The 57,671-nt window shown below is 70.9% G+C and carries 53 protein-coding genes (1 of these 53 running past the window's edge); 27 read left to right on the forward strand and 26 right to left on the reverse strand.

The annotated features are described in order from the left end of the window. The first annotated feature begins 489 nt into the window (after positions 1 to 489). From FM051_RS39490 to FM051_RS39510, 5 genes are all read left to right on the forward strand, one after another. Complete coding sequence (locus FM051_RS39490; RefSeq protein WP_238412974.1) at positions 490 to 1,458, forward strand: MASE1 domain-containing protein; 969 nt, start codon at positions 490 to 492, stop codon at positions 1,456 to 1,458. Beyond that, on the forward strand, positions 1,459 to 2,532 hold the full coding sequence (locus FM051_RS39495; protein ID WP_158852248.1) for a lycopene cyclase family protein: 1,074 nt from the start codon (positions 1,459 to 1,461) through the stop codon (positions 2,530 to 2,532). Between the two features lie 40 nt (positions 2,533 to 2,572). Next, positions 2,573 to 4,276, forward strand: a complete 1,704-nt coding sequence (locus tag FM051_RS39500) for an EAL domain-containing protein (protein ID WP_158852249.1) — start codon at positions 2,573 to 2,575, stop codon at positions 4,274 to 4,276. Between the two features lie 82 nt (positions 4,277 to 4,358). Further along, positions 4,359 to 5,471: a carboxylate-amine ligase gene (locus tag FM051_RS39505; RefSeq protein ID WP_158852250.1), complete on the forward strand. Its 1,113-nt coding sequence runs from the start codon at positions 4,359 to 4,361 to the stop codon at positions 5,469 to 5,471. A gap of 128 nt (positions 5,472 to 5,599) precedes the next feature. Beyond that, positions 5,600 to 6,013 (forward strand): CBS domain-containing protein, encoded by a 414-nt coding sequence (locus tag FM051_RS39510; protein WP_158852251.1) that lies wholly within the window; start codon positions 5,600 to 5,602, stop codon positions 6,011 to 6,013. Positions 6,014 to 6,204: 191 nt separating this feature from the next. Here FM051_RS39510 and FM051_RS39515 read toward each other — a convergent pair whose 3' ends face one another. The 8 genes from FM051_RS39515 to FM051_RS39550 are packed head-to-tail and all read right to left on the reverse strand — an operon-like array spanning position 6,205 to position 12,840. After that, on the reverse strand, positions 6,205 to 6,597 hold the full coding sequence (locus FM051_RS39515) for a metal-sulfur cluster assembly factor (protein WP_077005795.1): 393 nt from the start codon (positions 6,595 to 6,597) through the stop codon (positions 6,205 to 6,207). Further along, complete coding sequence (gene sufU, locus FM051_RS39520) at positions 6,594 to 7,037, reverse strand: Fe-S cluster assembly sulfur transfer protein SufU (protein WP_158852252.1); 444 nt, start codon at positions 7,035 to 7,037, stop codon at positions 6,594 to 6,596. Before sufU ends, FM051_RS39515 begins: the two co-directional genes overlap by 4 nt. Positions 7,038 to 7,055: 18 nt before the next feature. After that, complete coding sequence (locus FM051_RS39525) at positions 7,056 to 8,333, reverse strand: cysteine desulfurase (RefSeq protein ID WP_158852253.1); 1,278 nt, start codon at positions 8,331 to 8,333, stop codon at positions 7,056 to 7,058. A gap of 46 nt (positions 8,334 to 8,379) precedes the next feature. Further along, positions 8,380 to 9,153, reverse strand: coding sequence for a Fe-S cluster assembly ATPase SufC (gene sufC / locus FM051_RS39530; protein WP_158852254.1), 774 nt, complete (start codon positions 9,151 to 9,153; stop codon positions 8,380 to 8,382). 34 nt (positions 9,154 to 9,187) lie between these two features. Further along, positions 9,188 to 9,508 (reverse strand): non-heme iron oxygenase ferredoxin subunit, encoded by a 321-nt coding sequence (locus tag FM051_RS39535; RefSeq protein WP_158852255.1) that lies wholly within the window; start codon positions 9,506 to 9,508, stop codon positions 9,188 to 9,190. Next, positions 9,505 to 10,695 carry a Fe-S cluster assembly protein SufD gene (gene sufD / locus FM051_RS39540; protein ID WP_158852256.1) on the reverse strand — a complete coding sequence of 397 codons (1,191 nt, stop codon included), beginning with the start codon at positions 10,693 to 10,695 and terminating at the stop codon, positions 9,505 to 9,507. Before sufD ends, FM051_RS39535 begins: the two co-directional genes overlap by 4 nt. A gap of 1 nt (position 10,696) precedes the next feature. Next, the gene (gene sufB / locus FM051_RS39545; RefSeq protein ID WP_158852257.1) at positions 10,697 to 12,142 is read right to left on the reverse strand and encodes a Fe-S cluster assembly protein SufB; all 1,446 of its coding nucleotides are present in this window, start codon (positions 12,140 to 12,142) and stop codon (positions 10,697 to 10,699) included. Next, positions 12,139 to 12,840, reverse strand: a complete 702-nt coding sequence (locus tag FM051_RS39550; protein WP_158852258.1) for a helix-turn-helix transcriptional regulator — start codon at positions 12,838 to 12,840, stop codon at positions 12,139 to 12,141. The genes sufB and FM051_RS39550 overlap by 4 nt, the downstream gene beginning before the upstream one ends. Positions 12,841 to 12,950: 110 nt before the next feature. Between FM051_RS39550 and mptB the strand changes: the two genes are divergently transcribed. Then, a complete protein-coding gene (gene mptB / locus FM051_RS39555; RefSeq protein ID WP_202919250.1) occupies positions 12,951 to 14,519 on the forward strand; it encodes a polyprenol phosphomannose-dependent alpha 1,6 mannosyltransferase MptB in 1,569 nt (522 codons plus the stop codon). A 266-nt stretch (positions 14,520 to 14,785) separates the two neighbouring features. Then, entirely contained in the window at positions 14,786 to 18,439 is a 3,654-nt protein-coding gene (locus FM051_RS39560) for a patatin-like protein (RefSeq protein ID WP_158852260.1), read from the forward strand. 59 nt (positions 18,440 to 18,498) lie between these two features. Here FM051_RS39560 and FM051_RS39565 read toward each other — a convergent pair whose 3' ends face one another. Further along, positions 18,499 to 18,966, reverse strand: coding sequence for an NUDIX hydrolase (locus tag FM051_RS39565; protein ID WP_238412975.1), 468 nt, complete (start codon positions 18,964 to 18,966; stop codon positions 18,499 to 18,501). Between the two features lie 169 nt (positions 18,967 to 19,135). On the opposite strand from FM051_RS39565, the gene FM051_RS39570 reads away from it, so the two are divergent. Together FM051_RS39570 and FM051_RS39575 are read left to right on the forward strand one after the other, a co-directional pair. Then, positions 19,136 to 19,897, forward strand: coding sequence for an alpha/beta fold hydrolase (locus tag FM051_RS39570; RefSeq protein WP_238412976.1), 762 nt, complete (start codon positions 19,136 to 19,138; stop codon positions 19,895 to 19,897). Positions 19,898 to 20,272: 375 nt separating this feature from the next. Further along, positions 20,273 to 20,566 carry a transposase gene (locus FM051_RS39575; RefSeq protein ID WP_158852263.1) on the forward strand — a complete coding sequence of 98 codons (294 nt, stop codon included), beginning with the start codon at positions 20,273 to 20,275 and terminating at the stop codon, positions 20,564 to 20,566. Between the two features lie 6 nt (positions 20,567 to 20,572). Here FM051_RS39575 and FM051_RS39580 read toward each other — a convergent pair whose 3' ends face one another. Further along, a complete protein-coding gene (locus tag FM051_RS39580) occupies positions 20,573 to 22,597 on the reverse strand; it encodes a glycosyltransferase (protein ID WP_158852264.1) in 2,025 nt (674 codons plus the stop codon). Further along, on the reverse strand, positions 22,594 to 23,220 hold the full coding sequence (locus FM051_RS39585) for a DUF998 domain-containing protein (RefSeq protein WP_158852265.1): 627 nt from the start codon (positions 23,218 to 23,220) through the stop codon (positions 22,594 to 22,596). The genes FM051_RS39580 and FM051_RS39585 overlap by 4 nt, the downstream gene beginning before the upstream one ends. 136 nt (positions 23,221 to 23,356) lie before the next feature. Here FM051_RS39585 and FM051_RS39590 point away from each other — a divergent pair, with 136 nt between their 5' ends. The 3 genes from FM051_RS39590 (at position 23,357) to FM051_RS39600 (ending at position 26,181) form a co-directional block, all read left to right on the forward strand. Beyond that, complete coding sequence (locus tag FM051_RS39590) at positions 23,357 to 24,295, forward strand: ABC transporter ATP-binding protein (RefSeq protein WP_238412977.1); 939 nt, start codon at positions 23,357 to 23,359, stop codon at positions 24,293 to 24,295. Between the two features lie 104 nt (positions 24,296 to 24,399). Next, positions 24,400 to 25,119 carry an ABC transporter permease gene (locus FM051_RS39595; RefSeq protein WP_158852322.1) on the forward strand — a complete coding sequence of 240 codons (720 nt, stop codon included), beginning with the start codon at positions 24,400 to 24,402 and terminating at the stop codon, positions 25,117 to 25,119. A gap of 99 nt (positions 25,120 to 25,218) precedes the next feature. Then, positions 25,219 to 26,181: a COX15/CtaA family protein gene (locus tag FM051_RS39600; protein ID WP_158852266.1), complete on the forward strand. Its 963-nt coding sequence runs from the start codon at positions 25,219 to 25,221 to the stop codon at positions 26,179 to 26,181. Here FM051_RS39600 and FM051_RS39605 read toward each other — a convergent pair. The 4 genes from FM051_RS39605 to FM051_RS39620 form a co-directional block, all read right to left on the reverse strand. Beyond that, positions 26,118 to 26,582, reverse strand: coding sequence for a GbsR/MarR family transcriptional regulator (locus tag FM051_RS39605; protein WP_033440768.1), 465 nt, complete (start codon positions 26,580 to 26,582; stop codon positions 26,118 to 26,120). The genes FM051_RS39600 and FM051_RS39605 overlap by 64 nt on opposite strands. A gap of 103 nt (positions 26,583 to 26,685) precedes the next feature. Then, the gene (locus FM051_RS39610; protein ID WP_158852267.1) at positions 26,686 to 27,219 is read right to left on the reverse strand and encodes a DUF742 domain-containing protein; all 534 of its coding nucleotides are present in this window, start codon (positions 27,217 to 27,219) and stop codon (positions 26,686 to 26,688) included. A 7-nt stretch (positions 27,220 to 27,226) separates the two neighbouring features. Further along, the gene (locus tag FM051_RS39615; protein ID WP_158852268.1) at positions 27,227 to 27,670 is read right to left on the reverse strand and encodes a roadblock/LC7 domain-containing protein; all 444 of its coding nucleotides are present in this window, start codon (positions 27,668 to 27,670) and stop codon (positions 27,227 to 27,229) included. Then, positions 27,667 to 30,210, reverse strand: a complete 2,544-nt coding sequence (locus tag FM051_RS39620) for a nitrate- and nitrite sensing domain-containing protein (protein WP_158852269.1) — start codon at positions 30,208 to 30,210, stop codon at positions 27,667 to 27,669. The genes FM051_RS39615 and FM051_RS39620 overlap by 4 nt, the downstream gene beginning before the upstream one ends. A gap of 329 nt (positions 30,211 to 30,539) precedes the next feature. Here FM051_RS39620 and FM051_RS39625 point away from each other — a divergent pair, with 329 nt between their 5' ends. Next, a complete protein-coding gene (locus tag FM051_RS39625) occupies positions 30,540 to 30,956 on the forward strand; it encodes a DUF485 domain-containing protein (protein ID WP_158852270.1) in 417 nt (138 codons plus the stop codon). Further along, the gene (locus FM051_RS39630; RefSeq protein ID WP_158852271.1) at positions 30,956 to 32,530 is read left to right on the forward strand and encodes a solute symporter family protein; all 1,575 of its coding nucleotides are present in this window, start codon (positions 30,956 to 30,958) and stop codon (positions 32,528 to 32,530) included. Before FM051_RS39625 ends, FM051_RS39630 begins: the two co-directional genes overlap by 1 nt. 80 nt (positions 32,531 to 32,610) lie before the next feature. Here the strand turns inward: FM051_RS39630 and FM051_RS39635 are convergent, their stop codons facing one another. From FM051_RS39635 to FM051_RS39645, 3 genes are all read right to left on the reverse strand, one after another. Continuing rightward, a complete protein-coding gene (locus FM051_RS39635) occupies positions 32,611 to 33,462 on the reverse strand; it encodes an ATP-grasp domain-containing protein (protein ID WP_158852272.1) in 852 nt (283 codons plus the stop codon). Further along, positions 33,459 to 33,746 carry a hypothetical protein gene (locus FM051_RS39640; protein ID WP_158852273.1) on the reverse strand — a complete coding sequence of 96 codons (288 nt, stop codon included), beginning with the start codon at positions 33,744 to 33,746 and terminating at the stop codon, positions 33,459 to 33,461. Before FM051_RS39640 ends, FM051_RS39635 begins: the two co-directional genes overlap by 4 nt. 76 nt (positions 33,747 to 33,822) lie before the next feature. Then, a complete protein-coding gene (locus FM051_RS39645; RefSeq protein WP_158852274.1) occupies positions 33,823 to 34,611 on the reverse strand; it encodes a nucleotidyltransferase domain-containing protein in 789 nt (262 codons plus the stop codon). Between the two features lie 108 nt (positions 34,612 to 34,719). Between FM051_RS39645 and FM051_RS39650 the strand changes: the two genes are divergently transcribed. Together FM051_RS39650 and FM051_RS39655 are read left to right on the forward strand one after the other, a co-directional pair. Further along, positions 34,720 to 36,342 carry a DUF885 domain-containing protein gene (locus tag FM051_RS39650; protein WP_238412978.1) on the forward strand — a complete coding sequence of 541 codons (1,623 nt, stop codon included), beginning with the start codon at positions 34,720 to 34,722 and terminating at the stop codon, positions 36,340 to 36,342. Positions 36,343 to 36,411: 69 nt separating this feature from the next. Then, the gene (locus FM051_RS39655) at positions 36,412 to 37,383 is read left to right on the forward strand and encodes a quinone oxidoreductase family protein (protein WP_158852275.1); all 972 of its coding nucleotides are present in this window, start codon (positions 36,412 to 36,414) and stop codon (positions 37,381 to 37,383) included. Between the two features lie 69 nt (positions 37,384 to 37,452). Here FM051_RS39655 and FM051_RS39660 read toward each other — a convergent pair whose 3' ends face one another. Further along, positions 37,453 to 38,040 (reverse strand): FKBP-type peptidyl-prolyl cis-trans isomerase, encoded by a 588-nt coding sequence (locus FM051_RS39660; RefSeq protein ID WP_158852276.1) that lies wholly within the window; start codon positions 38,038 to 38,040, stop codon positions 37,453 to 37,455. A 220-nt stretch (positions 38,041 to 38,260) separates the two neighbouring features. On the opposite strand from FM051_RS39660, the gene FM051_RS39665 reads away from it, so the two are divergent. Genes FM051_RS39665 through FM051_RS39675 form a run of 3 tightly spaced genes read left to right on the forward strand, consistent with a single transcriptional unit; the run spans position 38,261 to position 40,629 of the window. Continuing rightward, positions 38,261 to 39,268: a hypothetical protein gene (locus FM051_RS39665; protein ID WP_158852277.1), complete on the forward strand. Its 1,008-nt coding sequence runs from the start codon at positions 38,261 to 38,263 to the stop codon at positions 39,266 to 39,268. A gap of 6 nt (positions 39,269 to 39,274) precedes the next feature. Then, positions 39,275 to 39,922 (forward strand): hypothetical protein, encoded by a 648-nt coding sequence (locus FM051_RS39670; protein WP_158852278.1) that lies wholly within the window; start codon positions 39,275 to 39,277, stop codon positions 39,920 to 39,922. A gap of 59 nt (positions 39,923 to 39,981) precedes the next feature. Next, entirely contained in the window at positions 39,982 to 40,629 is a 648-nt protein-coding gene (locus FM051_RS39675) for an HD domain-containing protein (protein WP_158852279.1), read from the forward strand. Between the two features lie 27 nt (positions 40,630 to 40,656). On the opposite strand, the gene FM051_RS39680 is transcribed toward FM051_RS39675, so the two are convergent. Then, positions 40,657 to 41,580, reverse strand: a complete 924-nt coding sequence (locus tag FM051_RS39680) for a heme o synthase (protein ID WP_158852280.1) — start codon at positions 41,578 to 41,580, stop codon at positions 40,657 to 40,659. A gap of 257 nt (positions 41,581 to 41,837) precedes the next feature. Here FM051_RS39680 and tkt point away from each other — a divergent pair, with 257 nt between their 5' ends. From tkt to FM051_RS39715, 7 genes are all read left to right on the forward strand, one after another. After that, on the forward strand, positions 41,838 to 43,931 hold the full coding sequence (gene tkt / locus FM051_RS39685) for a transketolase (RefSeq protein WP_158852281.1): 2,094 nt from the start codon (positions 41,838 to 41,840) through the stop codon (positions 43,929 to 43,931). Positions 43,932 to 43,960: 29 nt separating this feature from the next. Beyond that, complete coding sequence (gene tal, locus FM051_RS39690; protein WP_158852282.1) at positions 43,961 to 45,073, forward strand: transaldolase; 1,113 nt, start codon at positions 43,961 to 43,963, stop codon at positions 45,071 to 45,073. A 30-nt stretch (positions 45,074 to 45,103) separates the two neighbouring features. Beyond that, positions 45,104 to 46,720: a glucose-6-phosphate isomerase gene (locus FM051_RS39695; protein WP_158852283.1), complete on the forward strand. Its 1,617-nt coding sequence runs from the start codon at positions 45,104 to 45,106 to the stop codon at positions 46,718 to 46,720. After that, a complete protein-coding gene (zwf, locus tag FM051_RS39700) occupies positions 46,717 to 48,258 on the forward strand; it encodes a glucose-6-phosphate dehydrogenase (protein WP_158852284.1) in 1,542 nt (513 codons plus the stop codon). The genes FM051_RS39695 and zwf overlap by 4 nt, the downstream gene beginning before the upstream one ends. Then, positions 48,255 to 49,403, forward strand: a complete 1,149-nt coding sequence (gene opcA / locus FM051_RS39705; protein WP_158852285.1) for a glucose-6-phosphate dehydrogenase assembly protein OpcA — start codon at positions 48,255 to 48,257, stop codon at positions 49,401 to 49,403. The genes zwf and opcA overlap by 4 nt, the downstream gene beginning before the upstream one ends. Further along, a complete protein-coding gene (gene pgl / locus FM051_RS39710) occupies positions 49,400 to 50,179 on the forward strand; it encodes a 6-phosphogluconolactonase (RefSeq protein WP_158852286.1) in 780 nt (259 codons plus the stop codon). The genes opcA and pgl overlap by 4 nt, the downstream gene beginning before the upstream one ends. Positions 50,180 to 50,474: 295 nt before the next feature. Continuing rightward, positions 50,475 to 51,743 (forward strand): sensor histidine kinase, encoded by a 1,269-nt coding sequence (locus FM051_RS39715; protein ID WP_238412979.1) that lies wholly within the window; start codon positions 50,475 to 50,477, stop codon positions 51,741 to 51,743. A 494-nt stretch (positions 51,744 to 52,237) separates the two neighbouring features. On the opposite strand, the gene FM051_RS39720 is transcribed toward FM051_RS39715, so the two are convergent. Further along, entirely contained in the window at positions 52,238 to 53,944 is a 1,707-nt protein-coding gene (locus FM051_RS39720; RefSeq protein ID WP_158852288.1) for a serine/threonine-protein kinase, read from the reverse strand. After that, entirely contained in the window at positions 53,941 to 54,807 is an 867-nt protein-coding gene (locus FM051_RS39725) for a hypothetical protein (protein ID WP_158852289.1), read from the reverse strand. Before FM051_RS39725 ends, FM051_RS39720 begins: the two co-directional genes overlap by 4 nt. Positions 54,808 to 54,899: 92 nt before the next feature. Here FM051_RS39725 and FM051_RS52360 point away from each other — a divergent pair, with 92 nt between their 5' ends. Beyond that, positions 54,900 to 55,802: a hypothetical protein gene (locus tag FM051_RS52360; protein WP_238412980.1), complete on the forward strand. Its 903-nt coding sequence runs from the start codon at positions 54,900 to 54,902 to the stop codon at positions 55,800 to 55,802. A gap of 63 nt (positions 55,803 to 55,865) precedes the next feature. Here the strand turns inward: FM051_RS52360 and FM051_RS39740 are convergent, their stop codons facing one another. The 4 genes from FM051_RS39740 to FM051_RS39755 all read right to left on the reverse strand — a co-directional run. Beyond that, complete coding sequence (locus tag FM051_RS39740; protein ID WP_033440747.1) at positions 55,866 to 56,210, reverse strand: RNA polymerase-binding protein RbpA; 345 nt, start codon at positions 56,208 to 56,210, stop codon at positions 55,866 to 55,868. 75 nt (positions 56,211 to 56,285) lie between these two features. Further along, entirely contained in the window at positions 56,286 to 56,519 is a 234-nt protein-coding gene (gene secG, locus FM051_RS39745; protein ID WP_158852290.1) for a preprotein translocase subunit SecG, read from the reverse strand. 90 nt (positions 56,520 to 56,609) lie between these two features. Beyond that, the gene (gene tpiA, locus FM051_RS39750) at positions 56,610 to 57,398 is read right to left on the reverse strand and encodes a triose-phosphate isomerase (RefSeq protein WP_158852291.1); all 789 of its coding nucleotides are present in this window, start codon (positions 57,396 to 57,398) and stop codon (positions 56,610 to 56,612) included. Then, positions 57,398 to 57,671 carry the final stretch of a phosphoglycerate kinase gene (locus FM051_RS39755; protein WP_202919249.1) on the reverse strand. The gene runs 890 nt beyond the window's last position, so 274 of the gene's 1,164 nt are visible here — the last part of the coding sequence; its start codon lies beyond the right edge, outside the window; its stop codon occupies positions 57,398 to 57,400. The genes tpiA and FM051_RS39755 overlap by 1 nt, the downstream gene beginning before the upstream one ends.

A 57,671-nucleotide genomic window follows, 5' to 3' on the forward strand; every position in this document is an offset into this window, starting at 1 on the left:
ACAACACTGACAATAATGTCAGTTGTCCAGTAACAATCTCAAAGGAAAACCTCTTGACGAGGTTCATACAATTTACTGGCTATTCGGCACGCTGTTGAGTTCTCAAAGAACACGCGCACACCATCACGTCCCGCGTCTTACCGCGGTTCAATCCGGGGCTTTGTGTTTCTGTGTTTCGCTTGTGTTGAAAGCTTAGCTCGTTCGTTTTCGCGGTGTCAAATCGGCCGGTTTCGGCTTCTCGGCTCCGCGACAAACTCGCTTGGCATTCAATTTGTTCTGCTCACCGGAGCGGAGGCAGCACGCTGTGCTGCTGATTCGTTTCCGGGGGCTTGTGCTCGCCGCGCTCCGTTCCGGTCTCTCTCCGGCCCGTTCCGCGCTGGCAGAGAGAAAGTTACACCCCGGCCCACGCAGATACAAATCGGGGGGTCGGTTTCGGCATCTCCGCAGCTAGGCGTGGTGCGGCCCCCTGGAACGGTGGATGCTGGGCCGGTGCAGCTCTCCCCTCGGCTCGGCCGGTACGCGCTCCACGTCCTCGTGGTGGCGGCTTGCTACTACCTGGGCGCGCGCCTCGGCCTCGTCCAGGCGTTGGTCAACGAGCAGGTGACCCCGCTGTGGCCGCCCACCGGCATCGCCGTGCTCGCCCTGGCGCTGGGCGGGCTGAGGTTGTGGCCCGGCATCGCGGTGGGTGCGTTCACGGTCAACGCCTCGCTGTCCGACATCGGTGCGACGGTCCTCATCAGCGCGGGCAACACCCTCGGCCCGGTGGTCGCCTACCTGTTGCTCAAGCGGGTGGGCTTCCGACTGAAGATGGACCGCACGCGTGACGCGCTCTCGCTGGTCTTGTTGGGCGCGTTCGCGGCCATGGCGGTCAGCGCGACGATCGGCGCCGGCGCGCTGCTGCTGACCGGCGTGATCGACGGTGCCCTGTTCTGGTCGACGTGGACGGTGTGGTGGACCGGTGACGCGCTCGGCGTGCTGGTGTTCGTGCCGATCGTCTTGGCGTTCCGCTCGCTGCGCCCGCGCGACCGTCCCGTGCGCTGGTGGTTGGAGTGGGCGGCGCTGTTGGTGAGCACGACGGTGGTCATGGCGTTCGCGACGACCAACGACATCCGGTTGATGTACCTGGTGTTCCCGTTCCTGATCTGGGCGGCGTTGCGCTTCCAGCACCTCGGCACAGCACCGTGCACGTTGATCGCGACGACCCTGGCGGCACGTGGTGCGGCGATGAGCACCGGTCCGTTCGCGGATCTGGAGCTGCTGGTGCGGATGGTGACGTTGCAGGCGTTCAACGCGACGGCGGTGTTGACGGCGCTGTTGCTGTCGGCGGTGATCGCGGAGCGCAACGCGGCGCAGGAGGCGATCGAGCGGACCGTGGCGCAGTTGGCGGACGTGGTGTCGCAGTACCAGCCGCTGCTGCTGAGCAACGTGCTGCCGCCCAAGCCTCCGGAGAAGCGCTAAGTGGACGTGGTCGTCGTCGGTGGCGGGCCGGCGGGACGGGCGTTGGCGCGGGCGTGCGCGGCGAGGGGTCTTGGGACGACGTTGGTCGATCCGAACCCGGCGCGGCCGTGGCGGGCGACCTACGCGGCGTGGGTGGACGAGTTGCCTGCCGACGCCCCGGTCGCGGTGTCGACGTCGAAGGCCCGTGCGGTGACGACCACCGAACACGTCATCCCGCGCGGGTACGCGGTGTTGGACAACGAGCGGCTGCGGCGGCTCCCCGACGAGGTGCGGGTCATCTCGGGTCGGGTGGTCGGGCACACGGAGATGAGCGCGACGTTGGCCGACGGAAGGGTGTTGACCGGTCGGGTGGTCGACGCGACCGGTGCCGCGGGTGGTCGGGCGGCGCAGACGGCGGTCGGCGTGGTGGTCCCGGCGGAGTTGGCGGCGCCGTTCGTCGGGGCGGACGAGGCGCTGATCATGGATTGGCGCAAGCCGCCGGCGGCGACGACGAGCGACCCGACGTTCCTTTACGCGATCCCGGTGTCCGCGGACGAGGTGCTGTTGGAGGAGACGTCGTTGGCCCGCCGGCCGGGTCTGCCGCTGCGCGAACTGCGGCTGCGGTTGCACGCGCGCCTGGCCGTGCACGGCATTCCGGTCCCCGACGACGAGGAACGGGTGCGCATCCCGTTGGACGGGCGGGCGCGGGACGGCGCGTTCGGCGCGGCGGCCGGGTGGATCCACCCGGCGACGGGGTACAGCGTGGCGGCGTCACTGCGGCGGGCGCCGGTGGTGGCGGAGATGATCGCGAACGGATCTCCGGTGGCGCGGTCGGCGGCCGAACGGGCGGTGCGCCGGTTGCGGCTGAGAGGCCTGGCGGCGTTGCTGGCACTGCGGCCCGACCAGGTCCCGGAATTCTTCAACGAATTTTTCCATTTGTCCGGCAGTTTTCAACGCGACTACCTCGGCGGGCACGATGACCTGCGCGGGACGGCCCGCGCGATGCTCCGGCTGTTCGGCTCGGCGGGCTGGCCCATGCGCGCCCGGCTGGTATTCCCTGTGCATTCGGCCAAAGTTTTGGAAACACCTGGTTAACGCCCTCGGCAAAAGAAGATCAACCAGGCACGATTGGGGCGTGCCCGCCTTGCTGGACGACGTTCGCTTCGCCTTCCAGCCGTTGTTCAACCTCCACACCGGAGGGGTCGTGGCGGTCGAAGCACTGGCCCGACCGCACGACGGCAACGTCCAGGACCTGCTGCGGATGGCGTTCCGCGCGGGGTACCTGGCGAACACCGACGTGGCCCTCGCGTGCCGCGCGGTCCGCCACGCGGCCGACCACGGGCTGGGCGTGCCGCTGCACGTGAACCTGCTCGCGCTGACGATCGCGGACAAACCCGAGCTCATGGCCCCGCTGTACGGCGCGCTGCGCGACACCGGGCGCGCACCGGCCGACCTGGTCGTGGAGGTCGGCACGCCGTACTCGCGCGCGCCACGGCGACTGCTGGTCAAGGGCATCGAGCGGCTGCGCCAGGACGGGTTCCGGATCGGTCTGGACGGCGTGGGCGAGGGCGACACGCCGTTGTCGCTGCTGACCGAGGTGCAGCCGGAGGTGATCAAGCTGGACCGCGAGGTGGTGGTGGCGCTGCCCACCGACCCCGCGCGGTACGCGCTGGTCCAGGCGCTGCAGCACCTGTGCGAGCACACCGGTTCGCTGATCGTGGCGGAGGGTGTGGAGACGGAGGCGCAGCTGGCCGCGCTGCGCCGGCTCGGCGTGCGGCTCGCGCAGGGCAACCTGCTGGCGAGCGCGCAGCGGCGGCCCAAGGTGGACGCGACGATCGCGACGGTGTTGAGCGAGGTCAACGACCCGGAGGCGGTCACCAGCACGGTGACCGCGCCGTTGCGGCGCAAGTCCGGTCCGAAGGTCACCGACTTCCTGCACCCGGCGACCACGCTGCCCGACTCGGCGACGTCCGAGGAGGTGCGCGAGGTGCTGGCGAACCAGCCGACGGTCACCGGCGTGGTGCTGGTGGACGAGTCCGGCCGGCCGCGCTGGACGGTGGACCGCAACCGGTTCCTGCTGGCGGTGACCGGGCCGTTCGGGCACGCCCTGCACGCCAAGCGGGAGGCGGCGCGGCTGGCGGACAAGCCGAAGCTGATCGGCGCGGAGTCGAGCGCGTTGGAGCTGCTGGACGTGGTGGCGCACGCCAACCGCGAGCGCACCAACGACGACCTGGTGGTCGTGGACGACGACGACCGGTGCCTGGGCGTGGTGCGGGTGGCGGACGTGGTGCGCGGTGTGGCCGAGATGAAGGTCGAAGAGGCGGCGGCGCTGAACCCGCTGACCCGGCTGCCGGGCAGCGACTCGATCGCGCGCGAGGTGGACCGGCGGATCCTGGGCGGCGAGCTGTTCGCGGTGGGTTGGCTGGACGTGGACGCGTTCAAGCGGGTCAACGACTCGGCCGGGTTCGCGGCCGGTGACGACCTGATCCGGGCGATCGGGCGGTCGTTGACGGAGGGCGCGGCGTCGTACCCGGGTGTGCAGGTGGGGCACGTCGGCGGTGACGACTTCCTGGTGGTCGCCGGGCTGGACGAGATCGTGCCGTTCTCCGCCGGGGTGCTGGACGTGCCGTTCGAGGTGGAGACGGGCGGGGTGACGTTGTCGCTGGCGACGTTGATCTGCGCGGCCGGGTCGGTGGCCTCGTACCGGGAGGTGTCCCGGTTGCTCGCGCCGTTGAAGGAGCACGCGAAATCGCTGCGCGGCACCAGTTGGGTGCTGGGACGACCCAACAGTGACCACGTGGACGTGCTACGTGGCGGTCCGCATCTGGCGGTAAGTTAGTAAGTTCACCGCAACGGTGCGTGTCCGTACCGATCGATTACTCATAGCATCAGGCTGACTACCCAGTGCAGGGAGGTCCCTGGTGAGCGAGGTTACCGCCCTACCCCTTCCGCGATTCGTCTCCGACCTGCCGCTCTCGGTGGGGGTCGAGGAGGAGTTCCTGCTCGTCGACGCCGAAACCGGGGCGCTGGTGCCGCTGGCGGGCGCCGTGCTCGGCGGTGGGAGCGCCGGGCTGGATCTCCAGCAGGAGATGACCCGCTACCAGGTGGAGAGCGCCACGCCGGTGTGCCGGAGCATGGCCGAGGTGCGCGAGGAGCTGCTGACGGCACGGCGTGCGCTGGCGTCGCTGGCGGCCGAGCACGGTGCTCGGATCGTGGCGACCGGGACGCCGGTGCTCGGTGGTGTCCGGCCGCCGCCGTTGACCGAGAGCGACCGCTACCGGACCATCGCCGCCGAGTTCGGGTCGTTGGTCGACGGGCTGACCATCTGCGGGTGCCACGTGCACATCGGGATCCCGGACGAGGCGACCGGGGTGCTGGTCAGCAACCACCTGCGGCAGTGGCTGCCGGTGCTGTTGGCGATGAGCGCGAACTCGCCGTTCTCGGACGGGCGGGACACGGGGTACGCGAGTTGGCGTTACCTGGCGTGGAGCCCTTGGCCTTCGGCGGGCGCTCCGCCGTGGTTCGAGTCGGTGGAGGACTACCACCGGAACACGGGGGTGCTGCGGTCGGCCGGGGCGGTGTTGGACTCGGCGATGGTCTACTGGGACGTCCGGCTGTCGGCCAGGCACCCGACGGTGGAGCTGCGGGTGTGCGACGTGGCGTCGACCGTGGACGAGGCCGTGTTGCTCGCGGCACTGGTGCGGGCGATCGCGGGGACCGCGATGGCCGGGCTGCCCGCGCACCGGGTGCCGGACCTGGCGTTGCGGACGGCGTTGTGGCGGGCGGCGCGGGACGGGTTGGACGGTGCGGGGATCGAGCCGCACAGCGGTCGGCTGGTGCCGGCGGTGGACATGGTGCGTTCGCTGGTGGACTGGACGCGTCCGGCGTTGCGCGAGGCCGGGGACGAGGACTTGGTGACCGAGGGGATCGACCGGTTGCTGCTGGACGGGACCGGTGCGGTCCGGCAGCGGCAGGCCTACCGGCGTCGTGGGTCGCTCGCGGACGTGGTGGAGATGTTGGTGGCGCAGACGTAGGCGCCCCGCGCGGGCGCCGGTTCGGGTCGGTTCAGGTCGGTTCGGGTCGGTTCGGGTCGCCGGCCGGTCGAGGTGCTGAGATCCGGCGGCGGGCGCATCCTGGTCATACGCGAACAAGGAGGTTCGGCATGACCACCGCACGGGAGATCATGAACGCCGGTGTCCAGTGCATCAAGGAGGACCAGAGCCTGCTCGACGCGGCTCGGATGATGCGGGATCTGGGCGTCGGCTCGTTGCCGATCTGCGGCAAGGACGACAAGTTGCACGGCATCATCACCGATCGCGACATCGTGCTGCGCTGCGTGGCCGAGGGTCGGGACCCCTCGTCGATGAAGGCCAGGGAGATGTCCGGGCACCTGCACTGGGTGGACGCGCAGGACGACCTGCAGCACGTCCTGCGGACGATGGAGGACAACCAGATCCGCCGGGTGCCGGTGATCGAGCAGCACCGGTTGGTCGGGATGGTGTCGGAGGCGGACATCGCCCGGCACTTGGACGAGAGTCAGATCGCGGAGTTCGTGGAGCGCGTGTACGCCCGCTGACGCGGCCCGTGCACGGCTGGTGATCGTGTACGGCCGGTGATCGTGTACGGCCGCGGTCGAGGGGCCGGAAATGTCGGACCCCGCCGGTAAGATCAAAGCAGGGGTCCCCTGGCGGGGACCCCTGCGAAGCGTTCGGAGTGCCGTGAGCGGTCCGGTGTCGGGCCGTGGCGCTCCGAGGCCGGTGAAGCGGGTCAGACCGTGAAGCCGAGGGCGCGCAGTTGTTCGCGGCCGTCGTCGGTGATCTTCTCCGGGCCCCACGGGGGCATCCAGACCCAGTTGATGCGGAAGTCGTTGACGATCCCGCCGCCGCCACCGCCGACCAGCGCCGACCGCGTCTGGTCCTCGATGACGTCGGTGAGCGGGCACGCCGCCGACGTCAGGGTCATGTCGATGAGCGCGACGTTGTCCTCGTCCACCCGGATGTCGTAGACCAAGCCCAGGTCCACGACGTTGATGCCCAACTCGGGGTCGACCACGTCGCGCATGGCCTCCTCGACGTCGTCCAGGGCTGCCACGTCTGCCTTCGGCGCGGGCGGCTCGGGCATGCCCTCGATGCCGCGCACCACGTCCTCTTCGGCGGTCATGCCTTTGCTCCCTCGCTGCGTGCCACCGCGTCCTTGAAAGCCATCCAGCCCAGCAGCGCGCACTTCACGCGCGCCGGGTACTGCGCCACGCCCGCGAACGCGATGCCGTCCTCCAGGACGTCCTCGTCGGGTTCGACCTGGCCGCGGCCCTGCATGAGCTCCACGAACGCGTCCATCTTCTTGAACGCCTCGCCGAGCGGCTTGCCCACCACCAGGTCGGTCATCACCGACGTGGAGGCCTGGCTGATGGAACAGCCCTGGCCGTCGTACGACACGTCGCGCACGGTCTCGCCGTCGAGGCTGACCCGCAACGTCACCTCGTCGCCGCAGGTCGGGTTGATCTGGTGCGACTCGGCGTCGAACGGGTCGCGCAGACCGCGACCGTGCGGGTTCTTGTAGTGGTCCAGGATGATCTCCTGGTACATCTGCTGCAGCTGCATCTCACGCCCACCCAAGAGTCATCGGACGCCGAAGAACTTCTGCGCCTCGCGGACGGCGTCGACCAGGGCGGTCACCTCGTCCAACGTGTTGTACAGGTAGAAGCTGGCCCGCACCGTGGCGGCGGCATCCATCCGCCGGTGCAGGGGCCACGCGCAGTGGTGGCCGACGCGCACCGCGACGCCCAGGCTGTCGAGCACCTGGCCGGCGTCGTGCGCGTGGATGCCGTCCACGACGAACGACACCGCGCCGCCGCGGTCGACGACGTCCGGTGGTCCGACGATCCGCACGCCGGGGATCTCGGTGAGACCGCGCAGCGCCGCCTCGGTGAGCACGTGCTCGTGCGCGGCGATCCGGTCCATGCCGATGGCGTTGAGGTAGTCCACCGCCGCGCCCAGCGCCACGGCCTGCGACGTCATGGGCACGCCCGCCTCGAACCGCGCGGGCGGCGGGGCGAAGGTGGACTTCGCCATGTGGACCATCTCGATCATCGAACCGCCGGTGAGGAACGGCGGCAGGGTCTCCAGCAGCTCGCGGCGGCCGTAGAGGACGCCGATGCCGGACGGGCCGAGCATCTTGTGGCCGCTGAACACCGCGAAGTCCACGCCCAGCGCCTTGAAGTCGACCGGGCCGTGCGGCACGGACTGGCAGGCGTCGAGCACGGTGAGCGCACCCACCGCGCGTGCCGCGTCCGCAAGGGTGCGAACCGGGTTGACGGTGCCGAGCACGTTGGACTGGTGGGTGAACGCGACGACCTTGGTCTTGGCGTTGACCAGCTCGTCCAGGTTCGACAGGTCGAGCCTGCCCTCGTCGGTGACGCCGAACCAGCGCAGCGTGGCACCCGTGCGGGCGGCCAGCTGCTGCCACGGCACGAGGTTCGCGTGGTGCTCCATCTCGGTGACCACGATCTCGTCACCGGGACCGATGCGGAACCGCTCGGCCTCGGGGCCGGAGGTGGACGCGTTGCCCATCGCGTAGGCGACGAGGTTCACGCCTTCGGTCGCGTTCTTGGTGAACACGATCTCGCCGTACTGGACACCGACGAAGTCGGCGATCTTCTGCCGGGCGCCTTCGTAGGCGTCGGTGGCCTCCTCGGCCAGCTGGTGCGCGCCGCGGTGCACGGCGGCGTTGGCGGTTTCCAGGAAGGCGCGCTCGGCGTCGAGGACCTGCCTCGGGCGTTGCGAGGTGGCGCCGGAGTCCAGGTAGACCAGCCGCTTGCCTTCCCGCACGGTGCGGCCCAGGATCGGGAAGTCCGCCCGGACGGTAGCGACGTCCAGTGGAGTAGCGGTGGTGGTCACTGGTCCGACGCCTCCTCTCGATATGAGTTCACGAACAGGTGCAACGTCAGCCGATGCTGGCGGCTTCCTGCTTCCCGATGTACTTCACGTAACCCTCGGCCTCGAGCTGGTCGGCCAGCTCCGGGCCGCCGGACTCCACGATGCGCCCGGTGGCGAAGACGTGCACGAAGTCGGGCGAGATGTACTTGAGGATCCGGGTGTAGTGCGTGATCAGCATGACGCCGACGTCACCGGACTGCTTGAACCGGTTCACGCCCTCGGAGACGACGCGCAGGGCATCGACGTCCAGGCCGGAGTCGGTCTCGTCGAGGATCGCGATCTTCGGCTTGAGCAGCCCGAGCTGGAGGATCTCGTGGCGCTTCTTCTCGCCGCCGGAGAAGCCCTCGTTGACCGAGCGCTCGGCGAAGGCCGGGTCGATGTCCAGGTCGGACATCGCCTCCTTGACCTCCTTGACCCAGTGGCGCAGCTTCGGGGCCTCGCCGCGCACGGCGGTGGCGGCGGTGCGCAGGAAGTTCGACATCGAGACGCCGGGCACCTCGACCGGGTACTGCATGGCGAGGAAGAGACCCGCGCGGGCGCGCTCGTCCACGGTCATGTCCAGCACGTTCTCGCCGTCCAGCAGCACGCTGCCGGAGGTGATCTCGTACTTGGGGTGGCCGGCGATGGCGTAGGACAGGGTGGACTTGCCCGAGCCGTTGGGGCCCATGATGGCGTGGGTCTCGCCTGCGTTGATGGTCAGGTCGACGCCCTTGAGGATCTCCTTGGAGCCCTCGTCGGTGTTGACCGAGACGTGCAGGTCCTTGATCTCCAGAGTGGCCATTGGCGGTTCGTTCTCCTGGTGTGACGAGCGGAAGTCAGTTCGTAGGTGTGGTGACGTCCACGTAGACGTCACCCCCGCGGAGTTCGACGGCGAACACGTCGACCGGCTCGGTGGCGGGCGGCGAGGACGGGCGGCCGGTGCGCAGGTCGAAGCACGACCCGTGCAGCCAGCACTCCACGCCCTTGCGCGTCACCTCGCCCTCGCTGAGCGCGAGTTCGGCGTGCGTGCACAGGTCGCGCAGCGCGTGCACGGTGTCGCCGTCGCGGACGAGCAGGACCGGGGTGTACTCGTCGCCGACCTCGAACGCCGCGGGCTTGCGGTCGTCGAGGTCGGTCAGCGAGCACACCCTGATCACACGCCCACCGCTTCGAGTTCCGCCTCGATGGCGGCTTCCAGGCGCTCGCGCACCTCGGGAACGGCGATCTTGAGCAGGATCTCGTGGAAGAACCCGCGCACGACCAGCCTGCGGGCCTGGTCCTCCGGGATGCCGCGGGCCTGGAGGTAGAACAGCTGCTCGTCGTCGAACCGGCCGGTGGCGCTGGCGTGGCCCGCGCCCTCGATCTCGCCGGTCTCGATCTCCAGGTTGGGCACCGAGTCGGCGCGCGCGCCGTCGGTGAGCACCAGGTTGCGGTTCAGCTCGAACGTCTCGGTGCCCTGGGCGGCGGCGCGGATCAGCACGTCGCCGATCCACACGGTGTGCGCGTCCTCGCCCTGGAGGGCACCCTTGTAGACCACGTTGCTGCGGCAGTTGGACTCCGCGTGGTCGATGAAGGTGCGGTGCTCCAGGTGCTGGCCCGCGTCGGCGAAGTACAGGCCGAGGAGTTCGGCGTCGCCGCCGCGCCCGCTGTAGGTGACCACCGGGGTGAGCCGGACGACGTTGCCACCGAGGGTGATGACGGTGTGCCGGAACGTGGCGTCGCGGCCGAGCTTGGCGTGGTGCGAGGACACGTGCACCGCGTCGTCGGCCCAGTCCTGGATGGCGACCACGGTGAGGTGCGCGCCGTCGCCGACGACGAACTCCACGTTGTCGGCGTACGCGCCGGAGCCGCGGTGGTCGATGACGACGACGGCCTCGGCGAACTGCTTGGCGTGCACGTGGAGGTGGCCGTAGGCGACTTGGCCCTCGCCCGCGCCGGTCACGGTGATCGTGGTCGGCTCGGACTTCGCGTCACCGGGGAGGGTGACGACGGTGGCCTCGGTGAACGCCGACCACGCCTGGGCGGCGACGCGGTCACCGGGGGTTCCCGCGACGCCCAGCCGCGCGTCGTCACGGCCGACGGTCTCGACCACGACGCCCTCGGGCGCCTTGACGTCGACCGCCGCCTTGCCGGTGGCCTCGGCCCCGTTGTGCAGGTTGGCCAGGCGCTTCATGGGGGTGAAGCGCCAGATCTCCTCGCGACCGCCGGGAACCTCGAACGCGTTCACGTCGAAGGACGTGAAGTGGTCCGCGCGCGAGGAGATCGGGGCTGAGCCCGTCTTTTCGGCGCGACCGTGCGAGTGGGCCGTCAGGCCGTGTTGCTGCTGTTCGGTGGTGACGGCCATGTCAGCCGACGGCCCCTTCCATCTGAAGCTCGATCAGGCGGTTCAACTCGAGCGCGTACTCCATGGGCAGCTCGCGCGCGATGGGCTCGACGAACCCGCGCACGATCATCGCCATGGCCTCGTCCTCGTTGAGACCGCGGGACATCAGGTAGAACAGCTGGTCCTCGGAGACCTTCGAGACCGTGGCCTCGTGGCCCATCGACACGTCGTCCTCGCGGACGTCGACGTACGGGTAGGTGTCCGAGCGGCTGATGTTGTCCACCAGCAGCGCGTCGCACTTGACCGTGGACTTCGAGTGGTGCGCCCGCTTGTTGACCTGCACGAGGCCGCGGTAGGAGGTGCGGCCACCGCCGCGCGCCACCGACTTCGACACGATCGTGGAAGACGTGTACGGCGCCATGTGGACCATCTTCGCGCCGGCGTCCTGGTGCTGGCCCTCGCCCGCGAACGCGATCGAGAGGACCTCGCCCTTGGCGTGCTCGCCCATCAGGAACACGGCCGGGTACTTCATGGTGACCTTGGAGCCGATGTTGCCGTCGATCCACTCCATGGTCGCGCCCTCTTCGGCCTTGGCGCGCTTGGTGACCAGGTTGTAGACGTTGTTCGACCAGTTCTGGATGGTCGTGTAGCGGCAGCGACCACCCTTCTTGACGATGATCTCCACGACGGCGGAGTGCAGCGAGTCCGACGAGTAGATCGGCGCGGTGCAGCCCTCGACGTAGTGCACGTAGGCGCCTTCGTCGACGATGATCAGCGTGCGCTCGAACTGGCCCATGTTCTCGGTGTTGATCCGGAAGTAGGCCTGCAGCGGGATGTCGACGTGGACACCCTTCGGCACGTAGATGAACGAGCCGCCGGACCACACCGCGGAGTTCAGCGCGGAGAACTTGTTGTCACCCGAGGGGATGACGGAGCCGAAGTACTCCTTGAACAGCTCCGGGTGCTCCCTGAGCGCGGTGTCCGTGTCGAGGAAGATGACGCCCTGTTCCTCGAGGTCCTCGCGGATCTTGTGGTAGACGACCTCGGACTCGTACTGGGCCGCGACGCCGGAGACCAGGCGCTGCTTCTCCGCCTCCGGGATGCCGAGGCGGTCGTAGGTGTTCTTGATCTCGTCGGGCAGGTCGTCCCAGGTCGCCGCCTGCTTCTCGGTCGACCGGACGAAGTACTTGATGTTGTCGAAGTCGATGCCCGACAGGTCGGAACCCCAGGTCGGCATCGGCTTGCGGTCGAACAGGCGAAGCGCCTTCAGCCGGAACTCCAGCATCCACTCGGGCTCGTTCTTCTTCGCCGAGATGTCCCGAACGACGTCCTCGTTCAGGCCCCGGCGAGCGCTCGCGCCTGCCACGTCCGAGTCGGACCAGCCGAACTCGTAGTTGCCGATGCTCGCCAGGGTCTCTTCCTGGGTGAGCGGGGCTGTGGTGGTGCGCTGCTCGGCAGCGGCAGTCATGCGGGCTCCCCTCCATCTGGGATCCGGGGTGTGTTCGGGATGTGCGTCGTGCACACGGCATCGCCGCGGGCGATGGTGGCCAGGCGCTGGACGTGCGTGCCGAGCAGGTCGGCGAACGCCGCCGTCTCGGTCTCGCACAGCTGCGGGAACTCGGCCGCGACGTGCGCCACCGGGCACAGGTGCTGGCAGAGCTGCTCCCCCGCGCCCACGTGGCGGGCCGAGGCAGCGTAACCCTCCCTGGTCAACGCCACCGCGAGGGCCTTGGCCCGTTCCGCGGCGTCCGGCTGGGCCACGATGGCCGCACGGTGCTGGTCGACGAGTGAGGCCACCCGGCGCTCGGCGAAGGCCCGTACCGCCTCCTCCCCGCCCTGTTCGGCGAGGAACCGCAGCGCGGCCACGGCGAGGTCGTCGTAGGCGTGCCCGAACCGGGAACGCCCCTGCTCGGTCAGCAGGAAGAGCTTGGCCGGGCGCCCCCGGCCTCGCTGGCCCCGTCGGGGCGCCTCCCTGCCGGTCGCCTCACCGTCGGCCACCAGCGCGTCGATGTGCCGACGCACCGCCGTGGGGCTGAGGCCCAGCTGCTCCGCGACCGAGGCCGCGGCGACCGGACCCTGCTCCAACAGCAGCCGTGCGACGGCGTGCCGGGTACGCCCGTCGTGCCCGGACGGCACGGCGGTCGAATCGGTCCCGGCGTTTTTCACAACACCAGTGTTGCGTATTTACCGGCCGGTCGCAAAGATCGCCCCGGGTCGGGTGACCCGACTCACGCGATCCGGCCGGTCGCTACCCTGCGGACGTGGCGGCGGGCGGAATGGTGATGGCGAACCGGGACACGATCGGCGAGGCAGCACCTCTCGACGCCCCGGAACGGCGGCAGCTCGACGTCATCCGCCGCTGGGGCACCGTGGGCGCGCTGCTGGTGGCCGTCGGCTCGCTCGGGTCGGGCGCCGCGCCCGTGTTCAGCCCGCTGCCGGGCACGCCGCTGCTGGGGCTGTTCGTGCGGATGCCCAGCGCGTCCATGGGCGCGGTCTGGACCGGCATGTTCCTGATCGTGTCGGCGTGGCTGTGGCTGGGCCGGTTCGCCCGGCCGGGGCGTCCCCGGCTGATGTCGCGCAGCCAGCTCGACCGCACGCTGCTGATGTGGATCACGCCGCTGGTGTTCGTGCTGCCCATGTTCAGCCGGGACGTCTACAGCTACCTGGCGCAGTCGCAGATCGCGGCCAACGGGCAGGACCCGTACGAGCTGGGTCCGGCCACGGCGCTGGGCGTCGAGCACCCGTTGACGAAGAACGTGCCGAACATATGGCGCGAGACGCCCGCGCCCTACGGACCGCTGTTCCTGGCCGCCGGGCGGGTCATCTCGATGGTGACCGGCGACAGCGTGCTGCCCGGCATCTTCCTGCACCGGCTGCTGGTGCTGCTGGGGCTGGCGATGATCGTGTGGGCGCTCCCCCGGCTGGCGCGGCGCTTCGGCGTGCCGCCGGTGAGCGCGCTGTGGCTGGGCGCGGCGAACCCGCTGGTGCTGTTCCACCTGGTCGTGGGCGTGCACAACGAAGGGCTGGCCATCGGCCTGATGCTGGTGGGGCTGGAGTTGGCGTTGCGCAGGATGCCGGTGACGCCGGGCACGCCGATGACGCGGGAAGAGCTGCTGTGGATCGTGCTCGGGGCGACCATGATCACGTTGGGTGCGGCGGTGAAGATCCCGGCCGCGCTGGCGCTGGGGTTCCTGGGCGTGATGATCGCGCGGCGGTTGGGCGGGCGGTTCTCCGATCTGCTGCGGGCGGCGCTGCTGCTGTTCGTCATCTCCGGGGTGGTGATGGTCGGCACGTGCGTCGGCACCGGGCTCGGGTTCGGCTGGGTGGAGACGCTGAACGTGGCCAGCACGGTGAAGAGCTGGATGTCGCCGCCCACCGCGATGGGGTTCATGGGCGGCGGGCTGGGGCTGCTGCTCGGGCTCGGCAACCACACCGAGTCGATGATCGTGCTGATGCGGATCGTGACGCAGGCGGTGTCGGTGGTGATCGTGGCGACGCTGATGTGGAAGGCGTTCCGGGGGCGGATCAAGGCGGTCAACGGCCTGGGCGCGGGTCTGGGCGCGGTGCTGGTGCTGGGGCCGGTGCTCCAGCCGTGGTACGTGCTGTGGGCGGCGTTGCCGCTGGCCACGGCCGTGCTGGCGCGCCGGTTCCGGGTCTTCGCGACCACGGCGAGCGCGGTGATCGCGGTGATCCTGCCGCCGACCGGTTCGGCGTTCGACGGGCGCGCCTACATCGTGCCGCAGGCCGTGACGGCCGCCGCGATCGCGTTCGCCCTCTGCCTGTTCGTAGCCCGCAAACAGATCATCCCCCTGATCAGACGCGACCCCCTCCCAGGCTCCGCCTAACCGAGAGTCGAACACTCAGGTACCGAGAGTCGAACACTCAGGTCCGGTGAGTCGAACCTTCAGGTACCCCGAGTTCAACGTTCGTGGGCCGAGGCGCTCTACGCGAGTGTTGAACTCGGGGTACCTGAGCGTTCGACTCTCGGTACCTGGAGGTTCGACTCTCGGTACCTGGAGGTTCGACTCTCGGGTGGGTGTAATGCGGTGGGGCGGGTGGGCGAGACATCGGTACGGGAAGATCGGGGCGCAATCCGGGGAGGGAGTGCGTGGTGGTCGACGTGCCGCAGGAGGAGATCCGGTTCGCGGTCGTGCTCAACGGGGGTGTGAGCCTCGCCGTCTGGATGGGCGGGGTGGTGCTCGAACTCGATCGGCTGACCAGGGGTGACGGGCCGTACGCGGACCTGTTGGACATGGTCGGCAGCACGGCACGCGCCGACGTCATCACCGGCACGTCGGCGGGCGGCATCAACGGTGCCGCGTTGGCGTTGTCGCAAGTCAACGCCAATGCCCGGCTGGAACGGCTGCGTGACCTGTGGGCCGAGCAGGGGCGGATGGAGCAGTTGCTGCGGACGCCGTTCCGGGGGCAGCCGGTGTCGCTGCTGCGAGGCGACGAGTTCTTCCTGCCGAGGCTCCGGGAGGCGTTGGAGCGCCTGACCACGGACTTCCAGCCCACCCCGCAGGACGACCGGCCGGTGGACCTGCGGATCACGACGACCCTGCTCGCGGGCGTGCCCACGGTCACCCACGACGACCTCGGCCAGACCCTGGTGCAGGCGTCCCACCAGGGCAGCTTCTCGTTCCGCCGCGACCCCGGCGGCCGGGACGACTTCACCGCGGACAAGCTGCCGACGCTGGTCGGCCGGATGGCGCTGGCCGCGCGCTCGTCGGCCTCGTTCCCGTTCGCGTTCGAGCCCTCGTTCATCCCGGTCGCACCCGGCGCGCCCGACGGCGACAAGCCGAACATGGCCGAGGTCGCGTCCTGGGCCAACGACGTCGACAACCGGTCCCGCTACGCGGTCGACGGCGGCGTGCTGGTCAACACGCCGACCAAGGAGGCGTTGGAGGCCATCGACCGGATGCCCGCCGAAGGCCCGGTGCGGCGGGTGATGCTGCTGGTGTTCCCGCACGCGCCCGACGCGGTCGTGGAGCCGGTGGCACCGGTGGACGGCGCGCTGCCCAGCACCATCGCCACCGGCGGCAAGCTCCTCCAGGCGCTGACCAGCCAGAGCGGCCGCACGTACGTCGAGCGCATCGAGGAGCACAACCGCGACGCGGCGTCCCGGCGCGGCGGGCGCAACGCCCTGCTGGACCGGCTCGCCTCGGGCGGTTCGGTCACCGGGAAGCTGTACGCGCTGGCCGCGACCCTGCACGACCACTACGAGGACGTGCGCATCCGGCACGCCGCCCGCGACGTCACGACCCGCCAGTTCGAGGTGCCGGGCGCGAACGCCGCCGGCTGGACGTTCGAACGGGTCCGCGCGGCGGCCGAGGCGGCGCAGCGGGAGTACCGCGCCGAACGCGGCAAGGTGCCGTACGTGCCGACGACACCGCAGCCGGCCGCGTTGCCGGAGCACGGCTGGCCGTGGGGCATCACGATGGCGGACCGGCTCGCGTCCGCCGCGATGGACCTGCTCAAACGCCTGGTGTGGGTGATGCCGGACGCGCAGCGGCTCGCGTTGGCCCGCACGAACCTGTTCGACGTGCGGGCGAAGCTGCGCGCGGCCCGGGTCGAGCTGGACGGGCACTGGACCACAAGCGAGCCGGAGGCGCTGGACCAGCGGTACTGGGAACGGCGGGTCCACCGGTTCGCGCAGAAGATGCTGGACGAACCCGACGGCGTCGGGCAGCGGGTGCGGGAGCAGGTGGAGCGGATCGCGGGCGCCCTCGGCGACGCGCACGACATCCTCGACCAGCTGGACGACGACCAGCTGCGGGTGGGCGCGCTGCGGTCGTGGCACCGGCTGCTGACCGAGCCGCGCACCGACGCGGAGGCCGAGGTGGGGCTGGTGGCGGGCGACCTGTGGCTGTCCCGGGTGCTGGCGCTGGAGGTCGCGGCCACGTGCCTGGCCGACGACACCCGCGACGGCCTCGACCAGGCGGTGGAGCTGGTGCAGATCAGCCTCCAGACGCGCAACGCGTTCGCCGACTACAGCCTCACCGCCGAGGACAAGGCGGGCGGCGCGTCGCTGAACCGGTTCTCCGGGTTCCTCAAGCGGTCCTGGCGGGTCAACGACTGGATCTGGGGTCGGCTCGACGGCGCCACCATGCTGTGCAAGGTCGTGTTCGACCCGAAGCGCCTGCTGCGGGTGGACCGGATGACCGGCGCGGGCGGCGACCCGGACGAGCGGGCCGCGGCCAAGGTGGACGAGCTGGTGGCGAAGCTGTTCGGCGACGGGCTGCCGGACGAGCTGGAGCCGTGCGTCACGCGGGCGAAGGCGGAGCTGGCGAAGGTGTACGCCGCCCCGGACGGCGACCACCCGCCGACGTGCGCGGCGTTGGCCGAGCTGGCGGCGTGGGGGCTGCACACCCGGATCATCTGCGAGGAGCTGCCCGCTCTGCGGGCCGCGATCCTGGCCGACCGGCACGAGGGCGCGGACCGGCGGTCGCGCGGCGAGCTGTTCCTGGAGGAGCAGGCCGCGCTGCTGGCCCGGCTGCCCGTGCGCACGGACGCGGAACGCGTCGAGGTGGGTATGCGGGGGTTGGCCGCGTTCGACCGGGCGGGTATCGGGCGTGAGCCGCTGGTGCAGGAGGCGAGCAGCGACCAGGTGATCCGGACGGCGGCGACGGCGGCGGCCGTGGCGATCACCGTGGCCGACAGCGAGAACTCCGGGCTGGGCACGGCGAAACCGCTGACCAGGACGTTGCGCGGGGCGGCGCTGCTGCCGTACTGGACGATCACCGGGTTGACCAGGGGCGGCCGGTTGGCGCAGTTCCTGGGGCTGCTGGGGTTCGCGTTGGGCGGGGCGCTGCTGGTGCTGGCGTTGTTCGACCTGCTGCCGCCGTGGGCGGTCGGTCCGTCGGCGGCGTTCGGCGGCGGCACGCTGCTGGCCGCGTTCGGCTACGCCGCGCTGCGGTCCGGGACGCTGCTGCACGGGCTGGTGCTGCTGTCACCGGTGATCCCGCTGGTCACGGTGGCGATCGACCGGACACGTGACGCGCTGGCGTCGGGTCAGACCGGTGAGCAGGCCGTGACGGGGATGGTGGCGGTCGGCGGTGTGCTGCTGGTCGTGGTGGGGTTGCTGATCATCGGCAGCCTGCCCGCGCCGGTGGGCACGCCGCTCGCCGTGATCGGCAAGATCCGGCTCAAGCCCCGGCTGCTGGTGCGGGTGCTGGTGGCGGCGGCGATCGTGGTCGGCGTGTGGGCCGTGGTGCGGTACCGGCTGTACGACCTGAACCCGGCGCTGGTGGTCGTGGGCACGGTGGTCGCGATCGTGTTCGGCGCGAGCGCGTCGTACGTGCTGGGCAGTTCGCTGCGGCGGTGGCGGCAGGTGGACGGGGTGTGGGACACGGAGGCCGCCGAGCCGCCCGCGTCCGCGACCGCCGGGTGGGCCGCGGTGTACGGGTCGGTGCTGCTGATCGTCGCCGCGGTGGTGCAGGTGTTCGGGCTGCGGTTCACCGGCTGGGAGGCGGTGCTGGGCACGGCGCTGGCGTTCGGCCTGCTGCTGCTGTTGGTGACGACGTGGTGGGTGCCGTTGCGGGCCAGGCGGACCATCGCCACGTCACTGGTCGAGCAGATGTCCATTGTGGACTTCGAACCGGCGGGCGCGGCCGACGCGCTGCTGAAGCGGCTGGAGGGCCACGGGATGCTGTTCAAGTTCCTCACCGAGCTGGACGACTCCGGCAAGCCCCGGCTGAGCCCCGCCGGCCTCCGCGTGGCGCACCGCGCGGTCCGCCTGTCCTCCACCGGCGAGGACGTCGACTGACGGCAACGGTCGACTGACGGCAACGGTCGACTGACGGCAACGGTCGACTGACGGCGAGGTCAGCGTCCACGTGCCAGCAGTCGGGCGAGAGGCTCCCGGACGTCGGCCGGGTGGAGGTTCAACCGGTCGAACTCGTCGGCCGTCGCCCACCTGAGTTCGAAGCTGTTGTCCGGACCGTGCTCGTCGGCCTCGTCCCCGGACAGGACCGGCGTGCCGGTGACGTCGGTCATCAGGAAGTACGAGGCCGGTCGGCCGTTGTGCCTGCCCGTCCACAGCAGTCGGTCGATCCTGGCCTGGAGCGTCGTCTCCTCGGTCAGCTCGCGCAGTGCCGCCGTTTCGGGGCTCTCCCCCTCTTCGACGTGACCGCCGGGCAGGACCGCGTAGTGGTGGCCGGGGCACCTCGGTCCCGTCCGGCCGGCGTCCTCGCACATGGCGCAGGACCCGGAGGACTCGCGCCTGAGGTAGCGCTTGATGACGAGTGCCCGAGGGCCGTCGACGACCACCGCGACTGCTCTGGGAATCGGCACGCGCTCGATCATGCCGGCGAGCACCGCCACGGGCGGGAGACGCGCGACGGCCGGCTCCCCCGGTGCGGAGCCGGCCGTCCGGTGGGCCTCAGGCGCGTTATGTGGGTTGATGTTGGCATGGGGCAGCGTGCGGACTGGGATGTCGGTGTGGTGTTTTAGGGTGCGGGTCGTGCGTGGATTCTTCACAGCCGACGGGCGGCGGTTGTCGTTTCTGGACTACGGAGGGCGGGGCGCTCCGCTGTTGGCCTTGCATGGGCATTACAACGAGGCGTCCGTGTTCGCGCCGCTGGCCGAGGCGTTGGGCCCGCGGTGGCGGGTGCTCGCGTTGGACCAGCGTGGGCATGGTGAGTCCGACCGCGCCCCGGCTTACGGGCGCGACGGCTATGTCGCCGATGTCGCGGCGTTCCATCGCCATGTGGGCGTTGGCCCGGCGGCGGTGCTGGGCCATTCGCTGGGCGGGGTCAACGCCTACCAGTACGCCGCCCGGCATCCCGGCCAGGTCACGGCCTTGATCGTCGAGGACATCGGCGCGCTGGTGGACTGTGACTGGGGGTTCACCCTGCGGCTGCCACGCCGCGCCCCCACGCGCGAGGCCCTGGCGGCGGCCATCGGTCCGGCCGCCCCATACCTGGCGGGCTCGTTCCGCCACCGACGCGACGGCTGGGGGTTCTCCTTCGACATCGACCACACCGTGCGGTCCCAGAAAGCGCTCAATGGCGACCACTGGGATGACTGGGCGGCGGTGGCCTGCCCGACCCTGCTGGTCCGCGGGGCCCGCAGCGACGAACTGTCCGCCGGGCACGCCCAGCAGATGATCGCCCGCCGCGCCGGCTGTGCGCGCTTGGCCGAGTTGCCCACCGGCCATGTCGTGCACCACGACGCCCCCGACCAGTTCGCCGACCTCGTCCGGGGGTTCCTCGCCGGCGGCTGAGGCGTGTCATGCGCTGATCTTGACGTGGGGAGGCCTTCGTGGCAGATAGATCAAGTCGTCGACGCCTGATCATCGCCGCGAAGGCCGGGTGCCATGCTGCGGGTTGCCGAGTTGTTCGTCCATGTCTACGTCCTGGTCGATGACGCGATCCGGGACGGCGCGATCGCCATCCCCTCCCGACCGGGGTCCGCCCGGCCTGCAGCGACGCCGAGGTGCTCACGATCGCGCTGGTCAGGCACTTACTCGCGCGCCCGAGCGAGTCCGGGTTCCTGGCCGAGGTCGCCCGCGAGCAGCCCGGCTTGTTCCCCGCTTTGCCGCACCAGGAACGCGAGGTCGCCTGCGACCTGCTCGACGGCGACACGGCCCCAGCCGGGCTTGCTGCTCGACCGGGGCTTCCTGGGCCGGGAGTTCGCCGCTGAGCAGGAAGAACGCGGCACCCAGGTGGTCATCGCCCATGGCAAGGCCGACCGGAAGCGGCTCAGCAAGACCCGGCGGCGCCCGGTGGCCGCGCTGCGCAACCGGGTGGAGACCGTCTTCGCCGAGGTCACCGAGCACCTCGGCCTTGCCCGCCACAAAGCCAAGACCTTCTGGAGCCTGCTCACCCGCACCGCCGCCACCCTCGCCGCCCACACCCTGCTGCGCCTCAACCTGCTGGAACAACCCACATAACGCGCCTCAGGCGGCGAGGGCCGGGGCCTGCCGGACCTCGGGCAGGCCGATCGCCCGCGCGTACAGGGACTCGAAGGTGTCCAGGGTGGTGTCGATGGCGTGGGCGGCGATCATCTCGCTGCTCGCCGCACCCATCCGGGCGGTGACGGCCGGGTCGGCGGTGACGGCGTGCAGCCGGTCCGCGAGCCCCCGCACGTCGCCCGGCGTGAACAGCCAGCCGTTGCGCCCCGGCTTGCACAGGTGCGGCAACGCCATCGCGTCGGCGACCACGACCGGCCTGCCCGCGGCCATCGCCTCCATCGTCGCCAGGCTCTGCAACTCGGCCACGCCCGGCATGCAGAACACGTCGGCGCCGGCGTAGGCGTCCAGCAACTCGTCCTCGCCCACGAACCCGCGGAACCTCACCCGGTCGGTGATGCCCAGGTCACGGGCCAGCAGCTCCCACTCCGCCCGGCACGACCCGTCGCCCACGATCTCCGCGTGCAGCCGCGGCACGAGGGCCAGCGCCCGCAGCAGCTCGTCCACCCGCTTCTCCTCGTCCAACCGCCCCACGAACAGCACGGTCGGCGCGTCGGTGTGCCGCACGGGCGTCCGCAGCCGGTACCGGTCGATGTCGATGCCGCAGGAAACGGGGACGGCCCGGGGCGGGAAACCGTTGTCGTGCAACAGCTGCACGGCACGCGGCGTCGGCGCGGTCACGACGTCGGCCAACCCGAACACCCGGCCCAGATCCCGGTACGCCCACCGCGAGGCCAGGCCCTGCAGCCACACCGGCACGTGGGCGTGGCCGAACAGGTTCTCCGGCATGAAGTGGTTCGTCGCCACCGTCGGGATGCCCAGCGCGGCCGCCCGCCGCAGCACGTACCGGCCGACCACGAAGTGCGCCTGGACGTGCACCAGATCCGGCCGCAGCTCGTCCAGCAGCACCCCGACGTCCTTGCGCACCTCCCACGGCAGCCCGATGCGGAACGCGCTGTAGAACGGCGTGCGGTGCGAACGCAGCCGGTGCACGGTGATGCCGTCGACGTGCTCGGTGCCGGCCTTGCCGACCGGGTCCGGGCAGATCACGTGCACGTCGTGGCCACGACCCGCGAGGCCGGTGGCGAGGCGGTGGGCGAAGCGGGCCGCGCCGTTGACGTCCGGTGGGAACGTCTCCGCGGCGATCACGATCCGCATGGCGCGTCCGTTGGTCACTGTCGTCTCCGATCGTGTGGGAACTGCGGGAAGGGTTCGAGTACGGGCCAGTGCGACGACACCGCCGATGGCGACCGCCGCGCAGACGAGTTCGGCCGCGGCGATCGCGCCGCTGGTCCGGGTCGCCTCCCCGAGCAGCCCCGCGCCGATGCCGACGGCGACGAGCGGGTCCACCACGGTGAGGCAGGCGACCGCCAGGTGCGGCGGTCCGCTGGCGTAGGCGTGCTGGATGAACCAGCCGCCGACGAGCAGGGCGACGACGATGCCCGCCGCCGAGAACGCGGTCGTCCACGCCAGGCCGCCCTGCTGCACGTCCTGGGACACCGACCGCATGAGCACGGAGACGAAGCCGTAGGCGACACCGCCCGCCGCGCCGAAACCGAGGGCGCGCACCGCCGGGCGCGTCGCCAGCACCGCGACCAGGCCGGGCACGGCGATCAGGCCGAGCGCCACGAGAGCGGCCTTCAGCTCGGCCTCCGGCACCACCGCCGTGGATGTCGCGCTGCCCGCGGCCAGGAGCACGAAAGCCCCGACGCCGAACGTGGTCCACGCGACCGCGGGCAGCTCACGGCGGCGACCGTCGAGCACGGCCGTGATGCCGATGGCGACCACCCCGACCGGCTGCACCACGCTCAACGGCGCCATCCCCAACGCCGCCGCGTGCACACCGGCGCCGAGGACGAGCAACACCAGGCCCAGCAGCCACCGCGGCCTGCGCAGCAGCTCCAGCACCCGCAACGCGCCCTCGCTCGCCCGCACGGCGTCGTGCTGCAGGCGTGCGGCGAATGCGAAGAACACGGCCCCGAGGACCGCGAGCAGGACGGCGAGCCACGTCATGACGACTCCTCACGGCGGAGGACGGCCGAGGCCAGGGCGAACAGCAGGCAGTACAGGAGCGCGAACAGAACCCGCTCGAAAAGCCCGAGCACGACCGCCCCACTGCCCGGGTACACCACCGCGGCGTGGCTCAGCATGAATGCGACCGAGGTGATCCCGGCGGCGACGGAAAAACGGCGCACGGTGGTACTCGTGATGAACGTCCGGGAAATCAGCCACCCCGCCAGCGGCAGGCTCGCGAACATCACCGCGCCCGCGTACCGGTGCACCGCGCCCGAGAACGACGTGGGCGCGCCGGTGGGGTCCGTGGGGAACACGGTGGCCACCGCCAGCCCCGCCGCCCACAGCCCCATCAGCACCGCGACCGGCCCCCGCCTGGGCAGACCCGATCGGACCAGGGCGACGAGCAGACCCACCGAGGCCGCCGCCAGGGACAGCGCGGTGACGGCCAGCAGACCGCTGCCGTTGTCCACGAAGATGTAATCGCTGATCGTGTGGGTGATCGGGCTAAGCTCTCCGACCGACGCCACGTGCAGGTAAACAATCGGGAACAGCGACAGGACGAATCCCACAACAGCCAGCGGCAACACCGCCGCCCGTCTTTTCCCCCGGATCTCCACCACGAGGAAAATCCTGGCCGGAATAGGAGGCCGAGGATATCCGGAACACCCCCGAGGCGACCCTGAAGCCACCCCTAGACCCCTGGTAGGGCTGACCCCACCACCGGGGTGGGTGCGCCACGCCTTAGGCTTCCGCGTCGTGAGCCCGCACCCCCAGCACCCTGCCGTGGAAGTGTCGGGGCTGGTCAAGCGCTACGGCTCGACCGTCGCGGTGAACGGACTCGACCTCACCCTGGAAACCGGCACGGTTCTCGCACTCCTCGGCCCGAACGGCGCCGGGAAAACGACGACCGTCGAAGTGTGCGAGGGATTCCGGGCGGCCGACGGCGGTGTGGTCCGCGTCCTCGGGCTCGACCCCCGGCGCGACGGCGACAAGCTGCGCCCCCGGATCGGCGTGATGCCGCAGGGCGGCGGCGGTTACCCCGGCGTGCGGGCGGACGAGATGCTGCGGCTCGTCGCCGCCTGCGCCGCCAACCCCCTCGACCCCGCGTGGCTGCTGGACGTGCTCGGGCTGTCGTCGTCGGTGCGCACCCCGTACAAGCGGCTGTCCGGCGGACAGCAGCAACGCCTGTCGCTGGCCTGCGCCCTGGTCGGACGCCCTGAGCTGGTGTTCCTGGACGAACCGACCGCCGGCATGGACCCCCAGGCCCGTCGCCTGGTGTGGGAACTGGTGTCGGCGCTGCGCGCGGACGGCGTCACCGTGCTCCTCACCACCCACCTGATGGACGAGGCCGAAGCCCTCGCCGACCACGTCGTCATCGTCGACGCCGGCCGCGTCGTGGCGCAGGGCAGCCCCGTCGAGCTGACCGCGCACCACGCCGACGACCGGCAGCTCCGCTTCCGCGCCCGCCCCGGCCTGGAGCTGACGCTGCTGCGCGACGCCCTGCCGGAGGGCATGCAGGTGCGCGAAGCGAGCAGGGGCACCTACCTCGTGCAGGGCCACATCGACCCGCAGGTCCTCTCCACCGTCACCTCGTGGTGCGCCCAGCAGGGCGTGCTGGCCGAGGAGCTGACCGTGGCCAAGCGGAGCCTGGAAGACGTGTTCCTCGAGCTGACCGGCAGGGAGCTGCGCTCGTGACGGAACCACACTTCGGCGCCGGGAGCTCCGGCGGGAGCTTCGGCACCGGAACCTTCAGGCCGGGCACCTTCACCCCCGCGCCCGGCCGGGGCAGCCTCGGTCGGATGCTGCTCGCGCAGGCCCGCACCGAGACCGTGCTCACGCTGCGCAACGGCGAGCAGATCCTGCTGACCGTGCTCATCCCGGTGGCGCTGCTGGTCGTGATGAGCCTCATGGACGTCATCCCGGTGCCCGAACCCCGTGTCGGCTCGGCCACGGCGCGCATCCTCGCGCTGGCGGTGATCTCGTCCGCGTTCACGGGGCAAGCGATTGCGCTGGGCTTCGACCGGCGCTACGGCGTCCTCAAACGCCTCGCCGCGACCGCGCTGCCCCGCTGGCTGCTCGTCGCCGGACGGGTCGCGGCGGCACTGGCCGTGGTCGCCGTGCAGGTCCTGATCATCGGCGTCACCGCCCTGTTCATGGGCTGGCAGCTACCGTCCGTGACCGGCGTGCTGTGGGCGTTCGTGCTGATCGTGCTCGGCACCCTGTCGTTCGGGGCGCTGGGCGTGCTGCTCGGCGGGGCGCTGCGGGCGGAGATCGTGCTCGCGCTGGCGAACATCGTGTGGTTCGTGCTGCTGCTCATCGGCGGCGTCGCGCTCGGCGCGGACAGCCTGCCGACGTGGCTCGCCACCGTCGTCGACGCCCTGCCGTCGGCCGCGCTGGCACTGGCCCTGCACGACGCCGTGGTCGACGGCGCCGCACCGAGCCTCGGACACGTCGCCGTGTTGGTGGTCTGGGGTGTGGTCGCCGGCGCGCTGGCCACCCGGACGACGAAGCTCGGCTGACAAAGCTCGGCCGACGAAGCTCGGCCGACGAAGCTCGGCCGACGAAGCTCGGCCGACCCCGGCGGGCGGGTCTCAGGGAGTGGTACCTACCATCGGGTCGTGTCCGCCCCATCCTGGCTCACCACCTTCCTGAGCACGTTCCAGCGCACGTTCGCCATCGCCGTCGTGATCGCCCAAGGCGGCATCGCGGTCACCGGGTCGATCGTGCGGGTGACCGGATCGGGCCTCGGCTGCCCCACCTGGCCGCAGTGCTTCGAAGGCAGCCTCGTGCCCGTCGAACACCCCGAGGTGGCGTCACTGCACCAGTGGGTCGAGTTCGGCAACCGCACCCTCACCGGCGTGGTCGGCGTCATCGCCGGCCTGTGCGTCCTCGCGGCCTGGTTCAACCGGCCGCGCCGCAAGCGGGTCCTGGTGCTGGCGCTGGTGCAGTTCGGCGGCGTCGTGGTCCAGGCCGTGATCGGCGGCTTCACCGTGCTCACCGGCCTGCTGTGGTGGACGGTCAGCGTCCACTTCCTGGTGTCGATGGGGCTGGTCTGGTTCGCCGTGCTGCTGGTCGCCGCGCTCGGCGAGGGCGACGAACCCGCCCGGCCGCGCGTGCCGAAGGCGTTGCTGCGGCTCCAGGTCGTGCAGGCGGTGACCTTGGGGCTGCTGCTGATGGCCGGCACGTTCGTCACCGCCGCCGGGCCGCACGCCGGCGACGCGGCCACCCCGCGCCTGGACGTCCCGGTGGACACGCTGTCCCAGGTGCACGCGGACCTGCTGTTCCTGTTCCTGGGGATGCTGATCGCGCTCGGCTTCGCGTTGCGCGGCCACCCCGTGCCCCGCCGGCCGTACTACGCGCTGGTGGCCGTGGTGCTCGCGCAGGGCACGCTGGGCTTGGTCCAGTACTGGACCGGTGTGCCGGAGGTGCTGGTCTCGCTGCACGTGCTGGGCGCGGGCGCAGTGGTCGTCGCCACCGCCGCCCTGTGGGTGTCGACCCGCGAACGGCCGCACCGGCCTCACCTGGAGGAGGAGGGCCTGCGCTCCCAGACGGCGGGCAGTTCGGTCGCCAGCCAGGTGTAGAGGTCGTCCACGGTGCGCAGCCGCATGGCGCGCTCCGGGTCACCGCTCATCAGCCGCATCCCGGACTCGGTCAGCTCGCGCACGCTCACCAGCGCGTCCAGCTTGCGCTGGATCAGGTCGACCCACCGCTTCTCGTCGATCCGGTACTGCGCCGCCTGCCGCCCGCGCCGGGTCCGCTTCGTCACCAGGCCCGCGTTGACCAGGAACTTCAGGTTCGTGCTGATGGAGCCGCTGCTGGCCTCCAGCTCCTGCGACAGCTCGGCGGCGGTGCGCTCGGTCGGCTGGCACACCAGCAGGTAGCCGAGGATGCGGCCGCCGATCAGCGGGATGCCCTCCTCGGCGAAGTGCGCCGCGAACCGCTCGATCCACGCCGACAGCCGCGTTTCCCGTCCGACGCTCATCCGACCCCCTGGGCTCGTCCGGCCGATGCTTCGGTCGATACTGAAGCCATAGTAGGTCGGGTGCTGATCTTCGTGCAAAGGCGACGCGCGTTCGGCTCGCCGGTCAGAGGCGGCGGAGGCCGGCCAGGACGCGTTCCATGAGGCCCAGGTCCGGCTGTTCGCCGTCGGTCGTCGCAGTGCGGTGGACGTCGATCAGGCCGCGCTCGGCCATGTCGCCGAGCAGGACCTTGGCCACGCCCAGCGGCAGCCGCAGCAGCGCGGCGATCTCCGCCACCGACCGCGGCCTGCCGACCAGCGCGATCACCTCGTGGTACTCGGCCTTCATGCCTCCCGGGTAGTCCCACTCGACGGCCGACACCAGCGTCTCGATCTCCAACTGGAACGACGACGTGGTGCGGCCGCCCGTCCACGAGTAGGCGCGGACGATCGACGCCGCCTCCTCGCGCGGGTACTCGAACTCGTCCTCGTCGTCGAACACCGGGCGGTGCGGCTTGGTGTCCCCGGTCGCAGTGGGTTGCTCGGGCTTCGGCCTCTCCTGCCTGTCCTGCTTGCGGCGGCGGGAGGAGTCGAGGCTGAACCCGTTGAGCAGAGCGGCGAACGTCTCGTCGGACGCTGCGGGCTCCTCGTTCCGGTCCATGACCACCTCACGCAGAAGGGCGTGCCATCATCCGCTTGGCGCCGTGGATCTGGGCGCGCAGCTCGGGTGTCAGGAGCTGACCCACCTGGTCCACGACCACGGTCATCTCGTAGGCGACCTGGCCGACGTCGGCGTCCGGCGAGGCCAGCACGGCCAGGCAGGAGCCGTCCCGGATCGACATCAGCAACATGATCCCGTACTGCATCTCGATCACCGAGCGCAGCACGCCCCCGCCGTCGAAGCAGCGCGCCGCCGACTCGGTCAGGCTCGCCACCCCCGCCGCGATCGCGGCCAACTGGTCGGCCCGGTCGTCCGGCAGACCGCTCGACGCGGTCAACAGCAGCCCGTCCACGGAGATCACCACCGCGTGGGCCACCCCGGGCACGCGATCGGCGAAATTGCCCACCAGCCAACCGAACTGGTCGACCTGTCGCGACTTCTGCGTGCTCATCCGTTCTCCTGCCCCGCTCCGTTTTCACCGGATCCGCGCACACCTTGCCGGAGTCCGGACTGGTAACTGGCGAGGAACCCGCGTGTTGCCTGCGGATCCCTCCGGACGGGTGCCACCGCATCGGGTTCACTCGGCCGTTCGGCCACCAGATTGGTCCGCGGCTGCCGTTTCGGCAGCTCGGTCGGATTGTCGTTCACGGGCGCCTCCCCGCGCGCGTGGATGTCCGCGGCACGGTGCCGCGCCACTTCCGCCGGTCCCGACGGCGGTGTTCCGCCACCGAACCATGTCGAGCTCGGCCGCCTCGGCGCGGGCGCCGGTGCGGACGGTGGTTCGTCGACGGTGCGGCCGCGGAACGGCGCCCACCCGTCGTCCTTCAGCGGCACGGCCGGCGGCAGGACCGGTTGTGGCGAGCCCGGGTGCCAGCCGTTGGTGTGGGGTTGGGTCGACTGTGGCTTCGAGGATTGCGGCAGGACCGGCTGCGGTCCGGTGGACGGCAGGAACGGCTGCGGCCCGGTCGACGGCAGGAACGGCTGCGAGCCGGCGGACTGGGGCATGGCCTGCGGGAGCGCGGGGACGTGCGCCTGCGCGGCCACCGCCCGGTTCGACAGCGGTCCCGTCGCGCGCACCAGCTCGGCGGGCAGCGCCACGACCGCGCGCAGCCCGTCGCCCTGTTCGCGCAGCACCACTTCGATGCCGTGCCGCCCGGCGAGGCGACCCACCACGTACAGGCCGAGCTGGCGGGACACCGGCAGTTCGCCGGACTCCTCCGACGCGGCCAGCGTGATCCGGCGGTTGGCCTGCGCCAGGTCCTCCTCCGACATGCCGACGCCGGCGTCGACCACGTCGACCAGCACGCCACCGCCCGGCCGCGGCCGTCCGCCGACGATCACCTGGGTGCGCGGCGGCGAGAACGTGGTCGCGTTGTCCAGCAGTTCGGCGACCAGCCGGACCAGGTCGCCCGCGGCGTAGCCGACGACCTCGACCGACGGTGTGGTCTGCACGACGACCCGCTGGTACTGCTCGATCTCGGACGCGGCGGCGCGCAGCACGTCGCCCAGCGGCACCGGGCGGGTGAAGCGGCGGGCCACGTCGCTGCCGGACAGCACCATCAGGTTCTCGTTGTTGCGGCGCATCCGGGTGGCGAGGTTGTCCAGCTTGAACAGGTTCGCCAGCTGCTCGGGGTTCTCCTCCTGCCGCTCCAGCTCCTCCATGAGCTTGAGCTGCCGCTCCACGAGGCCCTGGCTGCGGCGGGACAGGTTGATGAACGCGTTGCGCATGCCGGTGCGCAGGTCGGCCTGCTCGGCGGCGGAGCTGACCGCCTGCCGGTGCACCGCGTCGAACGCGCGCGCCAGCTGGCCCAGCTCCTCCCTGGTGTGCACGGGCACGGGCTTCACGGTGACGTCGTGCGCGGCGTTCTCCCGCAGCTGCGCCACCAGGGCGGGCAGGCGGTGCTCGGCCACGTCCAGCGCGGCGGTGCGCAGCACGCGCAGGGACCGCAGCAGGTAGTTGCCGATGACGAAGCCGATCGCGCCGGCGGCGAACATCGACGCCAGCAGGATCACCGCGGCGGCGCCCGCCCGGTCGCTGGTGGTGTCCTGCAACCGGCCGGCGGCGGCGGTCAGCTGGCCCTCCAGCGACCTCATCACGACGCCGAGCTGCTTGCCGGTCGCCTCCGAGCCGCTGTTCCAGGCATCGCTCTTCACCTGCGTGCGGACGGCGTCGGGATCGCTGCGGACCAGCTGGAACAGGCTGTTGCGGAGGTCGACCTCCTGGCCCGCGACGGTGCTGCGGTACTCGGCCTGCTGCTGCGGGGTGGCGACGGCGGAGAAGTCGGCCAGCTTGTCCTGCTCGCGGGTGTAGGACTGCGCCAGCACCGTCCGCTCGGTGTCGAGGAGCCGGCCGCGGCTGATGCCCGCGAGGACCGTGGCGTGCTGCAAGGACACCTGCTCGCCCGCCATGGCGAGGTTGTGCAGCGCGGTCGCGGTGCCGGACAGCGCCGGGTCGCCGAAGTCGCCGACCATGGCCTGGTCGAAGTCGAGGAGCGCGCGCAGCACCACGCTGTAGCCGCCGATGCCGCCCGCCAGGTCGACGCTGCCGGACAGCACGCGTTCGCGCAGCTGGGGCAGGCCGTCGAGCTGGACGTTGACGTCCCGGAACCGGGCGTTGGCGACCTCGCCGAGGGTCGTGGTGCGCTCCATCAGGTTCCGCACGCCGGCGGCGGCGGTGTCGGTGGCGCGGACCAGGTCACGGAAGTCGTCCGGGGCGACGCCCGCGTCGTCGGCCCGCTGCGCCGACCGCGCGCGTTCGGCCTGCACGCCCGCGATCAACGGGTCGAGACCGGCGCGCAGCGTCACGATGCGCTGCATCGAGCCGTAGGTGTCGGCGCTCTTGACGTAGCCGCGGATCTGCACCACGCCCGCGCCGACGGCGACGAGCACCGGCACCGCCAGCACGGCGGCGAGCTTGATCGGCAGGCGCCAGTTCCGCCAGTCCGCGACGGCGCTCCACCACTGCACACGCGCGTTGTTGTCGCCAGTCACCAGACAAGCCCCGGGAGGTCCGTAGTTGTTTCGAGTTGAACGCGCCGACGCTGAGTGACGACGAGCGTGGATGTTGCTGCGCGATCGTAGGTGGTGAAGTGGCCTGGGACAACGACCTTGCAGTCGGTCCTCATCCGATCGGCGCAGCGTGACGGCCCGAAGTACACCCGAAGCCAATTGAGACGTGTGCGCTCGGTACCGATCGGGCAGCGCCTACGCCGTCCTCGCAGAACGTGTCGTTGACTGGTGGCCGAGCGCGGTTACGCTAAGCGCTCGCCGGCGGCCCGCGCATCCGCGTGCGTGGCAAGGCAGATCCCCGTGGAGGATTGATGACGAAGGCGATCCTGCCTCCGACGGATTCGAGACCCGCACGCGGCGGGCGAGGCTTCGCCACGTTCGACGACCCGGGGACGTCCCTGTTGGTCGACGAAGCGGGCGATCCGGACTTCGTCGCGCTCCAGGCGAGCCCCGACTTCCTGGAGCTGCGCAGGCGGATCACGATCTTCGTTGTGCCCGCCACGTGCGGCTTCCTGCTGTGGTACCTGGGGTACGTCGCGCTGTCGGCGTACGCGCCGGACTTCATGGGCACGCCGGTGTACGGCGTGCTCAACATCGGTCTGCTGTTCGGGTTGCTGCAGTTCGCGTCGACGATCGCGCTGACCCTGGCCTACGCCCGCTACGCGCGGCGCAAGCTCGACCCGCAGGTCGACGCCGTCCGCTCGCTCACCGCGGAGGACCAGGCCTGATGGGCGGCAACACCGCGATCAACCTGGGCGTCTTCGGCGTCTTCGTGTTGATCACCCTCTTCATCGTGTACCGGGCGGGCAGCCGCAACGCCACCGCGTCCGACTACTACGCCGCGGGCAGCAGCTTCACCGGACCGCAGAACGGCATCGCGCTGTCGGGCGACTTCCTGTCCGCCGCGTCGTTCCTCGGCATCTCCGGCAGCATCGCGGTCAACGGGTACGACGGGTTCCTGTACTCCATCGGCTGGGTGGTGTCCTGGCTGCTCGGCCTGATGATCATCTCGGAGCGGCTGCGCAACACCGGCCGGTTCACCCTCGGCGACGTGCTCGCGTTCCGGATGCGGCAGCGCCCGGTGCGCGCCGCGGCGGCGAACGTGACCCTGGTGATCTCGCTGTTCTACATGATCGCGCAGATGGCGGGCGCGGGCGCGTTGATGGCGCTGCTGCTGGACGTGCACAGCAAGGTCGGCCAGGCGGTCATCATCGCCGTCGTGGGCATCGTCATGGTGCTGTACGTGCTGGTGGGCGGCATGAAGGGCACCACGTGGGTGCAGATCATCAAGGCCGTGCTGCTGATCATGTGCGTGACCCTGATGACGGTGTTCCTGCTCGGCAAGTTCGGCTTCAGCCTGTCCGCGATCCTGGAGACGGCGTCGCGGAACACGCCGCTCGGGCCGGAGGTGCTGGAGCCCGGCGCCCGGTACGGCGGCACGCCGACCAGCCGGCTGGACTTCATCTCGCTGGCGCTGGCCCTGGTGCTGGGCACGGCGTCGCTGCCGCACGTGCTGATGCGGTTCTACACCGTGCCGAACGCCCGCGAGGCGCGCCGTTCGGTGGTGTGGGCGACGTGGATGATGGCCACGTTCTACCTGTGCACGCTGGTGATCGGCTTCGGCGCGCTGGCGCTGGTCGGCTCGAAGGAGATCGCGTCGGCGCCCGGCGGCGAGAACTCCGCCGCGCCGCTGCTGGCGTACGAGATCGGCGGCGCGGTGCTGCTGGGCGTGGTGAGCGCGGTGGCGTTCGCGACGATCCTGGCGGTGGTGGCCGGTCTGACGTTGACCGCGTCGGCGTCGTTCGCGCACGACGTGTACGCGAACGTGATCAAGCGCGGTCAGGCGGATCCGCGGTCGGAGGTGAAGGTCGCCCGGTTGACGGCGGTGGTCGTCGGTCTGCTGGCGATCGGCGGCGGTATCGCGGCGAACGGGCAGAACGTGGCGTTCCTGGTGGCGCTGGCGTTCGCGCTGGCGGCGTCGGCGAACCTGTCCACGATCATCTACTCGATGTTCTGGAAGCGGTTCAACACACCGGGGACGCTGTGGGCGGTGTACGGCGGGCTCGGGTCCTGCATCGTGCTGATCACCTTCTCCCCCGCCGTGTCCGGCACGAAGACGTCGATCTTCTCCGACGTGGACTTCGCCTGGTTCCCGCTGGGCAACCCGGGCCTGGTCTCGATCCCGTTCTCGTTCCTGTGCGGCTACCTCGGCACGATCCTGAGCAAGGAGAAGTCGGACCCGGTCAAGCAGGCCGAGATGGAGGTCCGGTCGCTGACCGGCATCGGGTCGGGCCTGAAGTAACACCTTCCGCGGTAACGCTTTCACGGAAGAACGCCGAACGCCGGAGCATTTGGCTCCGGCGTTCGGCGTGTTCGCGGAACTTACCGCCGGGCGAGTGCCGTCCGGACCGCCGAGGCGAACCGGAGGGGTGCGGTGGCGTCGGTCTGGCGGAAGCCCAGTGACGGCTCGACCAACTCCAGCTCCAGCAGCAACGGCGTGCCGTCGGCGGCGGGGATCAGGTCCACCCGCGCGTACAGGAAGTCGTTGCGGCACAGGCCGGTCAGCGCCGCCGCCGCGTCCATCACGTCCTCGGCGACGCGGCGCTGGTCAGCGGACGGCGAGGCGCCGGACAGGCGTTCCACGATGTAGAGCCCGGACTCGTCGTACTCCGCGTCCGGCGAGAGCATGGCGCCCTTGGTGAACGCGTGCGAGTACTGCCCGCCGAGGAACACCACGGCCGTCTCGCCGACCGAGTCCACGTTCGCCTGGTACGGCTGCACGAGCGCGGGCACGTCCAGCGTGGCCAGGTGCGCGGCGGCGGCCTCGTGATCACCGGCGGCGACGCGCAGCGCGCCACGCGAACCGGCGCCCACGGTCGGCTTCACCACGAACTCGCCGTCCGGCCAGTCGGTGAACCCCGGCTCCGCCACCGCCGTCGGCACCACCGGCACGCCGGCTTCCGCCAGCTCCACCAGGTACGTCTTGTCGGTGTTCCACCGCACGACCGACGCCGGGTTCACCAGCGCGGGCTCGGTGTCGCACCACGCCAGGAACTCCGGCAGCCGCTCGGGGTAGTCCCACGTGGACCGCAGCACCACCAGGTCGGTCTCGACCGGCGTGCCCCACTCCGCCCACGACGCGTGCACGCCGACGTCGGCGAGGGCGTCCAGCAACGCGTCGTCGTCACCGTCACCGGTGGGCCACGACGCGCAGGTGGCGAAGACGACCTTCACCGGCCCGCCATCTTGCGCCGGTGCGCCGGACCGATCTTCACCGCGGCCGTGGTCTCGCGGTCCCACTCGTGCGACTCCAGGTCCGCGACCGCCTCGACCAACGCCTCCGCCGACGCCACGTCCGGCAGCACCACGTCACCCATGGCGCCGTCGTCACCGACCAGCACGACCCGCGCGCCGGCCCGCCCGACGTTCTGCACGACCGCGCGGGCCGGCTTGCCGTGCGCGGCCACGAACGCCGACGCCGTCTTCACCGCGCGAGCGATCTTCTTGTCCTCTGCCACGTCGGCCAGACTAGAACCTGTCGGTAACTTCCGCGCACGTGACCGCACTCACGACGTAGGACTCACGACGTAGCACTCACGACGCCGCCCACACCGACTCGTAGGCCTCGACCAGCCACTTGTCGGCACGCGCGTGGTCGGGCCGCTCGGGCAGCGCGGAACCCGCGGTCAACTCCTCCAACCGCGCCTCCAACCCCTCCGCCGCGTCCAGCGCCTCCTGCTGCGTGTGCCGCCCCTGGCGCAGGTCGCGGATCCACGTCAGCCACGGCTCGGGCATCGGCAACGTGATCCGCCCGGTCTCCAGCAGCTCGACGCCCTGCACGCCCAGCCGCACCATGTGCGACGCGTACTTCGAGTCGAACCCGTGCCGCGCCACCAGCTCGGGCCGGTTGACGCGCTTGGCGACGGTGCCGTCCACCATGCGCCTGCGCTGGCTGTGCAGGTACCCGATGAACCGCCGCCCGGCCAGCCGGGACACGATCATGTCCGCGTTGTCGCGCAGCTCACGCCCCAGCGGGGTGATCGACACGATCTCGTGCTCGGGCGCGAACAGCGGCAGCAGCACGGTCGGGTTGCCCTGCAGCGCCAGGCGCAGCCACTTGCGCAGCGAGTACACGACCAGATCGAGATCACCGGGCCCGGACGGGGTGTTCTGCACGCCCGTGCGCTCCTCGGCGCTGCGGTAGATGTACTGCTCGAAGCGGCGCAGCCCGATGACGAACTCGGGCGGCTCGACGCACATGCCCATCTCGTCGCGGTCGTCGGTGCCCTCGATGGCGGTGCCGTGCAGGCCCGACCCCACCTGCGTGCGCAGGATCGTGGCGCGCCGGGCGATCTCGGCGAATTCCGGGTTGTTGTGCTTCACGATCTTCTCCCTCTGCCGAGGTGAGAACTTAAAGCGTCAACGGGCAAAGCCCAACGGGATTTGCGCCGACGTCCGATCGGCCGAACCGCCGGGGTAGCTTGCGTGGTCGTGACCGAAACCACCAGCCTCACCCACCTGGTCGAACAGTTCCTGAGCTGGCACTTCGACCGCAGTCCCGGCAAAGCCGCGATGCTCGGCTCACTCGCCCACGACCACACCCTCGGTGATTTCAGCGCGCCCGCGTTGACCGAGTACGAACGCGACGCGGGCGCGTGGCTCGACCGCTTCACCGTGATCGAGACCGACGACCTGCAGGGATCGGTGGACCGGGATCTCGTCGTCGCCGTGCTGCGCGGTGTGCGGGCCTCGGCCACGTGGCCCTCCTGGCGGCGTGACCCGTCGGTCTACACCGGCGCGGTGCTGTACCCGTTGTTCAGCGCGTTCCTCAACCGGCTGCGGCCGGAGCCGGAGCTGGTCGCGAGCGTGGTGAAGCGGCTGGCCGAGGTGCCCGGCGTGCTGGCCGCGGGCCGCGCCAACCTGGACCCGGAGCTCGCCTCGCCGAAGATCGTGCGGCGTGCCGCCGACCAGGCCAGGACGGGACGGGCGTTCCTCACGTCCACGCTGCCCGCCGAGGTGTCCGACCCGGCACTGCGCGCGGAGCTGGCCGAGGCCGCCGAATCCGCCGCGCGGGCGTTCGACGAGTTCGCGGCGTTCCTGGACGAGTTCGCCGGACGTGCCGCGGGCGACTGGCGGATGGGCGAGGAGCTGTACTCGACGCTGCTGCGCGACCAGGAGGTGCTGGGTTACGGCGCCGCCGAGCTGCACGAGCGCGGCAAGGCCGCCTACGCCGAGCTGGACGCCGAGATGCGCGAGCTGGCCGGGTCCGACGACTGGCACGCGGTGATGGCCTCGTTCCAGGACGACCACCCGCCGACGCCGGAGGCGATGCGCGCCGAGTACGAGGCGGCGACGCGGCGCGCGCGGGCGTTCCTGGTGGAGCACGACCTGGTGACGTTCGCCGAGGGCGAGGAGTGCCGGGTGGTGCCCTCGCCCACGTTCCAGCGCCCGGTCCTCGCGGTGGCGTCCTACATGTCGCCGCCGCCGTTGACCGACCAGCGGACGGGGCACTTCTTCGTGCCGTTCCCGCCGGACGGGTTCACCGCCGAGCAGACCGCCCAGCGGCTGCGCACGAACTCCCGCGCCCAGCTGGTCGGGATCGCGGTGCACGAGGCGTACCCCGGCCACCACTGGCACCTGTCGTGGCTGGCCGCGCAGAACCGGCCGGTGCGCAAGGTGTTCCGCACCCCGTACTTCTCCGAGGGCTGGGCGCTGTACGCGGAGAAGCTGCTGCGCGAGCACGGCTACTTCAGCGCCGAGGTGGTCGGCGACGCGGCCACGGCACGCGCCCGGGAACTGGCGCACGTCGAGGCGCGGCTGTTCCGCGCGGCGCGCATGATCGTGGACACCGCGCTGCACTGCGGCGACATGGGCGCCGAGGAGGCCGAGGAGTTCATGACGACCAAGGCGTCGCTGACGCCCGGCACGGCGACCGGCGAGGTCAGCCGGTACTGCGCGTGGCCGACGCAGGCGCCGTCGTACCTGACCGGCGCGTTGGAGATCGAGCGCATCCGGTCCGAGTACACGGGCTCGTTGCGGGAGTTCCACGACACCATCGCCGGCGCGGGGGCGTTGCCGCTGGGGTTGGCCAGGCGGGTCGCTCTCGGCAGGTGAGACGCGGAACATGCGGGCCGTCGCGGCGGTTGGCGTACTGACGTACGGACATTTCTAGGAGGACGACAGATGCCCAAGGCAGTGGTGGTGCGCGCGACCGGCGGACCGGACGCGTTGGAGTTCACCGACGTGGAGCCGAAGTCACCGGGAGCCGGCGAGTTGCTGGTGGACGTGGCCGCGGCCGGGGTGAACTTCATCGACTGCTACCACCGCGAGGGCCGCTACCCGCTGCCCCTTCCGTTCGGGCTGGGCCTGGAGGGCACCGGCCGGGTGAGCGCGGTGGGCGCGGACGTCACCGGGTTCGCGGTGGGCGACCGGGTGGCCTGGTCGCAGGCCCTCGGCAGCTACGCGGAACAGACCGTGGTGGCCGCCAAGGACGCGGTGCCGGTGCCGGAGGGCGTGGACGACGACACGGCGGGAGCGCTGCTGCTCCAGGGCCTCACCGCGCACTACCTGGTCACGTCCACGTACCCGGTGCAGAAGGACGACACGGTGCTCGTGCACGCCGCCGCGGGTGGCGTGGGGCTGCTGCTGGTGCAGCTGGCCAAGGCGCGCGGCGCGCGGGTGATCGGCACGGTGTCCACCGAGGCGAAGGAGGCGCTGGCCCGGGAGGCGGGCGCGGACGAGGTGATCCGCTACGACCTCACGGATTTCGCGCCCGAGGTGCGGAAGCTGACCGACGGCGTGGGTGTCGCGGCGGTGTACGACGGCGTGGGCAGGACGACGTTCGACGGGAGCCTGGCCAGCCTGAAGCCGCGCGGCGTGCTGGCGCTGTTCGGCGCGTCGAGCGGTGCGGTGCCGCCGTTCGACCCGATGCGGCTCAACCAGGCGGGCTCGGTGTACCTGACCCGGCCGTCGCTCGGCCCGCACGTGGCCACCCGCGAGGAGCTGGAGTGGCGGGCGGGTGAGCTGTTCGCGGCCGTCGCGGACGGTTCGCTGACCGTGCGGATCGGCGGGCGCTACCCGTTGGCCGAGGCGCGGCGGGCGCACGAGGACCTGGAGGGCCGCCGCACCACCGGCAAGCTGCTGCTCATCCCCTGATCAGGTCTCGGAACGAACGGGAGGGCGGCCCCCACGTGGGGGCCGCCCTCCCGTTGCGACGGGTCCGGCTCAGCCCTCGACCTTGACCGCGTCGACCACGAAGATCAGCGTCTCGCCGGGCTGGATGTCGCCCTGACCGTTCGGGTAGCCCTTGTCCGACGGCACGACGAGCAGCCTGCGCCCGCCTTCCTTCATGCCGATCAGCCCCTCGTTCCAGCCCTGGATGACCTGGGCCTGGCCGATGTTCTGCAGCGGGAACGCGTCGCCGCTGTCCCAGGACGCCTCACGGGTGCGCTGGTCGCGGAACGTCGCCAGCACGTAGTGCATCTCGGCGTTGGAGCCCTGCTTGATCTCCGGACCGGTGCCCTCGGTGATGTCCTTGACGACCAGGCCGTCCTGCGGCGTGCAGCCGGTCGGGACGGTGATCGTCGGCTTCTCCCCCGCCGCGCCGCCCACCTGGTACTGGGACACCTCGCACGGCGGACCGCTCGGCTCGGGCAGCTCGGCCTCGGTGGGCTGCGCCTCCGGCTGGGCGGCGGTCGCGGACGGGGTGTTGGTCAGGGTGGACGGCCGGTCGCTAGCGGTGCACGCGGTCAGCGCCAGACCGGCGGACAACAGGGATACGAGAGCCAGGGCCGTACGGCCGACAGTACGCATGGTTGCCGAGCTTAGGGTTCACCCCCGGGCACGCCGCCGCAGGCCCCACCGCAGGCCCAACGCCGATCACGGTGTGCTGCTGTCGATCATTGAATTGTCCTTGAATGTGCCACTAATTACCGCTTCCGCCGTTGCGCACTCGCGCGTACAGTAACTCCGCGCACTTGATCGGATACCGAGAGCATTCGTCCGTTCGAGTGCCCTCCAAGGAGGTGACATCGTGTCCGCGGAGCCGAACGGCGTCCGCAGCAACCTGTTACAGGAATTGTTCTGGACCAGAACAGGTCTGCTACTGCTGACCCTAGTCGTCACTTCCGGCGGCAGTCTGGCCATTTCCAGCACAATGGATCAAGGCGCTCTCCGCACGTTCCTGACGTCGGTGGGCACCGGAACCCTGATCTCGGCGGTGGTCGGGTTCGGGCAGACGTTGATCACCAGCTCGGCCGCGCAACGGGCGTTGATCACGCCGGTCGTCGAGGAGAGCCGCAAGGCGCTGCGCGACCTCACCGCCGAGTACCGGTCGCTCGACCGCGAGTTCTTCCCCACTCACGTCTTCGAGCCGACCGCCAAGCCCGACCCGGCGTTGAACCAGGTCATGATGCAGGACCTGGAACGCACCCGGCTGTACGTGTTCCGCGGCTTCGCGGGCCGCTACGTGGCCTGCCGACTGCTGCTGTCCCAGTCGGAGTGCGAGCTCAAAGCCGTCCTGGCCGACCCCCGGGACGGTGACGCGATCAGCGGGCGGGCGCGGTACCTGCTGCGCAACGAAGGCGCGGACGGCGATTACGACTCGATCGTGGCGAAGCTGCGCGAGCAGATCTCCATCGGCCTGGTGGGCCTGTTCCTGGCCCGCGGCCGCTGCTCGCGGATCGACCTGACGATCGTGTCCGACCCGCCGCTGGACCGGCTGGAGCTGTTCGACGACAGCGTGTGGCTCACCCTCTACAGCAACACCACCGCGGGCGTGCTCCGGCTCTACCCGCGCACGGTGCGGTTCTCGGACGGCTCGTTCATCTACGGGATGGAACGCGCCGAGTTCCTGCGCATCAGCAATTCCAAGGCAGGGCTACACGTTCTCATCACACCGGGCACCAGTCGGGCAGACTTCCTCGCCCTGTTCGAGAAGATCACCGGGACCCCGCTCACCGAGGAGGGGTTCCGGTCGCTCGAGGAGAAGTTCCACCGATTCCGCAAAGAATTCTCCGCCTCCGCTCAGCTGGGGAGCTGATAAGTCGTGCTGACCGAGTTCACCGGGTTCTCCGCCCTCGCGGAGCTCGCCACGCTCATCGCCGTGGCCGACCCCCCTGTCGTCGACCGCTGGGGACACGTCGAAAGGCGTTTCCAGGAGTGGGCGGGTCGACCCGGCCTGCGGGAGAGGCTGCGCGGGCACCTGCGCTCCCTCTCACCGCAGGACGAGATGCGCGTGGTGGCCAGATCCCGCGAGACGACGACCCACTTCGCGTGGTGCCTGCGGGACGAGCCGGCCGAGCCGTTCACGTTCTGGCTGCACGAGTACAAGCCGCAGCGTGACTGGCGGCCGGGCTACGCCGACTCGATCCACAACCACCGCTACCACTTCTGCACCATCATCCTGTCGGGCTCCTACCTGCACGAACGCTTCACCGCGGACGTGGCGGACGACGGTCGGGCGATCCTGTCCACCTCCCTGCTGCGCAGCGCCGAGGCCCGCGAGGGCACCTCGGGGACCATGCTGGCGCACGAGTTCCACCGCATCCCGAAGGCGGCGGACGACACCATGACGTTCCTGGTCAAGTCGCGCGCGGTCAGCCCGTGGAGCCTGAGCTACGACCCCGACACCCGGACCAGCCACCGGCACGTGCCGGTCGAGGCGAGGTTGGAGGACCTGACGAACAACCTGTAACCAGCGCCAAGGATCACCGCGCGCGCCTACCATCGGCCCACCCGGCACGGGAGGGTCCAATGAGTACTGTCACGACTGTCACGGCGCAGGCGATCTCCGAGGTGGAGTGCGAGGTGTGGCGGCTGTGCCGCGACCTCGCCGCGAAACTGCAGTTCCACGGCTGGCACCACGTCAGCTTCGTGCGGGACAAGGCCGTCCACTTCGCCCGGCGGAACGGTTCGGACGAGTCGCTGGTCGAGGTGGCCGCCCTGGTCCACGACGTCAACTACATGGTCCGGCGCAACTCGCTGCCCGTGGACGGCAGGCGGTTGCGGCTGGACATCCTGGCGCGCGCCGGCGTGCCGGACGAGGTCGCGGCGCGGGTGGACGCGGTGGTCGAAGAGGCCGAGATGCGCACCCGCCACCGCGACATCTCGCGGGAGGCGCAGGCCCTGTCCGACGCGGACACCCTGTTCAAGGCGCTGCCGGTGACGCCGGTGGTGCTCGCGCCCAAGTACCTCGAAGAGAACGGCATCACGCTCAAGGAGCTGGCGCACAAGATCGTCGGTGAGCAGCGGGACAAGCACGACGACGGGTACTACTTCTACGACCCGGAGGCGGCGGCCACCTACTCGCGGTGGGCGACGGCGAACCTGGAGCTGTGGTCGTGCATCGTGGAGTCGCTGGACGACCCGAGCGTCACCGAGCTGCTGTCCGCCGTGTCGTAACCACCCTAGAACGGTGTCGTGACCGCCCTAGAACGGCCAGCCCAGGACCGGGAGGCCGATCACCGCGTCCACGGCCAGGCCGCAGAACACCAGCATCAGGTACAGGTTCGACATGTGGAAGAACTTCATGGTGTTCGTCGACCCGCCGCGCCGCACGACCCCGTGCAGCCGGTGGGCGAACACCGCGAACCACACGCCCGACAGCGCCGCCACGGCGACGTAGATCCACGACGTCACCGGCGCCAGCAGCAGCGTGCACACGACCGTGATCCACGAGTAGATGACGATCTGACGGGTGACCTGCTGCGCCGTGGCCACCACCGGCAGCATCGGCACACCGGCCCGCGCGTAGTCCTCCTTGAACTTCATCGCGAGCGCCCACGTGTGCGGCGGCGTCCAGAAGAAGATCACGCCGAACATCACCAGCGCGGGCCACGCCACCGTGCCGGTCACCGACGACCAGCCGATGATGACCGGCATGCAGCCGGCCATCCCGCCCCAGATGATGTTCTGCGAGGTCCGGCGCTTGAGCACCAGGGTGTAGACGAAGATGTAGAACAGGATCGTGGCCACCGCGAACACGGCCGAGATCAGGTTCGTGGTCAACCACAGGAACGCGAACGACACCACCCCGAGCACCACGCCGAAGATCAGCGCGTTGCGCGGCGGGATGGTGTTGCGGGCCAGCGGCCGGGCGCCGGTGCGCTTCATGACCGAGTCGATGTCGGCGTCGACGTAGCAGTTCAGCGCGTTCGCCGAGCCCGCCGCCAGCGTGCCGCCCGCCAGGGTGCACGCGATCAGCCACAGCGGCGGCAGGCCGCGGGCGGCCAGGAGCATCGCCGGGATGGTGGTGATCAGCAGCAGCTCGATCACCCGGGGCTTGGTCAGCGCCACGTACGCGCCGACGACCTGTCGGGGCGACCGCGCCGGAGCCTCGGTGACGGCACTCATGGCGTCGCGCTCCTCGTCAGGTCCAGGGAATGAACCGATCGTAACCGCGCGTTCTCCCAGCAGCCCGTTCGGGTACTCCCTGAACGCACCGACCACACCTGTGCGTACACCCACAGAGCACGGGTAGCACGTCCGTCCACTCGCCGGACTAGGCTGGCCGGCGGACCTTGGGAGCCGCGGATCGGGCCTGACGGGATCGATTAAGTTCAACCGCCAGCCGTCACACCGCCGCCTAGTGAGTTTGGAGCTGGAAGTCAGTGTCCGTCACCGATGACATCGCCCGGTTGACCGAAGCCCATCTGCCCGAAGACTGGACCGACCTCGACAAGCGCGCGGTGGACACCGCGCGGATCCTCGCGGCGGACGCCGTGCAGAAGGTCGGCAATGGTCACCCCGGCACCGCCATGAGCCTGGCGCCGCTCGCCTACACGCTGTTCCAGCGTGTGATGCGTCACGATCCGGCCGACGCCGACTGGATCGGCCGCGACCGGTTCGTGCTCAGCGCGGGCCACTCGAGCCTGACCCTCTACGTCCAGCTGTTCCTCAACGGCTACGGCCTGGAGCTGGACGACCTCAAGGCGCTGCGCACGTGGGGTTCCCAGACCCCCGGCCACCCCGAGCACCGGCACACCAACGGCGTGGAGATCACCACCGGCCCGCTGGGCCAGGGCCTGGCCTCCGCCGTCGGCATGGCGATGGGCGCGCGCCGCGAGCGCGGCCTGTTCGACCCGGACGCCCCGCTCGGCGCGAGCCCGTTCGACCACCACATCTTCGTGATCGCCTCCGACGGCGACATCGAGGAGGGCGTGACGTCCGAGGCGTCGTCGCTGGCGGGCACCCAGAAGCTGGGCAACCTGACCGTCGTCTACGACGACAACAAGATCTCCATCGAGGACGACACGACGATCGCGCTGTCCGAGGACACCGCGAAGCGCTACGAGGCCTACGGCTGGCACGTGCAGGTCGTCGAGGGCGGCGAGAACGTCGCGGGCATCCTGGAGGCGCTGGAGAACGCCAAGGCGGAGACCGAGCGCCCGTCGTTCATCCTGCTGCGCACGATCATCGGCTACCCGGCGCCGAACAAGCAGAACACCGGTGCGGCGCACGGCGCGGCCCTGGGCGCGGACGAGGTCGCCGAGGTCAAGCGCATCCTCGGCTTCGACCCGGAGCAGACGTTCGAGGTCGCCGACGAGGTGCTGGAGCACACCCGCTCGGTGATCAAGCGCGGCGAGGCCGCCAAGTCCGAGTGGCAGAAGTCGTTCGACGCGTGGGCCGAGGCGAACCCGGAGCGCAAGGCGCTGCTGGACCGCCTGGTCGTGCGCGGCCTGCCCGAGGGCTGGGCCGAGGCGCTGCCGTCGTGGGAGCCGGACGCGAAGGGCGTCGCCACCCGCAAGGCCTCCGGCGAGGTGCTGAACGCGCTGCGCGACGTGCTGCCCGAGCTGTGGGGCGGCTCGGCCGACCTCGCCGAGTCGAACCTCACCACGATGAAGGGCTCCGACTCGTTCGGCCCGGAGTCGATCTCCACCAAGATGTGGTCGGCCAACCCGTACGGCCGCACGCTGCACTTCGGCGTCCGCGAGCACGCCATGGGCTCGATCCTCAACGGCATCGCGCTGCACGGCCCGACCCGCCCGTACGGCGGCACGTTCCTCGTGTTCAGCGACTACATGCGCCCGGCGGTCCGGCTGGCGGCGCTGATGAAGTCCGCGGTCACCTACGTGTGGACGCACGACTCCATCGGACTCGGCGAGGACGGCCCGACGCACCAGCCGATCGAGCACCTGGCCGCGCTGCGCGCGATCCCGGGCCTGACCGTGCTGCGCCCCGGTGACGCGAACGAGACGGCCGCCGCGTGGCGCGCGGTCATCGAGAACCCGACCGGTCCGGCGGGCATCGCGCTGACCCGGCAGAACGTGCCGGTGCTCGAAGGCACCAAAGAGAAGGCCACCGAGGGCGTCGCGCGCGGCGGCTACGTGCTGGAGGGCGACGGCGAGCCGGAGCTGATCCTCATCGCCACCGGCTCGGAGCTGCAGATCGCGGTCGAGGCCCGGAAGGTCCTCGAGGCCGAGGGCGTTGCCACCCGTGTGGTGTCCATGCCCAGCGTCGAGTGGTTCGACGCGCAGGACGCGTCCTACCGCGAGCAGGTGCTGCCGCCGTCGGCGAAGGCGCGCGTCGTGGTCGAGGCGGGCATCGCCCAGCCGTGGCACCGGTTCGCGGGCGACGCGGGCGAGATCGTCTCCATCGAGCACTTCGGCGCCTCGGCGGACTACCAGACCCTGTTCCGCGAGTTCGGCTTCACGACCGAGAACGTCGTCGCGGCGGCCCGCCGGTCGCTCGCCCGGACCAAGTGATCGCCACAGACTTCAGGGGAGTTGACGAGATGAGCAGCAATCCGCTGGCCGCGCTCAGTGACGCGGGCGTGTCGATCTGGCTGGACGACCTGTCCCGCGAGCGGCTGACCACGGGCAACCTGGCCGGTCTCATCGCCGACCAGCACGTGGTCGGCGTGACCACGAACCCGACGATCTTCGCCGCCGCCCTGTCCAAGGGCACGGCCTACGACGAGCAGGTCCGCGAGCTGGCCGAGCGCGGCTCCGACACCGACGCGGCGGTCCGCGAGATCACCACGACGGACGTGCGCAACGCGTGCGACCTGTTCCGCGACATCTACGTCGCCACCGACGGCGTGGACGGCCGGGTGTCGATCGAGGTCGACCCGCGGCTCGCGAACGACACCGAGGGCACCGTCGCCGAGGCGCTGGAGCTGGCCAAGACGGTGGACCGGCCGAACCTGCTGGTGAAGATCCCGGCCACGGTCGAGGGCCTGCCGGCGATCACCCGGGTGCTCGCCGAGGGCATCAGCGTGAACGTGACGCTGATCTTCTCCGTCGAGCGCTACCGGCACGTGATGGAGGCGTTCATCGCGGGTCTGGAGAAGGCCAAGGCCAACGGGCACGACCTGCGCACCATCCACTCCGTGGCGTCGTTCTTCGTGTCCCGTGTGGACAGCGAGATCGACAAGCGGCTGGACGCGCTGGACACCCCGGCGGCGACCGGGCTGCGCGGCGAGGCGGCCATCGCGAACGCGGTGCTGGCCTACGCGGCGTACGAGGAGACCTTCAAGGGCGAGCGCTGGGACGCGCTGGTCGCCGACGGCGCCCGCGCGCAGCGTCCACTGTGGGCGTCCACGGGTGTGAAGGACCCGCAGTACTCCGACACCCGGTACGTGGATCAGCTGGTCGTGGCGAACACGGTCAACACGATGCCCGAGAAGACCCTGCACGCGGTCGCCGATCACGGCAAGATCGAAGGCGACACCGTTTCCGGGCGTGCGGCCCAGGCGCAGGAGGTCTTCGACGGACTGGTCGAGGTCGGCATCGACCTGGACGACGTGTTCGTCGTGCTGGAGACCGAGGGCGTCGACAAGTTCGAGAAGTCGTGGGCCGAACTGCTGGACACGGTCACCGGACAGCTGAACCAGGCCAAGGGCTGAGGACCGGGCCAGATCAGGACGGGTACAGACATGACCGAGGTGATCTCCGTGGAGATCGTCCGCACACCGAACCAGGACCAGGTCGACACCGTCATCGGTGACCTGGTCCGGGATTCGGCGCCGAGCAAGCTCACCGCCGGGGACGCCACGCTGTGGGGCCCCGAGGCGGAGTCGGAGGCGTCGATCCGCCTGGCGTGGACAACGCTGCACGAAACGTCCCGCCCGCTGGTCGCGGAGATCACCGCGCTGCGCGACGAGCTGCTCGCCGAAGGCGTGGACCGCGTGGTCCTCGCCGGCATGGGCGGCTCGTCGCTCGCGCCCGAGGTGATCACCGGCACGGCGGGCGTTCCGCTCGTCGTGCTGGACACCACCGACCCCGGCCAGGTGGCCGAGGCGCTGGCGGGCGACCTCCGGCGCACGGTGCTGGTGGTGTCGTCGAAGTCCGGCGGCACCGTCGAGACCGACAGCCACCGGCGGATCTTCGAGGCGGCGTTCGCGGCCGAGGGCATCGACGCGGCGTCGCGGATCGTCGTGGTGACCGACCCGGGGTCGCCGCTGGAGGCGGCGTCGCGGGAAGCGGGCTACCGCAGGGTGTTCCTGGCCGACCCGCACGTGGGCGGCCGGTACTCGGCGCTGACCGCGTTCGGCCTGGTGCCGTCCGGCTTGGCCGGCGCGGACATCGGCGCGCTGCTCGACGACGCCGCCGCGGCCGCGCCGCTGGTGTCGGCCGACTCGCCGGACAACCCGGCGGTCGTGCTGGCCGCGACGTTCGCCGTGGCGCACGCGCACGGCGCGGAGAAGATCGTGTTCGCCGACACCGGTTCCGGCATCTCCGGGTTCGGTGACTGGGCCGAGCAGCTGATCGCCGAGTCGACCGGCAAGAACGGCACCGGCCTGCTGCCCGTGGTGGTCGAGGGTCCGGGCGCGCCCGGTTTCGTGGACGCCCGCGCGGACGCCACGACCGTCGCGATCGGACCGGCCACCGGCTCGTCGTCCATCGCGGTGGAAGGCGCGCTGGGCGCGCAGTTCCTGGTGTGGGAGTACGCGACCGCGCTCGTCGGCCGGGTGCTGGAGATCAACCCGTTCGACCAGCCCGACGTGGAGGCGGCGAAGAACGCGGCACGGTCCTTGTTGGACTCGCCCGCCGCGTCGTCCGCCGCACCGGCCTTCGTGGACGGTCCGATCGAGGTCTACCCGAGCGAGGGCTGGCTGTCGCCGGACGTGAAGACGGTCGCCGAGGCGCTGGTGGCGCTGGTCGCCGCCGCGCCGGAGCACGGCTACCTGTCCGTGCAGGCGTACCTGGACCGGATCGACGACGCGTCGTTCGCCCTCGTTCGCCCGGAGTTGGCGCAGCGTTCGCACCTGCAGACCACCTTCGGGTGGGGGCCGCGCTTCCTGCACTCGACCGGCCAGTACCACAAGGGCGGTCACCAGAACGGCGTGTACGTCCAGCTGACCGGCGCGTCCGAGACCCACCTCGACGTGCCGGGCAGGCCGTACGACCTCAGCACGTTGCAGCTGGCGCAGGCGCTGGGCGACGGCCAGGTGCTCGCCGAGCACGGTCGCCCGGTGCTCCGGCTGCACCTGACCGACCGCGTCGCCGGGCTCGCGCAGCTCGTCGAGGCAATTCAGGAGGACGGTTCGTGAGTGCGCCTACCAAGCGCAACCCATTGCGCGATCCGCGGGACAAGCGGCTGCCGCGCATCGCCGGGCCCTCGGGCCTGGTGATCTTCGGCGTGACGGGTGACCTGTCGCGCAAGAAGCTGATGCCCGCGATCTACGACCTGGCCAACCGCGGCCTGCTGCCGCCGGGCTTCGCGCTCGTCGGCTTCGCCCGCCGCGACTGGGCCGACCAGGACTTCATGCAGGTCGTGCACGACGCGGTCAAGGAGCACGCGCGCACGCCGTTCCGGCAGGGGGTCTGGGACCAGCTCGCCGAGGGCATCCGCTTCGTGCAGGGCACCTTCGACGACGACGTCGCGTTCGACACGCTCGCCGCGACGCTCGCCGACCTGGACCGCGACCGCGGCACCGGCGGCAACCACGCGTTCTACCTGTCGGTGCCGCCCAGCGCGTTCACCACGGTGGTCAACCAGCTCAAGCGCGCGGGCCTGGCCACGCCGCCGAGCGACAGCCCCGGCCAGTGGCGCCGGGTCGTCATCGAGAAGCCGTTCGGCCACGACCTGGCCAGCGCCAAGCAGCTCAACAAGACCGTCAACGAGGTCTTCCCCGAGGAGTCGGTGTTCCGCATCGACCACTACCTCGGCAAGGAGACGGTGCAGAACATCCTGGCGCTGCGCTTCGCGAACCAGCTCTACGAGCCCATCTGGAACGCCAACTACGTCGACCACGTGCAGATCACCATGGCCGAGGACATCGGCCTCGGCGGTCGCGCGGGCTACTACGACGGCATCGGCGCCGCCCGCGACGTGATCCAGAACCACCTGCTCCAGCTGCTCGCGTTGACCGCGATGGAGGAGCCGGTGTCGTTCCGGCCGAGCGACCTGCGCGCGGAGAAGGTGAAGGTGCTCTCCGCGACGCGCCCGGTCGGGCCGTTCGACGAGACCACCGCACGCGGCCAGTACGCCGGTGGCTGGCAGGGCGGGCAGAAGGTGCTCGGCCTGCTGGAGGAGGGCGGGTTCGCCAAGGACTCGACCACCGAGACCTACGCGGCGATCACGTGCGAGATCAACACCCGCCGCTGGGCCGGTGTCCCGTTCTACCTGCGCACCGGCAAGCGCCTCGGCCGCCGCGTCACCGAGGTGGCCGTGGTGTTCAAGCGCGCGCCGCACCTGCCGTTCGACGACACCGCGACCGAGGAGCTGGGGCAGAACGCCCTGGTGGTGCGGGTGCAGCCGGACGAGGGCGTGACCATCAGGTTCGGCTCCAAGGTGCCCGGCAACACCATGGAGGTCCGGGACGTCACGATGGACTTCGGCTACGGCCACGCGTTCACCGAGTCGTCGCCCGAGGCCTACGAGCGGCTGCTGCTGGACGTGCTGCTCGGCGAGCCGTCGCTGTTCCCGAAGAACGACGAGGTCGAGCTGTCCTGGGAGATCCTGGACCCGGTCTTGAAGCACTGGGGCGCCAACGGCGCGCCCGAGAAGTACAAGGCAGGCACCTGGGGACCGGCGTCGGCGGACGAGATGCTGGCCCGCACCGGCAGGCACTGGAGGCGTCCGTGATCATCGACCTGCCCTCGACCACCACGTCGCAGGTCAACAGCAAGCTCGTGCAGCTGCGCGAGGAAGGCGGCGCGGTCACCCTCGGCCGCGTGCTGACGCTGGTCATCGTGACCGACGACGGCACCAAGACCGAGGAGGCCGTCGACGCGGCCAACGACGCCAGCCGCGAGCACCCGTGCCGGGTGATCGTGGTGGCGCGTGGCGCGCGCAAGGCCGCCCCCCGGCTCGACGCGCAGATCCGCGTCGGCGGTGACGCGGGCGCGTCCGAGGTCATCGTGCTGCGGCTGTACGGCGAACTGGCCAACGAGGGCGCTTCGTGCGTCGTGCCGCTGCTGCTGCCGGACACCCCGGTGGTGGCGTGGTGGCCGAACGAGGCGCCCGCCGTGCCCGCGAAGGACCCGATCGGGCAGCTCGCGCAGCGCCGGATCACCGACGCGGCGGCGGAGAAGAACCCGATCCGCGCGTTGGAGCACCGCAAGGCCGGCTACACGCCGGGTGACACGGACCTGGCGTGGACGCGGCTGACGCTGTGGCGGGCGATGCTCGCGTCGGCGTTCGACCTGCCGCCGTTCGAGAAGGTCACCGAGGCCGAGGTGAGCGGGGAGAGCGACTCGCCGTCGACCGACCTGTTGGCCGCGTGGCTCGCCGGGTGCCTGCGGGTGCCGGTGAAGCGGGCGAAGGCCACCCACGGCGAGGGCATCGTTGACGTGCGGCTGGAGCGCCGGTCCGGTCTGGTCGAGCTGTCGCGGCCGGACGGCAAGGTCGGCACGTTGACGCAGCCCGGCCAGCCGGAGCGGCGGGTCGCGTTGCAGCGGCGTCAGGTGCGGGACTGCCTGGCCGAGGAACTGCGCCGGCTCGACCCGGACGAGGTGTACGAGGCGGCGCTGCGGTCGTTGGGCAAGGTCGTGCGCGGTCGGACCGCGCCGAAGGCGACCGCGGCGGCGCGCAAGCCCGCCAAGGCCGCGTCCGGCGCTGCTTCCGGTCCTGCTTCCGGTCCTGCCGCCAGGGCGAAGTCCGACGGCGGACCGGACCCGAAGGCCGACGGCAAGGTCGACGGCAAGGTCAGCGCGAAGACCGACGGCAAGACCGACGGCAAGACCGCGAAGGCCGCGCCGAAGACGGCCAAGGCCAAGGCGGGTTCGTGAGCCGTCCCGAGGTGGTGGTGCACCGTGACGGCGACCTGCTGGCCGCCGCCACGGCAGCCCGCCTGGTCACCAGGCTGGTGGACGCGCAGAACGCGCGCGGGTCGGCGTCGCTGGTGCTGACCGGCGGGCGGACCGGCATCGCGGTGCTGGAGCAGCTGCGCGCCACCCCCGCCCGTGACGCGGTGGACTGGACCCGGGTCGACCTGTACTGGGGCGACGAGCGGTTCCTGCCCGCCGGGCACCCGGACCGCAACGAGACCCAGGCGCGCGGGGCGCTGCTGGACCACGTTCCGGTGCCGGCTTCGCGGGTGCACGTGATGGAGCCGTCCGACGGGCGGTTCGGTGACGACCCGGAGGCCGCCGCCGAGGCGTACGCCGACGTGCTGGCCGCCGCCGCGCGCCCGGAGGACCACGGCTCCGTGCCGTCGTTCGACGTGTGCCTGCTCGGTGTCGGGGAGGAGGGGCACGTGGCCTCGATCTTCCCGGAGTCCCCCGCGGTGCACGAGCAGGAACGCAGCGCGGTCGCGGTGCGCAACTGCCCCAAGCCGCCGCCGACGCGGGTGAGCCTCACCCTGCCCGCGATCCGCGCGGCGCGCGAGGTGTGGCTGATGACGACGGGTGCGGCGAAGGCCGCTGCCGTGGCCATGGCCCTGACCGGCGCGGGCGAGACCCAACTGCCCGCCGCCGGTGCACGCGGTCAGCGGCGCACGCTGTGGCTGCTCGACTCGGCCGCCGCCGCGAAGGTGCCGGACCTGTTCACCCCGCCGATGGCCTGACCGCCGTCGGCCTGATTCGTCCGTTCGCCGCTGCCGCCGTTCGCCCTCCGGGTGCCGGCGGCAGCGGCGTCTGCGGTGGTGTCCGCGTGGCGTCTGCGGTGACGTCTGCGTGGCATCTGCCGGGTGATTTGGCGCACTCCCCGCCGGCCTCTACGCAGGATGTTCGCTTTCCGGACGTTCGCGCTCGCAATTTTGTGTCCCGCTCCGCGTCCCGTCCGGGTAATCACCGCATCTCGAAGGGTGAGCGGGTCGATCGAGCACGTCGGGGGCGGAAGGGCGGGTCATGCCAAGCGTGATGACAGCGCAGTACGGTGAGGACCGGCGGATAGCTGACACAGGAGGTCCGACCCTGGCCGGCAACGCTGTCGAGAGACTGCCGAGCGGTCGGGTCAACAACGGCGTTCCGACCGAACGGGTGCGCCGTGCTGCCGTTCTGGAGGCGCTCGGGCGGGTGCTGGGGCGGCACCGGCAGTTGGCGTTCGACGCGGGTGCCGTCGGTATCGCGGCGCTGGACGTGTGGCTGCGGGTCGTGCCCGAGGCCGAGACGTACAACTACGTGCTGTCGGTCATCGCGGTGGCGGCGGTGGCGTTGCGGCGGCGGTTCCCGTTCCTGGTGGTGCTGATCACCGTGCCCGGGTTCCTGGCCGGGTGGGCGCAGTTGGCGGCGATGATCGCGCTGGGCACGTTGGCGCGGCGGAAGCTGTTGTCGACGCAGACCTACATCGCGGCGGCGTTGGTGTGGCTGAGCCGGTTCTTCCTGTGGCCGCCGGGCGAGTTCTTGGCGTTGGACTGGAAGACGCACGTCCACGACGCGATCTACGGGTGCATCGTCGCGGGGATGCCGATCGCGATCGGGCTGCTGGCGCACGCGCGGGAGGAGCTGTCGGCGCGGATCACGGAGCTGGCGGCGAGTCGGGAGCGGGAGCGGATGCTGCACGCGCACGCGGTGCGGGCGGACGAGCGGGCCAGGTTGGCACGGGAGATGCACGACGTCGTGTCGCACCAGGTGAGCCTGATCGCGATGCAGGCGGGTGCCCTGCGGATGGCGGCGGCCGATCCGAACGCCAAGCAGGTGGCGGGGACGATCCGGATGCTGAGCACGCGGACGTTGGACGAGCTGCGGCAGCTGGTGAGCGTGCTGCGGACGACCAGCGGCGACGACTCCCCCCAGCCCCGCATCGAAGAACTGCCACAACTGGTGAGCACCGCCGGGATACCCGCAACCCTGACGGTGCAGGGCCCGGTAGCCGACCTCCCCGCCCCAGTCTCGGGCGCGGTGTACCGGACGGTTCAGGAGGCTTTGACCAACGTGCGGAAGCACGCGTTCGGTGCGCCGACGTCCGTGCTGGTGCTCGCGGATGCCGACGAACTGCTGGTGGAAGTGCGCAACGAGCCACCGGACGGATCGCTCGATTGCGGGACGCTGCCGAGCGGCGGTCACGGCCTCGTGGGCTTGCGCGAACGTGCGGCACTGCTGAACGGCGAGTTCGAAGCGGGCCCAACGGACGGCGGCGGCTTCATGGTCCGGGTAACGTTTTCCCTGGTCAGACCCCTGGACACCTGATTCCCCGACCACTCAATCGGGTGATCATCACCCAACGACGTAAAGAAACGCTATAATCTTTGAGTTGAAACGTCGGTTGAAACAACGAGGCCCGCAACCAACCCCACCCCCTCGACCCCAGCCCCCCACCCGACCGAATGCGATCAAGGCCAGTCGCAGCGGTGACCAGTCGCAGCGGGACCGGGCGACGCGAGACGCCACATGCGCGCGGCCAGGCGAGGCAAGAGCGGGCCGGCGGTGCGGGGCAGGGCGGCACTGAGGCTGGCAGGCGGACTCGGGGCTGGGTCGGGAGCGGACTCGTGTCGGCGCGGGAGCGGACTTGAGCCGGGCCAGGGTCGGACTCGCGCGGGGCCGGGGGCGGACTCGGGGCCGGGGCGGACTGGGTCGAGTCCGGTGGCGCGGAGGCCTGTCCCCGGCAGGAGGCCTGTCGCGAGCGCGAGGCTGTCGCGCTGGCGGGAGGGCTGGCGCAGGTGGAGGACCGTCGCGCCAGCGGGCTAGCGGAGGGCGGAGCGGCGGGTGGCGACGGCTGTGCAGACGGCGGCGATCGCGCCCAGGGCGCCGCACGCCAGCGCCGGCCACAGGTCGGGGGTGTGGCGCAGCACCACGGATGGCAGGAGCCAGATCGCCACGCCGAGCCCGAAGCCCAGTGGGGCCGCTGCGACCACCGCCGCTGTGCCCGACTGACGGCGTCGCAGGGAGCGCAGGATCGACTCCAGGTACGCGAGCGTGAACAGCAGCAGCACCGCGCTGCCCGCCCCCATGATGCTGATCATCGGGTGTGTGCGCGGCTGGAGGGAGTAGGTCTGGGAGTTGCCGTCGGCCGTTACCGTGGCCACCGCCGCGCCGCCTACGATCCACCGGCTGGCGCCCGGCAGCTCGAACGTCAGCGGCGCGTCGGGGCGCGTGGTGCTGCCAGGCTGCGCGGTTGCCTCGGGGAGGGCGGGCACGTCGGCTAGCGTGATGCCGGCCGCTGTCACGGTCAGCCGTGCGGTCGTGGGAGAGCCGGTGCCGATGGGTACGGGTTTGCTCAGGTCGGCCTCAACTGCCGGCAGGTCGCGGCTGGGGGCGGTGAACGGGACGGCGATCATCAGCACGGCTGCCAGCGCTGCTGCCAGGGCGAACCAGCGCGCGGGCTTCGGGGACGCGAGGGGCGCGAGGGGCGTGAGGGGCGTGAGGACCTGGGCCGCCGGTACCAGGGTCTGCGCGCCCAGCTGCACCGGCGGCGCTGACGGGGCGTCCACCAGGGTCGCGCGCACGGGGATGGCCAACGTCTCGGGCGGCACGGAGGGTGCGGTTGCCGGGCGGGTGCCGGCGGCGGCGACTTGCGGGGTCAGGTGGACGGGTGTGCCCAACCGCAGCAGCCAGTCTCGGCCGAACACCTCTGCCGCCGCGCCCGCCAGGTCCACCGCGAACGTCTCCGCATTGCGGTAGCGGGCCTGGGGGTCGCGTTCGAGACCGCGCATGATCACTCGGGCGAGTGGATCTGGTACCTCGATCAGGGCGCGGGGCTGCTGGTAGACGTGCCGCTGGATCATCGCCAGCGCCCCACCACCGCTGTCGAACGGCAGCCTCCCGCTCAGCAGCTCGTACAGCACCGTCGCGGCACCGTAGACGTCGGCGGCCGGGCTCAGCGGATTCCCCAACGCCTGCTCCGGCGACAGGTACGCGGGCGTGCCGAGCACCTGCCCGCCGTGCGTCACCAGCGTCGCCCCCTCGCTCACCACCTGCGAGATCCCGAAATCGGCGACCTTGAGCACCCCACCCGCCGTGAACAGCAGGTTCTTCGGCTTCACGTCCAGGTGCAGCACCCCGGCCCCGTGCGCGGCGTGCAGACCGGACAGCATCGCCAGCCCGAACGCGCACGTCTCGGCCGGCGTGACGCCCGCACCGACGAACTTCGACCACACCGTCCCGCCGTCGAGCTTCTCCATCACCAGCAGGTGCTCGCCGCGGTCCTGGACGTAGTCGTACACGGGCACGATGTGCGGGTGGTCGAGCCGCGCCAGCAACCGCGCCTCGTGCGCGAACCGCGCGCTCATCCGCTCATCCGAAGCGAGCACACCGGGCAGCCGCTTGACCGCCACCGGACGCCCCAGCGGCCGGTGCACGGCCGCGTACACGACCCCCATGCCGCCGCGCCCGATCTGCGCGCCGAGGTCGTACTGCGGCAACGCCGCGACGACGTTCGCCGACACCGTCACGCCGCACCGCCGGGCAACGGCCGCGTGATGCGCTGGGTGGCCTCCGGGTCGGCGAACGGCGGGGAGAGCGGCGGCGGGGAGAGCGGAGAGGAGAGCGGCGGGGGCGGGGAAAGAGGCGGGTCGAGAGGCGGCAACTCGTCCGCGGCCGGGTGCGGTGTCAGGTAGCCGAGCACGAGCGCGACCGCCGCCGCGCCGAGGATGAACGGGATCTCGGCGGCCGGTGACGGCGCCATGACCCGCAGCACGGACAGCGAGATCACCGCGACCAACCCGGTGCCGACCCCGGCGGGCAGGAACCGCATCGCCCGCTGCCACCGGTTCGCCGGCAGCCGACGCCGGGCCAGCGCGAACAGCGCACCCGCCCACGCCAGCACGGTCAGCCCGAACACGGCCAGCCCGAACACCCCGTACACCGACCACACGGACCCGCGCACGTCACCGGTCGTCCCGATCGACGCGATCACCTCGCGGTTGGTGTCGAGCACCTCCAGCTCGGTCGGCAGCAGACCGGTCGCCTGCGTGCCGAGCTGACCGAGGTCGAGCACGAACCCGCGCGTGACGCTCTGCTTGGCGGGCACGTCGAACGGCACGGTCGTGTCGTAGGAGAAGAACGTCAGCGCCAACGCCGTGCCCGACAGCCTGATCGCCTTGACGTGGCGGACCGTGTCCGTTCCGTTGTGGACGGTCATGGAGATGCGGGAGGAGCCGGACGGGTCGAGCAGCAGTTCGTCCTCGCCCACCGGTGTCCCGTCCACAGTGGCGTCGATGGTGACCGCGTCACCCGCGGCGTGGGCCATGGGAACGCCCACCGGGCCGACGCCCAGGAAGATCCCGCACAGGAGCAGTAAACCGACGCTGCTCATAATGCGTCTCACAAGGGCACCTCGTCGGTGGGTAGCGGACTAGTCCGGGAGTCGGTATGCGATCGGCAGGAACACTAGCTTTACTCGGTGCCTTGGCATACGGCGTTACAGCGCTTGTAGCGACACCGGTATCCGCGCAGGGGAACGGCAACGCGACCGCGACGCCGGACGCCGGTCAGGCGGGGAGCACGTTCACGCTCTACTGGTCCGGCGTGTACCTCGATCCGGACTGCTCGGACTACACGGTGCGGATCGTGTGGGACGGCGGGCAGGTCATCGGCACGGGCAGGCACTCGGGTCGGGGTTCGGGTTCGGGCACGGCGACCGTGCCGGCGAACGCGAGCCTCGGCGGTCACCGGGTCACCGCCCGCCCGGTGTGCGCGGCGACGTCGACGCCGACGGACAGCTTCACCGTGACGCCGACGCCCACCACGACCACCACCCCACCGCCGCAGGTCACCACCACGACGACCGCTCCCCCGGTGGCGCCCACGACCACCACGCGCCCACGGGTCACCACCACGACGCCCCAGCCGACCACCACCACGACGACGACGACCACGACCACCGACAGTTCGGCTCCGCCCGCGTCCACCACGACGAAGCCGTTCGACGGTGACGGCGCCCTGACGCTGGACAAGGACAACATCCAGCCGGGCGACCCGTTGACCGCCACCGGCACCGGCTGCGATCCGGGCTCGTCGGTGAAGCTCAGCTCGCTCGGCGAGGACGTCGGCACGGCGAAAGCGGACAACTCGGGCACGTTCAGCACGAGGGTCGAGTTCACCATGATCGAACCGGGCCGCCACGTGATCCGGGCCGACTGCGGTGTGGTGCTGGTCGGCAGCGTGGACATCGCCCTGACCAGTTCGACCGGCGGCACCACGTCCACCTTGGTGGTCCTGGTGTTCTTCCTGCTGGTCGGCGCGATCCTGGTGCGACGCCAGTTCGCCGGCCTGTTCACCAGGAGCAGCAAGAGCACCGAGCAGAACTGAGACCGGGAACGACGACGGCCCCCGCGGGAATCCCACGGGGGCCGTCGCTCCGTTCTCGCCTGACTAGGGCTCTTCGCGCTGCTTGCGCAGCTTGATGAGCGCCTCTTCGAGGATCGCCTCACCGTCCGCGTCGGAGCGCCGCTCCTTCACGTACGCCAGGTGCGTCTTGTACGGCTCGTTGCGCGGCGGAGCAGGGGGTGCCTGCTCGTCGCGCCCCGCCGGAAGACCGCACCGGGGGCAGTCCCAGTTCTCCGGGATCTCGGCTTCGACCGCGAACGACGGCCGAGACTCGTGCGCGTTCGCGCACCAGTACGACACCCGACGTCGGGGCGCGGACTCGCCGCGCTCCGATTCGCCCATCGGGCCTGCGCCGACGCGGGTACCGCGAATCGCGTTACCACCAGCCATCGACCCTCACACCCCCACCACGTGGTTTCCCTGTGTCCGTATCGACCGGCGTCGTCGGACGCCCGCCGACCTGTGTCAGCTGACCTTCATCAACAGCCCGATGCCCACGATGGCGATGACCCAGATCGCGCCGACGAACAGCGTCAGCCGGTCGAGGTTCTTCTCCACCACGCTGGAACCGGACAGGCTGGACTGCATACCGCCGCCGAACAACGAGGAAAGACCGCCGCCACGTCCCCGGTGCAGGAGCACCAGCAGGATCAGCAGCAAGCTGGAGACGATCAACAGGATCTGAAGGAACAGGATCATTTCTTCCTCGCTGTCAGGCAGGTGACGCCACAGAGTACCCGGTCGACTGCCGACCGTGGGCCACCGTAGGGGGAGTGCGTGTCAATCACATCAGGGTAGAGGTCCGCCCGCGGCGAGCGCGCACAACTTGGCGAACTCGTCGGCGTCCAGGCTCGCACCACCCACGAGGGCGCCGTCGACGTCCTTCTGGGCGATCAGCTCGGAGATGTTGCCCGACTTGACCGACCCGCCGTAAAGCACCCGAACGGCCGACGCGACGTCCTCGCCGTACAGCTCGGCGAGCTTGACCCGCAGGGCCGCGCACACCTCCTGCGCGTCCGCCGACGAGGCGACCTTGCCGGTGCCGATGGCCCACACGGGCTCGTAGGCGACGACGACGTCGCGCACCTGCTCGGCGGTGAGGCCCTTCAGGCCCGCGACGAGCTGGTCGGTGCAGTGCTCGACGTGCCGGCCGGCCTCGCGGACGTCCAGCTGCTCGCCGAGGCAGAAGATCGGGCTGACGCCGTGCTTGAGCGCCGCCTTGACCTTCTTGTTGACCAGCGCGTCGTCCTCGCCGTGGTACTCGCGCCGCTCGGAGTGGCCCACGGTGACGTAGGTGCAGCCGAGCTTGGCCAGCATGGGGCCGGACACGTCACCGGTGTAGGCGCCCGAGTCGTGCGGCGAGAGGTCCTGCGCGCCGTACTTGAGCAGCAGCTTGTCGCCGTCGCACAGGGTCTGGATGGACCGGATGTCGACGAACGGCGGCAGCACCGCCACCTCGACCTTGGCGAAGTACTTCTCCGGCAGGGAGAAGGCGATCTTCTGCACCAGGGCGATGGCCTCGAGGTGGTTGAGGTTCATCTTCCAGTTGCCCGCGATGAGGGGCTGACGCTGAGCCATCAGGTCTCCAAGACAGAAACGCCGGGGAGCTCTTTGCCCTCCAGGTACTCAAGGGACGCCCCACCGCCGGTGGAGATGTGCGAGAAGCCGTCCTCGGGCAGGCCCAGCGCGCGCACGGCCGCGGCCGAGTCGCCGCCGCCGACCACGGTGAACGCGTCGCTCTTGACGAGCGCCTCGGCCACCGCGCGGGTGCCGCCGGAGAACGCCTCGAACTCGAACACGCCCATGGGGCCGTTCCAGAACACGGTCTGCGCGTCGGCGAGCTTCGACGCG

The sequence above is a fragment of the Saccharothrix deserti genome (genome assembly GCF_009769385.1).
GTDB lineage: Bacteria > Actinomycetota > Actinomycetes > Mycobacteriales > Pseudonocardiaceae > Actinosynnema > Actinosynnema deserti.

Bases quoted from the DNA above. Each gene is read 5' to 3' on its own strand.
- FM051_RS39615 (WP_158852268.1), bottom strand. From the start codon at position 27,670: ATGAGCACGCAGAAGTCGCGACAGGTCGACCAGTTCGGTTGGCTGGTG.
- FM051_RS39675 (WP_158852279.1), top strand. From the start codon at position 39,982: ATGAGTACTGTCACGACTGTCACGGCGCAGGCGATCTCCGAGGTGGAG.
- FM051_RS39610 (WP_158852267.1), bottom strand. From the start codon at position 27,219: ATGGACCGGAACGAGGAGCCCGCAGCGTCCGACGAGACGTTCGCCGCT.
- FM051_RS39605 (WP_033440768.1), bottom strand. From the start codon at position 26,582: ATGAGCGTCGGACGGGAAACGCGGCTGTCGGCGTGGATCGAGCGGTTC.
- FM051_RS39660 (WP_158852276.1), bottom strand. From the start codon at position 38,040: ATGCGTACTGTCGGCCGTACGGCCCTGGCTCTCGTATCCCTGTTGTCC.
- FM051_RS39680 (WP_158852280.1), bottom strand. From the start codon at position 41,580: ATGAGTGCCGTCACCGAGGCTCCGGCGCGGTCGCCCCGACAGGTCGTC.
- FM051_RS39595 (WP_158852322.1), top strand. From the start codon at position 24,400: ATGCTGCTCGCGCAGGCCCGCACCGAGACCGTGCTCACGCTGCGCAAC.
- sufU (WP_158852252.1), bottom strand. From the start codon at position 7,037: ATGCAGCTGCAGCAGATGTACCAGGAGATCATCCTGGACCACTACAAG.
- FM051_RS39740 (WP_033440747.1), bottom strand. From the start codon at position 56,210: ATGGCTGGTGGTAACGCGATTCGCGGTACCCGCGTCGGCGCAGGCCCG.
- tal (WP_158852282.1), top strand. From the start codon at position 43,961: ATGAGCAGCAATCCGCTGGCCGCGCTCAGTGACGCGGGCGTGTCGATC.
- FM051_RS39515 (WP_077005795.1), bottom strand. From the start codon at position 6,597: ATGACCGCCGAAGAGGACGTGGTGCGCGGCATCGAGGGCATGCCCGAG.
- sufB (WP_158852257.1), bottom strand. From the start codon at position 12,142: ATGACTGCCGCTGCCGAGCAGCGCACCACCACAGCCCCGCTCACCCAG.
- sufC (WP_158852254.1), bottom strand. From the start codon at position 9,153: ATGGCCACTCTGGAGATCAAGGACCTGCACGTCTCGGTCAACACCGAC.
- secG (WP_158852290.1), bottom strand. From the start codon at position 56,519: ATGATCCTGTTCCTTCAGATCCTGTTGATCGTCTCCAGCTTGCTGCTG.
- tpiA (WP_158852291.1), bottom strand. From the start codon at position 57,398: ATGGCTCAGCGTCAGCCCCTCATCGCGGGCAACTGGAAGATGAACCTC.
- FM051_RS39655 (WP_158852275.1), top strand. From the start codon at position 36,412: ATGCCCAAGGCAGTGGTGGTGCGCGCGACCGGCGGACCGGACGCGTTG.
- FM051_RS39510 (WP_158852251.1), top strand. From the start codon at position 5,600: ATGACCACCGCACGGGAGATCATGAACGCCGGTGTCCAGTGCATCAAG.
- sufD (WP_158852256.1), bottom strand. From the start codon at position 10,695: ATGGCCGTCACCACCGAACAGCAGCAACACGGCCTGACGGCCCACTCG.
- FM051_RS39725 (WP_158852289.1), bottom strand. From the start codon at position 54,807: ATGAGCAGCGTCGGTTTACTGCTCCTGTGCGGGATCTTCCTGGGCGTC.
- FM051_RS39580 (WP_158852264.1), bottom strand. From the start codon at position 22,597: ATGACGTGGCTCGCCGTCCTGCTCGCGGTCCTCGGGGCCGTGTTCTTC.
- mptB (WP_202919250.1), top strand. From the start codon at position 12,951: ATGGTGATGGCGAACCGGGACACGATCGGCGAGGCAGCACCTCTCGAC.
- FM051_RS39715 (WP_238412979.1), top strand. From the start codon at position 50,475: ATGACAGCGCAGTACGGTGAGGACCGGCGGATAGCTGACACAGGAGGT.
- FM051_RS39630 (WP_158852271.1), top strand. From the start codon at position 30,956: ATGGGCGGCAACACCGCGATCAACCTGGGCGTCTTCGGCGTCTTCGTG.
- FM051_RS39625 (WP_158852270.1), top strand. From the start codon at position 30,540: ATGACGAAGGCGATCCTGCCTCCGACGGATTCGAGACCCGCACGCGGC.
- FM051_RS39695 (WP_158852283.1), top strand. From the start codon at position 45,104: ATGACCGAGGTGATCTCCGTGGAGATCGTCCGCACACCGAACCAGGAC.